General features: G+C 64.0%; 48 protein-coding genes (1 of these 48 only partly in view). 12 read left to right on the forward strand and 36 right to left on the reverse strand.

Annotation, left to right across the window (positions count from 1 at the left end; all coding sequences use genetic code 11):
• The first annotated feature begins 933 nt into the window (after window positions 1–933).
• The gene (locus HMPREF3166_RS08205; protein WP_070488655.1) at window positions 934–2265 is read left to right on the forward strand and encodes an O-acetylhomoserine/O-acetylserine sulfhydrylase; all 1332 of its coding nucleotides are present in this window, start codon (window positions 934–936) and stop codon (window positions 2263–2265) included.
• 34 nt (window positions 2266–2299) lie between these two features.
• Window positions 2300–3478 (forward strand): homoserine O-acetyltransferase MetX, encoded by a 1179-nt coding sequence (locus HMPREF3166_RS08210; RefSeq protein ID WP_070488657.1) that lies wholly within the window; start codon window positions 2300–2302, stop codon window positions 3476–3478.
• Here the strand turns inward: HMPREF3166_RS08210 and HMPREF3166_RS08215 are convergent.
• The 4 genes from HMPREF3166_RS08215 to HMPREF3166_RS08230 form a co-directional block, all read right to left on the reverse strand.
• A complete protein-coding gene (locus HMPREF3166_RS08215; protein WP_070488659.1) occupies window positions 3475–3834 on the reverse strand; it encodes a DUF3017 domain-containing protein in 360 nt (119 codons plus the stop codon). The two genes, HMPREF3166_RS08210 and HMPREF3166_RS08215, sit on opposite strands and share 4 nt — an antisense overlap.
• The gene (locus tag HMPREF3166_RS08220) at window positions 3827–4684 is read right to left on the reverse strand and encodes a bifunctional methylenetetrahydrofolate dehydrogenase/methenyltetrahydrofolate cyclohydrolase (RefSeq protein ID WP_083293854.1); all 858 of its coding nucleotides are present in this window, start codon (window positions 4682–4684) and stop codon (window positions 3827–3829) included. The genes HMPREF3166_RS08215 and HMPREF3166_RS08220 overlap by 8 nt, the downstream gene beginning before the upstream one ends.
• A 73-nt stretch (window positions 4685–4757) precedes the next feature.
• Window positions 4758–5387 (reverse strand): hypothetical protein, encoded by a 630-nt coding sequence (locus tag HMPREF3166_RS08225; protein WP_070488663.1) that lies wholly within the window; start codon window positions 5385–5387, stop codon window positions 4758–4760.
• 90 nt (window positions 5388–5477) lie between these two features.
• Window positions 5478–5993 (reverse strand): tRNA (cytidine(34)-2'-O)-methyltransferase, encoded by a 516-nt coding sequence (locus tag HMPREF3166_RS08230; RefSeq protein WP_035003096.1) that lies wholly within the window; start codon window positions 5991–5993, stop codon window positions 5478–5480.
• Between the two features lie 30 nt (window positions 5994–6023).
• Here HMPREF3166_RS08230 and HMPREF3166_RS08235 point away from each other — a divergent pair, with 30 nt between their 5' ends.
• Window positions 6024–7304: a saccharopine dehydrogenase family protein gene (locus HMPREF3166_RS08235; RefSeq protein ID WP_070488665.1), complete on the forward strand. Its 1281-nt coding sequence runs from the start codon at window positions 6024–6026 to the stop codon at window positions 7302–7304.
• Between the two features lie 10 nt (window positions 7305–7314).
• Here HMPREF3166_RS08235 and HMPREF3166_RS08240 read toward each other — a convergent pair whose 3' ends face one another.
• Window positions 7315–8592: an alpha-hydroxy acid oxidase gene (locus HMPREF3166_RS08240; RefSeq protein ID WP_035003094.1), complete on the reverse strand. Its 1278-nt coding sequence runs from the start codon at window positions 8590–8592 to the stop codon at window positions 7315–7317.
• 172 nt (window positions 8593–8764) lie between these two features.
• Entirely contained in the window at window positions 8765–10558 is a 1794-nt protein-coding gene (locus HMPREF3166_RS08245; protein WP_070488667.1) for an alpha/beta hydrolase family protein, read from the reverse strand.
• A 101-nt stretch (window positions 10559–10659) separates the two neighbouring features.
• On the opposite strand from HMPREF3166_RS08245, the gene HMPREF3166_RS08250 reads away from it, so the two are divergent.
• The gene (locus tag HMPREF3166_RS08250; RefSeq protein ID WP_070488669.1) at window positions 10660–11868 is read left to right on the forward strand and encodes a DUF4272 domain-containing protein; all 1209 of its coding nucleotides are present in this window, start codon (window positions 10660–10662) and stop codon (window positions 11866–11868) included.
• A gap of 51 nt (window positions 11869–11919) precedes the next feature.
• Here the strand turns inward: HMPREF3166_RS08250 and HMPREF3166_RS08255 are convergent, their stop codons facing one another.
• Window positions 11920–13344, reverse strand: coding sequence for a CE1 family esterase (locus HMPREF3166_RS08255; RefSeq protein WP_237744666.1), 1425 nt, complete (start codon window positions 13342–13344; stop codon window positions 11920–11922).
• A gap of 80 nt (window positions 13345–13424) precedes the next feature.
• Window positions 13425–16886 (reverse strand): error-prone DNA polymerase, encoded by a 3462-nt coding sequence (locus HMPREF3166_RS08260; protein WP_070488671.1) that lies wholly within the window; start codon window positions 16884–16886, stop codon window positions 13425–13427.
• 161 nt (window positions 16887–17047) lie between these two features.
• Between HMPREF3166_RS08260 and HMPREF3166_RS08265 the strand changes: the two genes are divergently transcribed.
• The 3 genes from HMPREF3166_RS08265 to HMPREF3166_RS08275 are packed head-to-tail and all read left to right on the forward strand — an operon-like array spanning window position 17048 to window position 19733.
• Window positions 17048–17908 carry a MetQ/NlpA family ABC transporter substrate-binding protein gene (locus HMPREF3166_RS08265; protein WP_049049777.1) on the forward strand — a complete coding sequence of 287 codons (861 nt, stop codon included), beginning with the start codon at window positions 17048–17050 and terminating at the stop codon, window positions 17906–17908.
• Between the two features lie 44 nt (window positions 17909–17952).
• Window positions 17953–19056: a methionine ABC transporter ATP-binding protein gene (locus HMPREF3166_RS08270; RefSeq protein WP_210383936.1), complete on the forward strand. Its 1104-nt coding sequence runs from the start codon at window positions 17953–17955 to the stop codon at window positions 19054–19056.
• Window positions 19053–19733: a methionine ABC transporter permease gene (locus HMPREF3166_RS08275; RefSeq protein ID WP_034984925.1), complete on the forward strand. Its 681-nt coding sequence runs from the start codon at window positions 19053–19055 to the stop codon at window positions 19731–19733. The genes HMPREF3166_RS08270 and HMPREF3166_RS08275 overlap by 4 nt, the downstream gene beginning before the upstream one ends.
• Before the next feature lie 79 nt (window positions 19734–19812).
• Here the strand turns inward: HMPREF3166_RS08275 and HMPREF3166_RS08280 are convergent, their stop codons facing one another.
• From HMPREF3166_RS08280 to HMPREF3166_RS08290, 3 genes are read right to left on the reverse strand one after another with little or no spacing between them, the layout of a single operon-like run.
• The gene (locus HMPREF3166_RS08280; protein ID WP_070488673.1) at window positions 19813–20853 is read right to left on the reverse strand and encodes a sucrase ferredoxin; all 1041 of its coding nucleotides are present in this window, start codon (window positions 20851–20853) and stop codon (window positions 19813–19815) included.
• Between the two features lie 36 nt (window positions 20854–20889).
• A complete protein-coding gene (locus tag HMPREF3166_RS08285) occupies window positions 20890–22695 on the reverse strand; it encodes a Y-family DNA polymerase (protein ID WP_070488675.1) in 1806 nt (601 codons plus the stop codon).
• A complete protein-coding gene (locus HMPREF3166_RS08290; protein WP_070488677.1) occupies window positions 22679–23506 on the reverse strand; it encodes a hypothetical protein in 828 nt (275 codons plus the stop codon). Before HMPREF3166_RS08290 ends, HMPREF3166_RS08285 begins: the two co-directional genes overlap by 17 nt.
• A 208-nt stretch (window positions 23507–23714) precedes the next feature.
• Here HMPREF3166_RS08290 and HMPREF3166_RS08295 point away from each other — a divergent pair, with 208 nt between their 5' ends.
• The gene (locus HMPREF3166_RS08295; RefSeq protein ID WP_070488678.1) at window positions 23715–24134 is read left to right on the forward strand and encodes a hypothetical protein; all 420 of its coding nucleotides are present in this window, start codon (window positions 23715–23717) and stop codon (window positions 24132–24134) included.
• A gap of 87 nt (window positions 24135–24221) precedes the next feature.
• Here HMPREF3166_RS08295 and HMPREF3166_RS08300 read toward each other — a convergent pair whose 3' ends face one another.
• The 6 genes from HMPREF3166_RS08300 to HMPREF3166_RS08325 form a co-directional block, all read right to left on the reverse strand.
• Window positions 24222–24920, reverse strand: coding sequence for a hypothetical protein (locus HMPREF3166_RS08300; protein ID WP_070488680.1), 699 nt, complete (start codon window positions 24918–24920; stop codon window positions 24222–24224).
• 135 nt (window positions 24921–25055) lie between these two features.
• The gene (gene guaA, locus HMPREF3166_RS08305) at window positions 25056–26645 is read right to left on the reverse strand and encodes a glutamine-hydrolyzing GMP synthase (RefSeq protein WP_083293855.1); all 1590 of its coding nucleotides are present in this window, start codon (window positions 26643–26645) and stop codon (window positions 25056–25058) included.
• 49 nt (window positions 26646–26694) lie between these two features.
• Window positions 26695–27126 (reverse strand): membrane protein, encoded by a 432-nt coding sequence (locus HMPREF3166_RS08310; protein WP_034984932.1) that lies wholly within the window; start codon window positions 27124–27126, stop codon window positions 26695–26697.
• 35 nt (window positions 27127–27161) lie between these two features.
• Window positions 27162–28325 (reverse strand): GuaB3 family IMP dehydrogenase-related protein, encoded by a 1164-nt coding sequence (locus tag HMPREF3166_RS08315; protein WP_035003074.1) that lies wholly within the window; start codon window positions 28323–28325, stop codon window positions 27162–27164.
• A gap of 27 nt (window positions 28326–28352) precedes the next feature.
• Window positions 28353–29888, reverse strand: coding sequence for an IMP dehydrogenase (gene guaB, locus HMPREF3166_RS08320; RefSeq protein ID WP_049049852.1), 1536 nt, complete (start codon window positions 29886–29888; stop codon window positions 28353–28355).
• Window positions 29889–30057: 169 nt separating this feature from the next.
• Window positions 30058–31218 carry an ATP-binding protein gene (locus HMPREF3166_RS08325; protein WP_246816979.1) on the reverse strand — a complete coding sequence of 387 codons (1161 nt, stop codon included), beginning with the start codon at window positions 31216–31218 and terminating at the stop codon, window positions 30058–30060.
• A 270-nt stretch (window positions 31219–31488) separates the two neighbouring features.
• Between HMPREF3166_RS08325 and HMPREF3166_RS08330 the strand changes: the two genes are divergently transcribed.
• Window positions 31489–31887: a DUF5319 domain-containing protein gene (locus HMPREF3166_RS08330; protein ID WP_034985018.1), complete on the forward strand. Its 399-nt coding sequence runs from the start codon at window positions 31489–31491 to the stop codon at window positions 31885–31887.
• Here the strand turns inward: HMPREF3166_RS08330 and HMPREF3166_RS08335 are convergent, their stop codons facing one another.
• Together HMPREF3166_RS08335 and HMPREF3166_RS08340 are read right to left on the reverse strand one after the other, a co-directional pair.
• Window positions 31888–32823, reverse strand: a complete 936-nt coding sequence (locus tag HMPREF3166_RS08335; protein ID WP_070488686.1) for a hypothetical protein — start codon at window positions 32821–32823, stop codon at window positions 31888–31890.
• A 45-nt stretch (window positions 32824–32868) separates the two neighbouring features.
• Window positions 32869–33438: a sigma-70 family RNA polymerase sigma factor gene (locus tag HMPREF3166_RS08340; RefSeq protein ID WP_070488688.1), complete on the reverse strand. Its 570-nt coding sequence runs from the start codon at window positions 33436–33438 to the stop codon at window positions 32869–32871.
• Between the two features lie 490 nt (window positions 33439–33928).
• Between HMPREF3166_RS08340 and HMPREF3166_RS08345 the strand changes: the two genes are divergently transcribed.
• Window positions 33929–34234, forward strand: a complete 306-nt coding sequence (locus HMPREF3166_RS08345; RefSeq protein WP_005291806.1) for a WhiB family transcriptional regulator — start codon at window positions 33929–33931, stop codon at window positions 34232–34234.
• Window positions 34235–34391: 157 nt separating this feature from the next.
• On the opposite strand, the gene groL is transcribed toward HMPREF3166_RS08345, so the two are convergent.
• The 6 genes from groL to glmS all read right to left on the reverse strand — a co-directional run bounded on the left by groL (window position 34392) and on the right by glmS (window position 43512).
• Window positions 34392–36011 (reverse strand): chaperonin GroEL, encoded by a 1620-nt coding sequence (gene groL, locus HMPREF3166_RS08350; protein WP_070488690.1) that lies wholly within the window; start codon window positions 36009–36011, stop codon window positions 34392–34394.
• Window positions 36012–36023: 12 nt separating this feature from the next.
• Complete coding sequence (gene groES, locus HMPREF3166_RS08355; RefSeq protein WP_011274097.1) at window positions 36024–36323, reverse strand: co-chaperone GroES; 300 nt, start codon at window positions 36321–36323, stop codon at window positions 36024–36026.
• 177 nt (window positions 36324–36500) lie between these two features.
• Window positions 36501–36929 (reverse strand): hypothetical protein, encoded by a 429-nt coding sequence (locus tag HMPREF3166_RS08360; protein WP_035003066.1) that lies wholly within the window; start codon window positions 36927–36929, stop codon window positions 36501–36503.
• Window positions 36930–37003: 74 nt separating this feature from the next.
• A complete protein-coding gene (gene tsaD / locus HMPREF3166_RS08365) occupies window positions 37004–39577 on the reverse strand; it encodes a tRNA (adenosine(37)-N6)-threonylcarbamoyltransferase complex transferase subunit TsaD (protein ID WP_070488691.1) in 2574 nt (857 codons plus the stop codon).
• Between the two features lie 257 nt (window positions 39578–39834).
• Window positions 39835–41571 (reverse strand): alanine racemase, encoded by a 1737-nt coding sequence (gene alr / locus HMPREF3166_RS08370; protein WP_246816980.1) that lies wholly within the window; start codon window positions 41569–41571, stop codon window positions 39835–39837.
• Window positions 41572–41649: 78 nt separating this feature from the next.
• Window positions 41650–43512 carry a glutamine--fructose-6-phosphate transaminase (isomerizing) gene (glmS, locus tag HMPREF3166_RS08375; protein WP_070488695.1) on the reverse strand — a complete coding sequence of 621 codons (1863 nt, stop codon included), beginning with the start codon at window positions 43510–43512 and terminating at the stop codon, window positions 41650–41652.
• Between the two features lie 61 nt (window positions 43513–43573).
• On the opposite strand from glmS, the gene HMPREF3166_RS08380 reads away from it, so the two are divergent.
• A complete protein-coding gene (locus tag HMPREF3166_RS08380) occupies window positions 43574–44449 on the forward strand; it encodes a dienelactone hydrolase family protein (protein ID WP_035003060.1) in 876 nt (291 codons plus the stop codon).
• A 54-nt stretch (window positions 44450–44503) separates the two neighbouring features.
• Here HMPREF3166_RS08380 and HMPREF3166_RS08385 read toward each other — a convergent pair whose 3' ends face one another.
• The 11 genes from HMPREF3166_RS08385 to HMPREF3166_RS08435 all read right to left on the reverse strand — a co-directional run bounded on the left by HMPREF3166_RS08385 (window position 44504) and on the right by HMPREF3166_RS08435 (window position 56296).
• Window positions 44504–44743 carry a hypothetical protein gene (locus HMPREF3166_RS08385; protein ID WP_237746216.1) on the reverse strand — a complete coding sequence of 80 codons (240 nt, stop codon included), beginning with the start codon at window positions 44741–44743 and terminating at the stop codon, window positions 44504–44506.
• A complete protein-coding gene (locus HMPREF3166_RS08390; protein WP_070488697.1) occupies window positions 44740–46353 on the reverse strand; it encodes a hypothetical protein in 1614 nt (537 codons plus the stop codon). The genes HMPREF3166_RS08385 and HMPREF3166_RS08390 overlap by 4 nt, the downstream gene beginning before the upstream one ends.
• Window positions 46350–46658, reverse strand: coding sequence for a hypothetical protein (locus HMPREF3166_RS08395; RefSeq protein WP_070488700.1), 309 nt, complete (start codon window positions 46656–46658; stop codon window positions 46350–46352). Before HMPREF3166_RS08395 ends, HMPREF3166_RS08390 begins: the two co-directional genes overlap by 4 nt.
• A gap of 174 nt (window positions 46659–46832) precedes the next feature.
• A complete protein-coding gene (gene glmM / locus HMPREF3166_RS08400; protein ID WP_035003055.1) occupies window positions 46833–48176 on the reverse strand; it encodes a phosphoglucosamine mutase in 1344 nt (447 codons plus the stop codon).
• 160 nt (window positions 48177–48336) lie between these two features.
• On the reverse strand, window positions 48337–48897 hold the full coding sequence (rpsI, locus tag HMPREF3166_RS08405; protein ID WP_005291842.1) for a 30S ribosomal protein S9: 561 nt from the start codon (window positions 48895–48897) through the stop codon (window positions 48337–48339).
• Window positions 48897–49340 carry a 50S ribosomal protein L13 gene (rplM, locus tag HMPREF3166_RS08410; RefSeq protein WP_034984948.1) on the reverse strand — a complete coding sequence of 148 codons (444 nt, stop codon included), beginning with the start codon at window positions 49338–49340 and terminating at the stop codon, window positions 48897–48899. The genes rpsI and rplM overlap by 1 nt, the downstream gene beginning before the upstream one ends.
• A 297-nt stretch (window positions 49341–49637) precedes the next feature.
• Window positions 49638–50573, reverse strand: coding sequence for a PRC and DUF2382 domain-containing protein (locus HMPREF3166_RS08415; RefSeq protein WP_035003054.1), 936 nt, complete (start codon window positions 50571–50573; stop codon window positions 49638–49640).
• A gap of 384 nt (window positions 50574–50957) precedes the next feature.
• On the reverse strand, window positions 50958–51239 hold the full coding sequence (locus HMPREF3166_RS08420) for a WXG100 family type VII secretion target (RefSeq protein WP_034984950.1): 282 nt from the start codon (window positions 51237–51239) through the stop codon (window positions 50958–50960).
• A gap of 60 nt (window positions 51240–51299) precedes the next feature.
• The gene (locus HMPREF3166_RS08425) at window positions 51300–51587 is read right to left on the reverse strand and encodes a WXG100 family type VII secretion target (RefSeq protein ID WP_070488703.1); all 288 of its coding nucleotides are present in this window, start codon (window positions 51585–51587) and stop codon (window positions 51300–51302) included.
• A 150-nt stretch (window positions 51588–51737) separates the two neighbouring features.
• Complete coding sequence (locus HMPREF3166_RS08430; protein ID WP_070488783.1) at window positions 51738–53066, reverse strand: type VII secretion-associated protein; 1329 nt, start codon at window positions 53064–53066, stop codon at window positions 51738–51740.
• Between the two features lie 53 nt (window positions 53067–53119).
• Entirely contained in the window at window positions 53120–56296 is a 3177-nt protein-coding gene (locus HMPREF3166_RS08435; protein WP_070488706.1) for an FtsK/SpoIIIE domain-containing protein, read from the reverse strand.
• A 232-nt stretch (window positions 56297–56528) separates the two neighbouring features.
• On the opposite strand from HMPREF3166_RS08435, the gene HMPREF3166_RS08440 reads away from it, so the two are divergent.
• Window positions 56529–56955, forward strand: partial view of an EsaB/YukD family protein gene (locus HMPREF3166_RS08440; RefSeq protein ID WP_070488709.1) — the start only. The gene runs 725 nt beyond the window's last position; 427 of the gene's 1152 nt are visible here — the first part of the coding sequence; the start codon lies at window positions 56529–56531; its stop codon lies beyond the right edge, outside the window.

Here is a 56955-nt window from a genome sequence, read left to right on the forward strand (position 1 = left end):
AAACCAGTCCAACTTTCGGGGGCTAGTTCACTGCTGCTGGCGCTGGGGTTTTCTTATGCCTGAGTCCGCCCCACACCCGACTCCGCCTCCACCTCACCCATCCCCGCCATTCCCACCAGCCCCATCCCCGCCATTCTCACCGACCCATCCCCCCACCCCACTAGTCCCATCATCCTCGCTAGTCTCATAATCCCCACCATCCTCACGCTCGCCTCCCCTCAGCTTCACCCAGCTGGACCCCAGTAACCCCAAATGTCGTTAGATCGGGAATACGCCGCCTCTGAAAAATGTATCACTCCGGCGCCAACCTCCTGACCAGCGGTTTTGCATATTTGCAAACGGTTGTCGATAACGTATTGCCGTTCTAGCGACATTTCGCCCGCCAACGAGGCCTTAGGTGTCGGAAAAGTTGCAAAATCATGAGTGGCAGGGGTGCGAAACCATGGGCGGCGGGGCGCCACCAGCACCCCAAAGCGCCTTAAATGTCGGAAAAGTTGCAAAACGTCTCGTGACCAAAAACGAGGCTCGGTCACGCAGCCCCGTGACCAGCGCATTTACACTACCGAGTATCGCTACCAATAACGTTCTGCAACTTTTCCGACATTTCACCCCAGTAGAGACACTCCCTATAGGGGCACCACCCCCAGTAAAGCGCCACACCCCAGCAAAGCCGTGAAGCTCGGCGGCAACATAGCAAGCGGAGCTCAGCGGCAACATAGCAGGCGGAAGCAGAATAGTTCTAGACCAAGCGGTACAGCGTTTTCGCAAGCAGCAAATACCCTCCCAACTGGGGCTTTATGGCGTCAATAAGAAAAAAGTAGACAGAGCGGTTTACTTTTAGCGCACGTGGGTCTATCGTCGTAACACAGCAAAGCTAAACAGCAAACCAAAGCGCCAACAAACAACAAACCCCAACAGCAGAGGACCACACCAATGCCGAAGTACAACAACGAGAACGCAGAGCAGTGGGGCTTCGCCACCCGCCAGATCCACGCGGGCCAGCCCGTCGGCGACACCGGCGCGCGCAACCTGCCGATCCACTTCACCACCAGCTACGTCTTCAACGACGCAGAGCATGCCAAGCAGCGCTTCCACCTGGAAGACCTGGGCCCCATCTACTCCCGCCTGACCAACCCCACCGTCGAGGCGCTGGAGAACCGCCTGAACTCCCTGGAAGGCGGCGTGCACGCGGTCGCTTTCGCCTCCGGCATGGCTGCCGAGACCGCCGCGATCCTCAACCTGGCCGGCGCCGGCGACCACATCGTCTCCTCCCCGCGCCTCTACGGCGGCACCGAGACCCTGCTGCAGCACACCCTGCCGAAGCTGGGCATCGAGACCACCTTCGTGGAAAACCCCGACGACCCGGAGTCCTGGAAGGCCGCCGTCCGCCCGAACACCAAGGCCTTCTTCGCAGAGACCTTCGCAAACCCGCAGGCAGACGTGCTGAACATCCCGGCCGTCGCGGAGGTCGCCCACGCAAACCAGGTCCCGCTGATCGTGGACAACACCCTGGCCACCGCCGCGCTGGTCCGCCCGCTGGAGTTGGGCGCGGACGTCGTGGTTGCATCCCTGACGAAGTTCTACACGGGCAACGGCTCGGGCCTGGGCGGCATCATCGTCGACGGCGGCTCCTTCGACTGGTCCGTCGAGTGCGACGGCCAGCCGGTCTTCCCCGGCTTCGTGAACCCCGACCCGGCCTACCACGGTCTGAAGTACGTGGACCTGGCCCCGGCGGCCTTCGGCATGAAGCTCCGCGCGGGCATCATCCGCGACACGGGCGCCACCCTCTCCCCGTTCAACGCATGGGTTGTGGCCCAGGGCCTAGATACCCTGACCCTGCGCATCGCCAAGCACAACGAGAACGCGAAGGCCGTGGCGGAGTTCCTGGCCGAGCAGCCGCAGGTGGCCACCGTGAACTATGCGGGCCTGCCAACTTCCCCGTGGTTCAAGGTCAAGGAGGAGCTGGGCCTGGAGTACACCGGCTCTGTCTTGAGCTTCGACCTGAAGGTCGACGACCCCACCTCGGAGGAGGCGAAGGCAAAGGCCTGGGCCTTCATCGATGCCCTGCAACTGCACTCTGACCTAGCAAATGTTGGCGACGTGCGTTCCCTGGTGGTGCACCCAGCCACCACCACCCACTCGCAGTCCGATGCGCACGGCCTGGCCCGCGCGGGCGTGTCCCACGCTACGGTTCGCCTGTCCGTGGGCATTGAGGACATCACCGACATCATCGACGACCTGAAGCGCGGCTTCGCGGCCATTTAAGGCCGGTTGGTTTCTAGGCTTTAGGCTGATTCCCATGAACCCCGAGTTCCTCCCCGCCTCTGGCGCATCGCGCACGGTCTCTATCGGCGACGTGGTCACGGAGGCGGGTGTAACTATTTTTGACGCCGAACTCCGCTACTTCGCGTTCTACGACTCTCCGGATGGCGCCGCGGACTATGCCGAGTTCTCCGCTGGCCCCGAGCCGGGACTGTCCCCGGAGGAGCGGCCGATTGTGCTGATCGAGCATGCCCTTACTGGCGATGGCAATGCCGCCGACTGGTGGGCGGACATGGTGGGTCCGAACAAGCCGATCGACACCACCCGCTACCTGGTGCTTTGTGCCAATGTGCTGGGCGGCTGCCAGGGGTCCACCGGCCCGAGTTCGCCGCACCCCGACGGCCAGGCGTGGGGTTCGCGATTCCCCGCTTTGTCGATCCGTGACATGGTTACGGCGGAACGGCTGTTGTTGGAGCGTGTGGGCGTCACAAAGATCCATGCCCTTGTGGGTGCCTCGATGGGCGGGGCGCGGGTGCTGGAGTGGTCGCTCATGTACCCGGAGATGGTCAACGCGGCGTTACCGATCGCGGTGAGCGCGCGTGCGTCTGCGTGGCAGATTGGCCTGCAGTCCAGCCAGATTCGCTTCATTGAGGCGGATCCGGCCTGGCAGGGCGGCGATTACTACGACTCGGGCGAGGTTCCTTCGCATGGGCTGGGGCAGGCGCGCCGCATCGCGCACCTGACGTATCGAGGTGAGCTGGAAGTCGATGAGCGTTTCGGGGTGGATCCGCAGAACGGTGAAAACCCCTACGGGCCGTACCGCGACCCTCACCAGCGTTTCGCGGTGGAGAGTTACCTGGATCGCCAGGCCGAGAAGCTGGTCGCGCGCTTCGATGCGGGCAGCTATGTAGTGCTGACCGACGCACTAAATAGGCACGACGTCGGCCGTGGCCGGGGTGGCATGAACGCCGCCTTGGGCTCGTGTGAGGTACCGACGATGGTGGTGGGTGTGGATACCGACATTCTGTACCCGCTGCACCAGCAGGAGCACCTGTCGCGCAACCTGGGGGATTTCATCGGCATGTCGAAGATCACCTCGCCGACAGGCCACGATGGGTTCCTGATCGAATCGCGTCAGATGGGGCAGGTGTTGGCGAAGTTCCTGGCGAAGGCGGAGATTATCGCCGAAGGGACCGAGGGCGCTGCGCGGGCTTAGCTGGTCAGTGGGTCGACGCTCACGGCGATCCACAGAATGATTATGCCGATGGCGGCGGTGAAGGCGGTATCGAATTTGCGCGAACGCACCGCCAGCACGCCCAGCACGCGGGAATCCAGGAGTAGGCGTAGCACGGCCAGGTAGATCATCGCGCTGCCCAGCATGACGCTAGCTCGACGCCACCTGTCCACCAACAACAGCGCCAGCACAGCCAGCAGCATTAGCCCGAACAGCCCCAGCAGTGCGTGTTGGACGGAGCGGGAGAACCGGGAGGGCGGGTTGTTTCGGTCGTGGGGGTTGTCGAGGAGTCGCTGGCGGGCGTCGCCGATGCGGGCGGGGCGGGAGCGATTAGCCACGCAGCAGCTTCTCCGCGCGCTCGACGACGTTGCGCACCAGGAAGGCGCGGGTCAGCGGGCCCACTCCCCCGGGGTTCGGGGACACGGCGCCGGCGACATCCCACACGTCCGGGTGCACGTCGCCCTTCAGCTTGCCGTCCTCGCCGCGGGAGACTCCCACGTCCAGGATCGCCGCGCCCGGCTTGACCATGTCCGCGGTGATCATGTGCGGCACGCCCGCGGCGGCGACGATCACGTCCGCGGCCTTCGTCTCCGCTGCCAGATCCTTGGTGCCGGTGTGGCACAGGGTGACGGTTGCATTCTCGCTGCGACGGGTGAGCATCAGGCCAATCGGGCGACCGACTGTCACGCCGCGGCCGATAACGACGACCTTCGCGCCGTTTAGCTCTACGCCGAAGCGACGGAGCAGGTGGATCGCACCGTTGGGGGTGCAAGGCAGCGGGGCGGGCTCGTTGAGCACCAGCTTGCCCAGGTTTACCGGGTGCAGGCCATCGGCATCCTTGTCCGGGTCGATGCGCTCCAACACGGCGTTTTCATCCAGGTGCTTCGGCAGCGGCAGCTGCACAATGTAGCCGGTGCAGGCATCGTCGGCGTTCAGCTCGTCGATGACTGCGTTGAGCTCTTCCTGGGAAACGTCCGCCGGGAGGTCCTTGCGGATGGAGTTCACGCCGATCTGCTCGCAGTCCTTGTGCTTCATGCGCACATAGGAGTGGCTGGCCGGGTCGTCGCCCACCAGCACGGTGGCCAGGCCGGGAGTCACGCCCTTTTCCTTCAGCGCGGCGACGCGCTGTTCCAGGTCGGCGAAGATCTCGTCGCGGTAGAGTTTTCCATCCAATTTAGTAGCTGCCATGAGCCCCATTATTCCACGCGGGCTCGCTGGGATCGAGGTGGCGTCATGGCTAAAAGAGCAACTAGTACAAGAACTAGTAGGGCCTGCCGGGCCAGTGCGGCGCATATGCGACAGTCTGACGAACAGGGTTCATGGCGGCCACAACCACGCCGATGACGACGATGGCGATTCCGGCCAGCGCGGCCAGGGTGGGGATAGTGAGAGTGTGCTGCAGGGTCGTTTCAGTATCCAGCCAGTTATCGAGGATTTCGAGGTAGCGCTGCCCTTCTTCTGTAGTCACTACATCCCGGCCGTCAGGTCCCCCGGTGGGCCAAGCTTTATCCCCGTACTCCTTGATTTCTTCGCGAAAATCCCAGCCCGGAACCACAGCGAACGCAGCCGCGCTGCCCCACCACACGAGCATGCCGCCCCAGAAAATAGCGAGGGAATCCTTGCACCACTTCGGGATTGCGAGTGCCACGAAGTTGAGGAGGCACTGGATGCCGAAGAAGAGCGGGCCGATCGCGGCGGCGACGAGGAGTATTCCCACCCAGTCCTTGCCATAGAACACGAAGCGCAGGACGCAGTACACGATCGGCATGAGGAAGGCAGCGAGCCAGCCGATGAGCAGGGGCATGAAGCGAGAGTCCTGGCCGGTTTGAGGCGGCGGGGCATACCCGTAGGCGGGCATGGGGGCAGGTGAGCCGTAGTGAGGGTACGTCATGCCACCGATCCTGTCAGAAGACGGGCGCTTTGGCTGGGCAAAAAGATGAACATGGTTATGGGAGGGGCTGGGGCGTAGGAATGTTCCCCGCTAAACCCCACCGGCGAAGCCCAACTGACGCCACGCCTCGTAGGCCGCCACCGCCGCCGCGTTCGATAGGTTCATGGACCGCCGCCCCGGCAGCATCGGGATGCGCACCTTCGCCGTCACCCGCGGGTCGGCCAGCACCTCGTCGGCCAGGCCAGTCGGCTCCGGGCCGAAGAGCAGCACGTCACCCGGCCGGTAGTCCACCTCCGTAAACCACGTACCCGTCTGCGCGGTGAAGGCGAATACCCGGCCCGAGCCGCGTGCCGGATCAGTCACGTGAGCCAGCGCCTCATCGATCCCCTCGTGGACGTGCACGTCTGCCAGTTCGTGGTAATCCAGCCCCGCCCGGCGCACGTGCTTGTCGTCGAACTTGAAGGCGAGCGGCCCAGCCAGGTGCAGCGAAGCCCCCGTGCCCGCGCACATGCGGATGGCGTTGCCCGTGTTCGGGGGGATCTCCGGGCGGTCGAACACTACGTGCAGTGGTGGGTTCACACCCGCAAACTGGTTTTCAGACGTCATTCCCTCAATCTAACCGGTACAAATGTAGCCATGAGCAACTCCCCCTCCCGCAGCTTCGACATCACCCTGATGGGTGCCACCGGTTTCGTCGGCGCGCTGACCGCCGGCTACCTGGCGGCCAACGCCCCCGCCGACGTGCGCATCGCCCTGGCTGGCCGGAACCAGACCAAGCTAGAAGCCCTGCGCGAGCAGCTGGCTGCAAAGCACCCGCGGGCCAAGGAATTCCCGCTGGTCATCGCCGATTCCAGCGATAATCGCTCCCTGGAGAAGCTAGTCCGCAACACCCGCGTGGTCATCTCCACCGTCGGCCCCTACTACCGCCACGGCTTCCCGTTGGTCCGCGAATGCGCAACCCACGGAACGCACTACGTCGACCTCGCCGGAGAGGTGCTCTTCATGCGCGAATCTGCCGATTCCTACCACGATCGCGCTACTGCCAGCGGGGCGCGCATCGTCCACGCCTGCGGCTTCGATTCCGTTCCAAGTGACCTGGGAATGCTGCTGCTGGGGCAGAGGGCGTCCGAAAACAAAGACACTCTCAAGTCCGCCACCATGATCGTGAAGATGAAGGGTGGGCTCTCTGGCGGCACGGTCGACTCGATGCGCGAACAGTTCGCCGCTGCCAAAGGCAGCCCGGAGAAAAAGCGGATGCTGGCCGACCCGTACACCCTCTCCCCCGACCGCGCCAACGAGCCGGACCTGGGCAAGCAGCCGGACTTCGGGGTGGTGCGGGAAAGCGACATCGGGGGTGCTAGTGCTAGCGACGGAGAGGACGTCTGGGCCGGGCCGTTCATCATGGCGGGATCCAACACGCGCGTGGTTCGCCGCTCGAACGCGCTGCTCGGCTACGAATACGGCGATAAGCTGCGCTACAGCGAATACCAGTACACCGGCAAGAGGCTGAAGGGTCGCGTGCGCGCCTTCACCATGGGCGCGGTACTGGGCACTGCGGTGGCGGCGCTGAACCAGGACAAGCTGCGCACGTTCCTCTCCCGTTGGGTGCCGGAGCCCGGCGAGGGGCCGTCCGAGGCCGAACGCGATGCCGGTTTCTTCCACACCACGCATTTCGGCGTAGGCACAGGCGGCAGCACCTACCAGCAGACCATCAGCCTGGACGCCGACCCGGGGTATAAGGGCACGTCCATGATGCTTAGCGAGGCTGCGCTCACCCTTGTTCTTTGTGACGCCGAACTGCCGACAGGCTCCTCCTACCAAGGAAAAACCGGCGGCGGAGTACTCACTCCTGCCACCGGCTTGGGTATGCCCTACGTGCGCCGCCTCAGCGACGCGGGCATGAAGTTCAGCGACTAGCTGAACATGCCTAGCTGAACAGGTTCTGCTCGTCCTCGGGCACACCGTTCACCTGGTTTAGGTTCAGGGTGTTGAGCTGGGTGACGTGCTCCGGGGTCAGCTCGTCCAGGGAGGAAACCTGCAGCAGACGCATGGTGCGGCGCACCTCGCTGGCCAGGATCTCGATGGCGCGGTTCACGCCGGCCTCGCCGCCAGCCATCAGGCCGTAGAGGTACGCGCGGCCGATCAAGGTGAACTTCGCGCCCTTGGCGATCGCAGCGACGATGTCCGCGCCATTCATAATGCCTGTATCCATAGCCACGTCCACGTCGTTACCGACCTCGCGAGCGACCTCCGGCAGCAGCTGGAAAGGCACAGGCGCGCGATCCAACTGACGGCCGCCGTGGTTAGACAGAATGATGCCATCGACGCCCAGGTCGGCCAGCTTCTTAGAATCCGGCAGATTCTGCACGCCCTTGACAACCAGCTTTCCGGGCCACATCTCGCGAATAGTCTTCAGATCCTCAAACTTGATGGAGGGGTCCATAGCGGAGTCCAACAGTTCGCCAACCGTTCCGCCGGTGCTGGTCAGGGAGGCGAACTCCAGCGGCGGGGTGGTCAGGAAGTCCCACCACCACCAGGGGCGCGGGATGGCGTTGAGCACGGTACCCAGGGAAATCTCCGGTGGGATGGAAAAGCCGTTGCGGGCATCGCGCAGGCGGTTACCGGCGACGGGGGTATCCACGGTGAACAGCAGGGTATCGAAGCCGGCCTTGGCCGCGCGTTCCACCAGGCCGTAGGAGATCTCGCGCTCCTTCATCACGTACAGCTGGAACCAGTTGCGACCGTTCGGGTTGGCCTTCTGCACGTCCTCAATGCTGGTGGTGCCCAGGGTGGACAGGCAGAACGGGATGCCCGCGGATCCCGCGGCGCTCGCGCCCGCGAGTTCGCCTTCGGTCTGCATCAGGCGGGTAAAGCCAGTCGGAGCGATGCCGAACGGAAGGGAGGACTTGCCGCCGAAAATCTCCGCGGTGGTGTCCACATTGGATACGTCGTTCAGGATGGACGGGTGGAATTCCACGTCGCGGAAGGCCTGGCGGGCGCGGTTCATCGAGATTTCTTCGTCTGCGGCGCCATCGGTGTAGTCGAATGCAGCGGCCGGGGTGCGGCGCTTAGCGATGGCGCGCAGATCCCAGATGGTCTGTGCATCGTTGAGGCGGCGAGCCTTGAAATCCAGGGTGGGGTTCTTAAACTTCAGCAGGTCGAAAATCTCAACGGGGTTCGGGATCTGGCGTTTCTGGTGTGCCATGGGATAATCGCTCTCCTCACAGAGTGTCTTCGCAGCTCTTTCGCGCGAAATAGCGTGGTTTTTGTAGGTCGCCGTTTGGAGGCCAACAATTCCACGATAGAACGCTTCCCCGAGCTTCGCTGTCTGGGTGTGCTGCAGCACTTCCCCTTGGTGCAGCGACTTCAATTCCCCCCTAGCTCAGCTCCGCGAAGAATTCCAGGATCCGCTCGCCGATCAGCTGCCGGGACTTCGGCTTCACAAACTGGTGGCCCTCCCCCGGCACCTCCAGGAACTGCGGGGTGCGGCCCAGCTCCACCAGTGCGTCGTATAGCTGTTGGGATTCCTGCAGCGGCACGTTCGAGTCGTTGGCGCCGTGAATAAACAGCACCGGGGTGGTGATCTGTTCCGCCTTGTGCAGAGGAGAAATTTCCCACAGGAGTTCGGCATCGTGCATCGGGTACCCGTACTTCGGGGAGGCCGCACTCGCCAGCCACGGCTCGGTCGATTCGTAGTAGGTCTCAAAGCTCGTCATGCCGCAGGCATCCACCACACCTAGGAACATGTCCGGGTAGCGTGCGGCCGCCAGCACGGCCAGGAACCCGCCGTAACTGCGGCCTCCCAGGAATACCCGTCCGGCGGTGCACAAGTCGGCGTCACAAAGAAAAGAAACAGTATCCGCAACGTCGTCGATCGCGGCGAAGCGACCGTAACGGTCATCGGCGTGGATGAAGGCGCGGCCGTTGCCCTTGCTGCCGCGAATATTGGGGGTAAACACGGTGTAACCAGCGGCGACGATGTCTGCGAGCACGTCGTGGTGGACAGGCCGGGACTGCCCCTCGGGGCCACCGTGCAGGTGGACGTACACCGGACGGCCTGGCGCGGGATCCTCCGGCAGATACAGCCAGCCGGAAAGCTCCAGGCCGTCGCGGGCGGTGTAGTAGACCAGCTCCGGGACGTCACCCTGCCGGGCGCGCTCGTCCAGGCGGTCGGTGCGGTCCGGGTCCAGTGGTTCTACACGTCCGGCCTCCAGCCGCAGCACCTCCACCGTCGGCGGCAGGTTCGGCCCCTCGACGGTAAGCGCCAGCAGCTGGCCGTCGTCCGTGATGGATAGGCCGGCGGCCACCATGCCCGGCAGTTCGACAGTGCGGCGGACCTGCACGCGCTGTTCATCGCCAAGGCTCAGCAGCTCCAGATTGGAAATGCCCGCCTGGTTCCACAGCACCGCGGCGGTCGACAGGTCCTCGCTGATTGCGAACTCATCAACGTCCGCCTCGGGGTTACTGATCAGCTCCTCACGCTCCACACACACCGGGCGCTCGCCTTCGATGTCCACCACCAGCCGCATGAGTCGGCGACGATCCGCACCGTGGTCGGTGACCACGAGGATCACTAGTCGGCTTTCCGTGATCGGCAGGATCCGCCCGTCCTCCGTGGTGGCTCCCGGCTCCGGCGGCAGCAGCGGCATCCAGCGGCCTTGAGGATTGACCAGCAACAGTTCGCGGTTGCCACGCGGGCCAACGCGCATGAGGCTATACCCGGCCTCCGAGGCGACGAGCAGCGCGTCGAGGCGCCTGTCCATCACCTGGTAGCGCGACGTATTCGGGTCGACCAGACGCGCCTCCGTCATGCCGTCGGCCGCCACGGCATCCATCGCCAGCTTGTCGCGGTCCCATTCGACCAGGTGCGTGCGGGCGTCGAAGGTGTTTCTTAGCGGTGACGCCCCTTCGACCTCAGGATCCGTAGATACCGTGAAGGTCTCTAGCTTTTCGGAGCCCTTAGGGGACACTTCGCAGGCGATCCACTGTGCGTCCGGGGAGTGCAGCACGCGCGTGACGGGACCTTCGATGGGCAGCTGCACGGGGCGTTCCTTACCCACGCCATCCTCGGTGAGTGCTGCCTGGACGGCGTAGGGATACCCGCCATCGCGGACGATGTAGGCGATGGCAGTGCCGTTGGGGGCTAGCGAGGGGGCGGTCGTATGGCGCATGAATCCAGTATTCTAGCGAAGCCCGAACGGCTGACCTAACAGTTTCTCCTTTAGATACAGACTGGTGCGGGTAGAGCGGAGAAACTCTATGCTGTGAAGACATGAGCATTTACGTGAACGCCTACTCCACCGTCCGTGCGGACGTGCCCTTCCGCGGACCGGGCGAGCCCGCCATCGCTTCCCGCGAGTTGTGCTTCGACTCGCCGGACCGGCCGTTCCTCAAGACCACGGCCAATGGCGCTAGCGAGGATGAGGAGCAGCAGACCCGTGAACTGCTGGAGCACCTGGCAGGCTTCGAGGGTTACGTCGCCACGCAGGGTGAGGAGCGCTTCGGCAGCTTTAATTCCTACATCCACTCGGTGATGCAGCACATCCACAGCGTGCGGCGCCACTATGTGTTCGAGCGCGACGACGACTTTGACTTCTCCCACCTGGGCGAATTCGCCGACTGGGCGCGTGAGGCCAACGCGGTTTTCTTCCTGACCGACGGCACTGTGCGCAATGCAGGCGGCGCGGATCTACTGGACCCCGCACAGATCGGCAGTTCCCAGGCCAGTGGAGCGCAGGCGAACTCTGTACCGCAGCACCCGGGCTCCGTAGAGCGGATGCGCCGCGTGCGCGGGGACCTATGGCGGAAGGGTTTCCGGGTGGCGACGACGCTGCCGCCAGTGCGCAGCGAAGCTGAGGTGCTGCTGCGCCCCGCCGAGGAGGTCTTCAACCGGGCCGTGACTTTGTCCGTGGTGGCGACCGTTGCCGTAGCAGTGTTGAACGGCGAGCCCGTGGACTTCGACGCGTTGCGCTCTGGATCGCGGCGGGCTTTCGACCACCTCACCCCGATTGAGCGGTCCTTCCTCGATACCGCGGAGGCTGCGCAGGCTGTACAGGGGACGCAGGAAGCACAGGGAACACAGGCCTATAACCAGGAGCTGCAGGACGATGCGTACCAGCTGGCCTGGGCCTACACCGCTGCTGAGTTCCTCGCCTGGGCTGTCGGCCTGATCGACATTGACGTCTTCGGGTTCGCCCCCGTAGATCTTCCCGCCCTGCGGACTGCACTGCGCGCCGTGGATCGCGAAGGGCGCGATGCCTCCGCACTGCCGCTGCGCAGCCTTCCGGAAATCTGCGATGCTTCGGAGCACATCTACTCTTTGCGCTGGGTTTCCGTGGAGCTGCAGTCCGATAGTCCCTCCCAGACCGGCCCTGGCACCCTCCAGCCCCAGGATCACTCCACCCTTGTCGAACGCCACCGCGCTGTCGCCTGGCTGACCGATCCGGTTATCGCGTACGACGACGTAGATCTCTCCACTTAAAGGTCGCACTAAGCTGCCCCCATTGCGTGTACGCGACCGCAGCGGTTGGCGTCACCGGTGATGTGCTTCAAAGAACGCGGCGACTTCGCCCGACGCGGTCACCGCATTGGAGCGGCGCTCGCGCGAACGATCCACCGCTCCCGCACCGGCCTCGCCCGTGTGCTCGCCCATCCACGTGTGGCCGGCGTCGCCGATGGCCAAATGCATGACCTCCATGTGTTGGCCGCAGTTAGGCCACTGGACGCGCTGCACGGCATCCGTCACGCGGGTGGCAATCGGCGCGCCCACGCAATGTGCGCGGCTCGCATATAGCTGCGAGAACTCGAAGGCCCCCAGGTACTCGTCCTCGTATCGTCCGCCGCCTCCGTAGTGGATCGTCTGATCCTTTCGGCCGTGAATGTCCAGGTACGGGGTGGTTTCACCGCGCTTGAAGCGGACGTTCTCTGGCTTCTTCGGGTCCGCGCCCTTCTCCGCACAGGCGCGCCATGTGCCCGAGTAGTAGGCCGCGGATACGGCCGCGAAGGCCGCGAATTCGTCCGGCATCTCGCAGGCCAGCTTGCCTACGAAGCCCCCGCCGTTGGACATGCCCGTCGCGTAGATCCGGTTCGCATCCACCTGGTAGGTGGAGGACACTGCGTCCAGCATGTCGCGGACGAAGCGCACGTCCTCGCCAGCCTTCACCTGCGCATACGGGGCGCCCTCCCATGCGTTGCCGATGCCCTGTGGGTACACCACGATCGCATTTTTGCCCGCCAGGCCGGTGTAGTGCGCCATCTGGGTGGCCTGCTCGCGGTAGCCGTGGAACGCGAAGATCAACGGGAGGGGTTTCTGGTCCTTCGCGCCCTCCTGTTGCTTCTTGTCGTAGCGCTGCGCGCCACGCGGGACGTTAATGATGTACCGGCGGTCGCGCTTGCCGGATTTGAGCTCGAGCGTTTTGTCCTGTCCCGCCTTCGGCACTTCGCGGATCGGGTGGAAGTGCTGCGGGATGCGCGCCACCGCGGGGGAAACCTGCACGTTGGGGCCTGCAGGCGGAATGGCCACCGCTTCCGTCGGGGCGAAATCCGCCGGTTCCTTCACTGTGTTGTGCGCCTGCGGATCGTCGTGGGGGGCGTGGGCGATTTTCTGAATGGCCACGCCCATTCCGGCTGCGCAGAGCAGCAGAAACACCGCGAGTACGGTTGCTGCGATGCGCCTGCGGCGGAATTGCTGTTCCGTGGGGCGGCTGCCAGTGGGGCGCTCCGGGGCACGGCGGTTGTTGCGGCGATCCGCGCGGTGCCGGCCACCCTTCGCGCGGTTTTCGGGATTTTGTTGATGACGCCGCCGGCTCCCCCGCCAGGATTCCTCCCCGAAGCGCGCAGCTTCCTGATCGCTGACCTGTGGAGGCGCCGCTAGGTGGAGGCGCTCCTTCCGAGCCAGGTTTCCCCGCGCGCGACGTTGCGCGCGGGGGTCATCCGGGTCGAAAGGCTCACGAGTCACGGGGACGATTGTTCTTGGCTGCTACGCCTGTGTCAATTACCGGCCCAGTGTTCAGCATCATCCCAGCGAGAAGCGCCGACTTAGCGGAAATCTCGCGAGCCCGCGTGTGCTCCCGCGATCTCGCCGGCCGGCCGCAGCTGAGTCTCCACCTGTTCCAGCAGATCCGCCGTCACGGTGGCCGCCCCCTCCGCGTTGTGGACAATCCCTCGCACGACCAGGATCTTTGCATTTAGCGCAACCGCTCGTTGCCGCGCCCACAGCCCCTGCGAGACCACAATATTCGCCAGCCCGGTCTCGTCCTCCAGACCGAAAAATACCACCCCACCTGCGGTTGCGGGGCGCTGCCGGTGAGTCACCACGCCCGCGACGCGCACCCGCGTGCCATCGGGGACGCGCAGCAGGCTATCGGCCGTCACCACCGCCGCACCACCGCGCGGGGCGACATCACCGGGGTGTGTACCGCGCGGTGCAGGGCGTAGATGCCACTCGTTCAGGTACTCGCGCAGCAGACGCACCGGATGCTCGGCCGTCGTCACGCTCGTTGTCGCTAGTTCGGACGCCACCATCTCAAACGCACTCATCCCAGGCAACGCCGGCGCATGCACGCCGGACGTCCCCGGCAGCATTCCCGGCCGCTCGGTCGCCGCCACCCCGGCGGCCCACACGGCTTGGCGGCGGGTTAGCCCGAGACTCCCCAAAGCCCCCGCCCGCGCCAGCTTCTCCACATGAGCCACGGTCAGCCCAGCTTCGCGGGATAGGTCTTCCACGCTGGTGAAGCGGCCGATCCGCTCGCGCGCCTCCACGATGCGCTCTGCCACCTCTGCGGAGATCCCCTTCACCCCGCCCGCCCCGCTGAGCCCCAGCCGGATCTGCCCCACCGGCTCGCCGGTCCCCCGGCCTAGCCCGTGAACTCCCGTGGGCCGGTTGGTACGTGGGGGCGTCATTAAGGAAACAACCGCATCCACCTGCACGTCCGAAGCGTTCACGTCCACGGGAAGAACCTCCACGCCGTGTCGGCGCGCGTCGGCCAGCAGGGACTGCGGCGAGTAGAACCCCATCGGCTGGGCGCGCAGCAGGGCCACGCAGAACTCCGCCGGATAGTGGTACTTGAACCACGCGGAGTAGTAGACCAGGGAGGCGAAAGATTGCGAGTGTGATTCCGGGAAGCCGTAGCTGGCGAAGGCTACGATCTTGTCCCACAACCGGTCAGCCACTACCCCGCGGATCCCGTTCTTCGCCTCTAATCCCTGGTAGAAGCGCTTTTTCAGCCGCTCCATCTTCTGCGGCGAGCGCTTGGATCCCATCGCCCGGCGCAGGGTATCGGCCTCGGCGCCGCTAAAGCCCGCGGCATCCACGGCCATCTGCATCAGCTGCTCCTGGAATAGCGGGATGCCCAGGGTCTTCGTCAGCGCGGGCTCCAGGCACGGGTGGTCGAAAGTCACGGGCTCCAGGCCATTGCGGCGGCGAATATAGGGGTGCACGGAGCCGCCCTGGATGGGGCCGGGGCGGATCAGCGCGACCTCCACCACGAGGTCGTAGAAGGTGCGCGGCTTCAGGCGCGGCAGGGTGGACATCTGCGCGCGGGATTCCACCTGGAACACTCCCACCGCGTCCGCGCGGGAGAGCATCGCGTAGACCTCCGGCTCCGTGGGGTCCAGCCGCCACAGCTCCACCTCCCGGCCCCGGTGGGCGCGCACCTGGTCCACCGCGTGGTGCAGCGCCTCCAGCATGCCCAGTCCCAGCAGGTCGAACTTCACCAGCCCCACGGCCGCGCAGTCGTCCTTGTCCCACTGCACCACCGAGCGGCCTTCCATCCGCGCCCATTCCGTCGGCACAACTTGCGCGATCGGACGGTCGCAGATCACCATGCCGCCGGAGTGAATACCCAGGTGGCGGGGGTGGTCCAGCATCTGCTCGGCTAAGTGCTGCACTGCGTCGGGGGTCTGTTCCGGGTGGCGGGTCCAGGCATCGATCTGGCCCGGCGCGTAGCCGAGGGCACGTCCGGCATCGCGGGTGGCGCCTCGGCGGCGGTAGGTGATCACGTTCGCCACCTGCGCGGCGTTCTCGCGGCCATAGCGGGAGTACACGTACTGGATCGCCTCCTCGCGCCGCCCGGATTCGATGTCGAGGTCGATGTCGGGTGGCCCGTCGCGTTCCGGGGAGAGGAAACGCTCGAAGAGCAGGCCGGAGGCCACCGCGTCCACCGTCGTGATCCCCAACGCAAAGCACACCGCGGAGTTCGCGGCGGATCCTCGCCCCTGGCAGAAGATATTGTTCTCGTGGCAGAAGGAGACGATGTCATGGACGATCAGGAAGTAGCCTGGAAACCCCAGCTGCTCGATGGTTTCCAGCTCGCGGTCGATGGTGGCCCAGGCCTGGTTGGCGGCGGCGGAGGAACCCCGCTGGCCGTAGCGCTGCGCCCCGCCGCGTTCGGTGATGGCGCGCAGCCAGGTCATTTCCGTGTACCCCTCCGGTACGGGGAAGTGGGGCAGGTTCGGCGCTACAAGGTCCAGCGTGAAGGCACATTCTTCGGCAACCTGCACGGTGGTCTCCACGGCGCGCGCCAGCCACTCGCAATCGCCCGCAAGCTGCAGCATCTCCTCTCCCGAGCGCAGCCACGAGCCGCCGACCGGGTGGGTGGTCGGCTCCGCGGCGGCCATATCTTTCCGCTCGTGCAGTGCGGCCTTCGCCCCAGCCAGCCGGGAGTGTTTCGGGGTGGCGCACGTCGGGGCACTGCTGACGATCTCGCGTAGGCCGTGGCGCACCGCCAGGGCGTGGAGGCGTTCGTTGCGGTCGGCGTCGGCGGGGTTCATCGTGTGTTGCAGCTCCACTACGACGTTGTCCGCGCCGAAGATGTCCACTAGTCGCGCGTCCGCCCAGCGCCAATCCAGCAGCACTAGCCAGTGGCCGCCCGCCGCCTCCGACAGCCGGGGCAGGCTGGGGTACCGGACGGAATCTTTGTCCGGGTCGGCCATGCGGGCGTCAGCAATAACCCGGCTGAGCCGCGTGTAGCCTTCGCGCCCCTTGCACAGCACCGTGAGTGGCACGTCGAGGCTCAGCTCCGCGCCGAATACCGTAGCGAGGTCCGCTTCACTCTCCGCCACCGCCGTAGCGAAGCGCGCCGCCCCGTAGAAGCCGTCGCGGTCCACGCACGCAAGCGCGCTTAGCCCCAGTTCACAAGCCGTTGCAACCATCTGCTCGGGCTGGCTCGCGCCACGTAGGAAGTTGTAGGCGCTGCAGGCGTGGAGCTCTGCGAAGGGGGTGGTTATTCCTTTTTGTGACGCCCCCTCGGCCCCAGTGCCATCCGCCTCCGCAAAGTCGAGAGACGTGGTGCGCTGCTGACCTTCCCCTACTCCGACCGCGCGGAGGTTCCGCAGCCCCGGCCCTCTGCCGGATAGAACGCTTTCGAGCTGCGCCCAGCTAAGCGGCCGCCCCTGGGAAAAGCTCCTGGATTGCGGCTTGCGTAGCGTGCGGCGAGATGCCGGGTTTGGCTCGCCGGCGGGGTCGCGGGGTTCAACAGACACAGAGCGATTATAGAACACCTATTCTATTATTCGCCAGAGTGGGCAAACTCCCCTCAAGGGCGGCCAAAACTGAGACTAGACTAAGTTGTTCATTCTGGTTTAGAGTGCTACTTTAATCGCACAGTTCAGCCCGGACATTCGACAGAGCACCGGGCCCCATGACTATCCAGGAGGATCCCATGTCCCTTCGCCGTAAAGTAGCAGCCGGTGTAGCTGCAGCAGTTATGGCCTTCAGCTTGACCGCCTGCGGCGGTGACGACGACACGATCAAGGTCGGCACCACCGACCAGGGCCAGAAGCAGTGGCAGGTGTTTGAGGAAAAGGCCAAGGAAGAAGGCCTGAACGTTGAGCTGGTTCCGTTCGGCGACTACAGCCTGCCGAACCGCGCGCTGGCCGACGGCGAGATCGACGTCAACAACTTCCAGCACCTGATGTTCCTGGCTGACTACAACGTAAACAACGACTCCAACCTGGTGCCGATCGGCGCCACCGAGATCATCCCGCTGGGCGTGTACTACCAGGACCACAGCGAGGTCAAGGACATCGAGGAAGCCGGCGAGGTTGCCATCCCGAACGACCCGACCAACCAGGGCCGCGCCCTGCACGTGCTGGCATCCGCTGGCCTGGTGAAGCTGAAGGATGACAAGATCCTCTCCCCGACCCCGGCCGACATCGACGAGGGTAAGTCCAAGGTCAAGGTCACCCCGGTGGACGCCGCCCAGACTGTGACCGCCTACAAGGACGGCACCCCGGCCGTCATCAACAACTCCTTCCTGGAGCGCGGCAACATCGACCCGAAGTCCGCCATCGTCGAGGATGACCCGAAGGCAGAGTCCGCCAAGCCGTTCATCAACGCCTTCGTCACCACCGAGGAGAACAAGGACGACGAGGATCTGAAGAAGCTCGTTGAGGTCTGGCACTCCAAGGACGTTCAGGATGCACTGAACGAGCAGTCCAAGGGCACCTCCGTCCAGGTCCAGATGGGCCCGGAGGAGCTGGCTAAGGTTCTGAAGGACACTGAGGGCCAGATCAAGAAGTAGGCCCAATCGGCACTACTAACCCCAACTCTTAAAAGAGGTTCCCTATGGCTACAGACGCACAACCTGGCGTCGACCAGCCCAGCACCGGCAACACCGGCGCTGCCGGCAGTACCGGCAGTACCGGCACGGAGATCGTCTTCCGTGACGTGACGAAGGTCTTCAAGCAGGGCAAGAAGGAAATTCACGCCCTGCAGGACATCAACACGCAGATCGCGGCGGGCTCCATCGTCGGCATCATCGGCTACTCCGGCGCCGGCAAGTCCACCCTTGTCCGGCAGATCAACGGCCTGGACCGCCCCACCAGCGGGCAGATCCTGCTGGACGGCCAGGACATCGTTCCCTTGCCGGAATCGCAGATGCGCAAGCTGCGCAGCGATATCGGCATGATCTTCCAGCAGTTCAACCTGTTTTCCTCCCGCAACGTGGCAGGTAACGTCGCCTACCCACTGCGCCTGCAGGGCATGCCCAAGCAGCAGCGGGAAGAGCGCGTCAAGGAACTGCTGGAGTTCGTCGGCCTGTCCGATAAGGGCAAGGCCTATCCGGAGCAGCTGTCCGGTGGCCAGAAGCAGCGCGTCGGCATCGCCCGCGCGCTGGCCACCAACCCCAGCCTGCTGCTGGCCGACGAGGCCACGAGCGCGCTGGACCCCTCCACCACCCGCGACGTGCTGGAGCTGCTGCGTAAGGTGAACCGCGAGCTCGGCATCACCATCGTGGTGATCACCCACGAGATGGAGGTTGTGCGTTCCATCGCCGACTCCGTGATCGTGATGGAAAACGGCCGCATCGTGGAGCAGGGCAGCGTCTACGAGGTATTTTCCAACCCGCAGACGAAGACTGCCGCCAACTTCGTGGCCACCTCGCTGCGCAACACCCCCGACATGGTCGAGGCGGAGGCGCTGCAGTCCGAAAACGGTCGTCTCTTCACTGTGACCATGGCCGAGGGGATCGGGTTTTTCGATGCCATCTCGAAGCTGTCCGCTGCAGGGGTGACGGTAAACATCGTCCACGGTGGCGTCACCACCCTCCAGAACCACAGTTTCGGCCGCCTTACCCTGCGCCTGACGGCCCACAATGCCGACGGCGAGAAGGCAATCGAGGAATTCCACAGCCACATGCAGGATTCCACCGAGATTGAGGAGATCCGATGAACACGATGACCCTCGCGCAAATGGATTGGGACCGCTACGGCAACACGTTCCAGAAGGCGATTTTCGAGACGCTGTACATGGTCTCGATCACGCTGCTGATCTCCTCGGTACTGGGCCTGATCATCGGCCTGCTGCTGTACACCACCCGCAAGGGCGGCATTCTGCAGAACCGGGTGGTCTACTGGATCACGAACTTCCTGGTGAACTTCATCCGCCCGATCCCGTTCATCATCTTGCTGACGGCGATCGGCCCGCTGACGGACCTGGTGGTGCAGAGCCGTATCGGTACGGAAGCGGCCATCGTCGGCATGGTCGTCGCCGCCACCTTCGGCGCTGCGCGTATTTTCGAGCAGAACCTGGTGGCGATCGACCCGGGCGTGATCGAGGCCGCCAAGGCGATGGGTGCCTCGCCGCTGAAGATCATCTTCACGGTGATCATCCCCGAGGCGCTGGGCCCGCTGATCCTGGGCTTCACCTTCATGTTCATCGCCATCGTGGATATGTCCGCCATGGCTGGTTACATCGGTGCAGGTGGTCTGGGTGACTTCGCGATTGTCTACGGTTACCGCTCGTTTAATGACGCCGTTACGTGGACGACCGTCGCAGTGATCATCGTGATCGTGCAGATCGCGCAGCTGGGCGGAAACTGGCTGTCGAAGAAGATCATGCGCCGCTAGTCAGCACGCGCTGCTAGAGAGCACGAAACCCCGGGTGCTAGTTCACAGAATGAACTGCCCCCGGGGTTTTGTTGTGCGTTTAGAATTCCGCGACCCACGTCACGGTCTGTTTGGGCCCCTTGCCACAGGAGGGAACGGAGGTTCCGCCTGGGTGCGAGCTCAGGCGGACCGTGATTTCTTGTTCTGCGCCGGCTGCTGAGTTCGCATCTGTGCCTGCTTCTGGGTTCGCTTCCGTGCCCGCTTCTGGGCGAATGGTTACGACGCGCACCTCGGTGGCGGAGTCTGCGTCTCCGGCCGCTTCCGGCTTGGTCACGCGCATGCTGGCGAGCTTGACGTGGCGGCCTTCGCTGGCCAGCTTCTCCGCCACGGCCAGTTCCGCGGCCTGGCCGACCGGGTCCCAGACTCCGCGGCCGCGGCAGCCCTCCAGCCACAGCTCGCCTTGCTTGGCGCGCTCCAGCATGCTGCTGGCGCCGGCGGTGCCGAGCTGTCCATAGGAGTAGTTGTGGGGCAGCAGGATCATGGAGGGGGCGAAGCGGTGACCCTTGGTGTGGGAGGATTCCCAGACCATCTGGCCGTACTTGGCAGTGAGCTCGTCGGCTACCGGGCGGCCGAAGACCGCGCAGCACTTGTCGCGCTTGCCGTGGGTGCACACCAGAAGCAGTGGGCCGTCGATGCGCTGGCCACCGGCGGCGCCGGGGGCGCTGAGGTCGAGATCCAGCAGCGCCTCGGGGCCGGAAACCTGCAGGCTTTCGAGGATGGGCGTGGGGTCGTCGCCGTAGCCTTCGGCCCAGCTGATGTATAGCTGCCGGGTGGAGCTGGCTGCGCGCTGCTGACCTTCGCGGCCGGGGCGGCGGATGAACTGCAGTTGAGCGCCGTTGTCCTTGAGGAACTTCTCGACCTTCTCGGTGAGCTCCTCCCCTAGCGCGGTGCCGTCGAGGATGTCGTGGCCCCAGTTGGTGACGAACTCGAGGGCGAGGATGATCTTGCCCGGCTTGGCGGTGCCGGGGAGAGCCTCATCGGTCCGCTGGGAGCACATGTCCGCGTAGATTCCGCCGGAGGTCTGAGTGGCGGGCTTCCCAGTTTCGGGCTGTCCGGCCTGCGCGTTTCTAGTTGTAGGCATGCCTACAACAGTACCAAGTTGGAAGCTACAGGCGGGCTAGTAAGTCGCTTCGATCCGCCACTGCTTCCCTTTACATACCAGCAGAAATGCATAGTCTTTCGGAGCATCCTTGCGGTGTCCGCTGTGGGACTCACTATGGGTTTCTTCGCGGGTTTCCTCGCGGGCTGCGACCTGCAGCCGGGCGTAGCGCTTCCCCTCGGCCCACCAGTGCTCGTCGACCGGCCAGGGGCCGGCCCATCCGGTGATGCGGAGCCGCCGGGCGCCCCATTGCAGGGTTTCCGGCGGGGAGCTCATCAGCCCGCGGCCGGTGACGTACACGGCATCACCCTGGCGGTCCAGCAGCGCCAGCCGCGCTGCTGGATGCGCGGCGCTGGGATTGCGTTCGCTGGGGCCACGGCCGCCGGAGTTGCGACCGCTGGCACCGGGGGCGCCATTATCACTGTTTGGCGAACCGATCAGCCCTGGCAGAGGGGGCAACAGCTGCCCTTCCCATTGGCGGGTCGGCAGGGCGGTCACCTCCTCCGGGTCGTCCTCGCCGTAGGGCACGGTGGCGATACGCCGGGCTACGGCACGGCCTCCGCGGTGGATGGGACGGAGCACGCGGTTCATGCCGATCAGTGCTTGCGCCCGCCCGGCGGCGGCGCGGGCGGCGCGGATGCCTTCATCTGGCCCGCCCCACAGTGGCGCAGCCAGGCTACCCGCCGGGACGGTCTCCACAGGTACGAGTTCGATGCACGTCACCCCGACGGTGTTGTCCGCCCAGTCGGCCTCGTCGACCTCTCCGGTAGCTCCGCCAGCCGTCCCCACCCCGGCGCGCAGCCGGGTGAGCCAGCCGTCGAGCTGCCAGCGCACCCGCTGGGCGGTGTCCTGTTCCGAGAGCGGTTCGCGGCAGCGCCACAGCCTCTCGATGACGGTCGGCCCGGTGTATCCCACCGGGGGTTCCAGGTAGGCCCGCACGGCCAGACGCAGGCAGGCCTCGCCGACGGCGAAGAGCTTGTTGTGCAGCGCAGTGGCCACGTGCCGGGCAATGAATGCGGCGGTTTCTGTACGCGCGATGGGCTCGTCAGCCTCGTAGCGCAGCTCGAGGTCTTCCCGGTGCCGCCGGGGTGCAACATCCCGGTCGACGTGCCCGCTGGCGATGCGGTGCCACTCCACGGCCTCCTGTCCGAAGCGCGCGGCCACGTCCGCGCGTGGCAATCCGGCAAAGTCGCGCATCGTACGCAGCCCCAGCTGCTGCAAGGTGGCGCTGAGGTGTGCGGGGGCGCGCAGCTCCGGTTCGATGCTCAGCACGCTGATCGGCAGCTCCGCGATGAACTCCGCACTGCCGCCCACGGGGATACTCTTGCCCAGCCGGGCCGCCCATACCGCCGAGACCAAGTCATCGGCCACGCCGGCCAGACAGTCGGCGTGTATCCGCGCGGCGGCATCCAGCAGCTTCTCCACCGCACTGGCCTCGTCGCCGTAGTACCTGGCTAGTGCATCTACGGGGAAGGCAAGTAGTCCGGGCCGTAGGGTCTCCACGACCGCGCTGACGTCCTGCAGCGCGGCCAGCACGTCCTCGTGCACGGAGGCCTGCCGGGTGGGATCGTCCGCCGCGACGTTCAGCTGCGGGTACGCCGCCAGCGTGTGCCGCTGCTTCATTCCGATCCGGATTCCCTGGGCGCGCGCGGCCGCATTGCAGGCCAGCACCCGATAATCGGCGATCACTGCGGCGGGCGCCAGCACGTCCCACCCGCGCGACTGCGCCTGGACGTACACCGGCCAATCCGGGAACCACAGCACTGCCACCCGCCTGTTGTGGGTTGCAGGCGCCACCCGCACCGCGCTATCCGGAGTACGCATGTGCCGTATCCTCTGTGCCCACTGTGCCCGCTGTGCCCGCTGTGCTCTCTATGCCCTCTGCACCAATCGTCGCCCGCACCGCACTCGGCGGCTGAGCCTTACCCCACACGCGCCCCGCGACCTCCACGGCACGGATGCGCCCACTCCCGCGACGCAGCCCCAGCACACCGCATACCTGCAGTTCCACGTGCATCCTGGCCTGCGGCCACGCCTTCCCACACACCAGCAAGGCACATTCGCTCTTCCGCAGCCGCGCCTCCACGGGTCGCGCGAAGGTCGGCGCTACGGTCGAGCTCACGGCCCCGCCACCGCCCTGCTTGCCGAGCTGCCCACCCGCCGCAAACAGCACCACATCCATCCCTTCCACCAGCGTGCCCAGCACTGCCGCCGTGTGCGGGGTGGAATCCGGCACCAGCACCAGTCGCTCCACGTCGCCGCCAGCGGCCGCCACCGCCGCGATCGCCAGCCGCGGATAATCGACCACCGCCACGCACATCCCCTGCGCCGTCAGGTGCGCCAGCACATCCACCAGCACCGCCGGGCAATCCGAAATCTGCGTCGCCTGTCCACGCGCCACCCCGCCACCCGGCAGGTGCTCGGCCAGCCACGCCGGAACCGGTGCGACACGCACGCTGTCTCTTCTTTGTGATTCTTTTCTTTGTGACGCCCCCTTCCCCACCGGCGCCGATCCCAGCACCGCCGCACTCGAGGCGCTGGCCATCGGAGCTCCCCCGGATTCGATCTGCTGCATCTTACGCCGCAGGCTGGCAATCGTCGCCTGCGCCGCAGATTCCCCTGCAGACTGCGCCATGGTTGCCACCTCCCTTCCCTCTTGTCCGACACCGCATGTTCTATCAGCGCCCTCGTACAGGGCTACCCCGCACGCAACACATATTAGAACACCTGTTCTAACTCGCTGGGGTCGAATATATCCCTCCCCGCGCAGCAGCGTCAAACGCGGCAACAAAGACGCAGGTTGAAGGGGGCGGAAAAGGTGGCGTCACCTAAAATAGGCAACCATGAGCCCAACAAACCGCAACGAGCCCGTCATCGCCCCACCCACGCCCGTGCGTGCCGCCGCCTCGGTACTCTTCGGCCTGGCAGTGGGCATTATGGTTGCGCCGCTCGCGCCCGGCTTTCAAGCTATCGTGCTGATCCTCAACGTCGGCGCGGCACTACTCCTGACGTTTAGCCACCCCTACCGCCGACAGGTACGCGCAGAGGTGGAAAAGCGTGGCGAGCGTTACCGCACCAGCGCAGCGCAGGTCGCACCCCTGTTCCCACTATGGATCGCACTGATGGCGCTCCCGCTACTGAATACGCGCTCGTGGGTTCTCATGGCCATCATGTGGGTCATCGCCAGCGCGTACACCTGGTTCATCTACCCACACATCGACGGCACCGCGCACATCAAGCCGATCGACAAGAACAAGAAGTAGCGCTCAAAGAGCACCGCGTGCAAGCAAAACGGCCCGCACTCCCCCAAACGCCGGGGAATGCGGGCCGAAAAGCTATTTCAGCTTTTATTAGGAGCCGGAGAGGCTACCGGACAGGCTGCCGGAAGCGCCGGAGCCAGCCGGAGCTGCCCCCTTCTTCACTACGATCGGGGTGCCATTGTCGAAGACCTTGTTGTTGTTCACAGCAGCGCCGACCTTAGCGCCGGCACCGTTCTTGTAGGTACCTTCCTTCTCTGGAGCCTTCCAAGTGAAGTCCAGCAGCAGTGGGGTGGCGGTATCGACGGTAGGCTTCTGCTTAATCAGCAGACCCTCCTCCCAAGAAACGCGAACCTCGGTCCGATCCTTGTTCTCAGTAACCGCGTACTCGCCCTGACCCAGCTCGTGGACACCGTTACCCAGCAGACCACCCTTCATGCGCTCAACCTTCACCAGCTTGAAGCCCTTCGGCATCCACTCAAGGACCTCATCGATGCGGGTCTTGCCCTTCACACCCTGAATCACAACACGGGTCTTCACGGTAGCGCCCGGAGCAACGGTGGTTGCGCCATGAACCTGCTTGTAGACGTCAACATTCCAGGCAGGGCCACCGACGTTACCCAGCTTGACCTTGTCCCCCTCCGGGGTATCCAGGCCCTTCTTGCCACCCAGGGAGCCGGTCAGCCCTCCCAGGGAGCCAGCCGGAGCAGCGGATGCAACACTCACGCCACCGAAAGCCAGTGCAGATGCTGCGGCAATAGCGGTTGCGCTACGAACAAACTTAGAAGCCATAGAGGAATACCTTTCGATCAACTTTGCATGGGTCTGCAAACGACTTCGCGCTAAAGCATAACCTAGTTAGGGAAGCGAAATCAGTATTTCGGAAGTTTCCTCTAAAAAATTTCTAAGTCGGACGAAAAGCCGCCCTTACTCCCACTCGATGGTTCCCGGCGGCTTGCTGGTGACGTCCAGCACCACGCGGTTTACTTCCTCCACCTCATTGGTGATGCGCGTGGAGATCTTCTCCAACACGTCGAAAGGAATGCGGGTCCAGTCGGCCGTCATCGCGTCCTCACTGGATACCGGGCGCAGCACGATCGGGTGGCCATAGGTGCGGCCATCGCCCTGCACACCCACGGATCGCACGTCTGCCAGCAGAACCACTGGGCACTGCCAGATCACGTCGTCCAGGCCAGCGGCGGTGAGCTCAGCGCGGGCGATCGCGTCAGCGGCACGCAGAGTCTCCAGGCGATCCTCCGTCACCTCGCCGATGATGCGGATGCCCAGGCCCGGCCCCGGGAACGGCTGGCGTGCCACGATTTCCTCCGGCAGTCCCAGCTCGCGACCCACGGCGCGCACCTCGTCCTTGAACAGCAGGCGCAGCGGCTCCACCAGCTCAAACTCCACGTCGTCCGGCAGGCCGCCGACGTTGTGGTGGCTCTTGATATTCGCGGTGCCGGTGCCGCCGCCGGATTCAACGACATCCGGGTACAGGGTGCCCTGCACCAGGAAGTCCACGCTGGACCCCTCCGGAGCATCGGCCAGCACGCCCGCCACGGCACGCTCGAAGGAGCGGATAAACTCCGCACCGATGGCCTTACGCTTAGCCTCCGGCTCGGTCACGCCGGCCAGCTTCTGCAGGAACGCCTCGCGCTCGTCCACCGTCACCAGCTTCGCGCCAGTGGCGGCCACAAAGTCCTTCTCCACCTGCTCGCGCTCACCGGCGCGCAGCAGACCGTGGTCGACGAACACACAGGTCAGACGGTCACCAATCGCACGCTGCACCAGCGCGGCCGCCACGGCGGAATCCACGCCACCGGACAGGCCGCAGATAGCGCGTCCTTCGTCGCCGATCTGCTCGCGCACCTGCTCGATCAGCTGCTCGGCAATGTTGCCAGCAGTCCAGGTCGGCTCCAGTCCAGCAGTTTCCAGCAGGAAGCGGCGCAGCACCTCCTGGCCCTTCGGGGAGTGCAGCACCTCGGGGTGGTACTGCACGCCCGCCATGCGCTTCTCCAGGCACTCGAAAGCAGCCACCGGCGCACCCTCGGTGCGGGCGGTCACGGTGAAGCCCTCCGGCGCCTCAGAGACGGAGTCACCGTGGCTCATCCACACCTGCTGGCTCTCCCCCATGCCCCCGTGCAGCACGCCAGCCTCCGGCTGGATCTGCAGCTCGGTGCGGCCGTACTCGCGCAGGCCGGTCTTCGCCACGGTGCCACCCATGGCCTGGGTCATTGCTTGGAAGCCGTAGCAGATGCCAAATACCGGCACCCCCAGCTCCAGCAGTCCCGGCTGGAGCGAGGGGGCGTCATCTGCATAAACAGAAGAAGGTCCACCGGACAAGATCAGGGCCGCAGGGTTCTTCGCGGCAACCTCGTCGGCGGGCATGGTGTGCGGGATGACCTCGGAGTACAGGTTCACCTCGCGCACCCGGCGGGCAATGAGCTGTGCGTATTGCGCACCGAAATCCACGACAAGTACGGGCCGTGGAGCGGCGGTAGCTGGGTCTTGTTGAGTCACGCCCCTAACTCTAACGCACCTGCGCGCCACGGGGCACACCGGTCGCTAGCTAGCCGCGACCGTCCGTGAAGCGCTGCTTGTACCAGTCCATCGACTGCGGGGAGAAAATCAGAGCCAGCGATACCACCGCCACCACGCCGAGGATCATAGCCAGCCAGAACACGCCCGCCTGGATCACCGTAATCGTGATCAGCACCAGAGTGATGTGCGTCAGCACCAAGCCCGACACACCCCACGTGCGCCCCTGGATAATCATCGTCCCGAACAGCGCAAACGCGAAGAAGTACAGCCCCACCATCACGCCGGTCGCGCCGACGTTCATCTTCACAGTTTCGTCGCCGTGCTGCGGCTGGTAGCCGAGGTAGAGCACGATCGTGGCGATGATTCCCACCACGCCGATTACTATTGACGCCCACGAAAGCACCGCTAGCTGCATCGGCAACCGGTCAGTTGTGCGCTGCCACCACTGGGAAATCTTCATTCAGATCAGTTGTGTCTTTCTGTATTAACGGACGACTAACGAACGACTAGGTCGACCTTCTGGAAGCTCTTGATGTCCGTGTATCCACACTTAGCCATCGAGCGGCGCAGGGCGCCAATGATGTTCTCTCCACCAACCGGGTTGGCAGTTGGGCCGAACAGCAGCTCCTTCAACGGCAGCGGCTCGTCGCCCAGGCCTACCTCTTCCACCAGGCCGCGCGGCAGCTTCGGGTGGCCCGCCGTGGACGGCCAGTACCAGTTCGGAGCACCTGCGGAAGCAGCGGTGGCCAAGGGAAGCCCCAGAGATACGGCATCCGCGCCACAGGCGATGGCCTTAGCTACGTCACCGGAATTACGCAGCGAGGAGTCGGCGATGATGTGGACGTAGCGGCCGCCCGTTTCGTCCAGGTAGTCGCGGCGCGCAGCGGCCGCATCGGCGATGGCGGTGGCCATTGGCACGTCGATGCCCAGTGAATCGTTGTTGGTGGTGTGGCCAGAGCCGATGATCACACCCGCCGCGCCGGTGCGCATCAGGTGCATGGCGGTGGTGTAGTCCACCACGCCACCGGCGATCACCGGAATGTCCAAGCTGCCGATGAACTCCTTCAGGTTCAGCGGCTCGCCGTCGCGGTGCACGTGTTCCGCGGAGACCAGGGTGCCCTGAACCACCAGCAGGTCCATGCCGGACTTGATCAGCGCCGGCGCGAGCTCGCGGGCGTTCTGCGGGGACACACGAACGGCGAAGCGCACACCGGATTCCCGCACCTGGTTCAGCCGCTCCTGCAGCAGGTCCACGTTCAGGTCCAGGGAGTGGAGGCGCTGCAGCTCCGCGTTGGCGCCGAAGATCTCTGAGTCCGAGGCGGCGTCATCCTCCTCGAATAGCGCGGATTCAGCCTTGCGAGCAGCTTCAACAACCCCGCGCAGGGCTGCGTCCAAGTCATCGACGCGACCCCAGAGGCCTTCGGCATTGATCACCGGAAGGCCGCCCAGCTGCCCAAACTCGATGGCGAACTCGGGCGTGACGATCGAGTCGGTCGGGTGCGTCATCACCGGGATGTCGAAGGAATAAGCGTCGATCTTCCACGACGTATCCACATCGTGCGAGCTGCGGGTGCGTCGGGACGGCACGATGTCGATTTGGTTCAGGCCGTACACCCGACGGGCAGCGCGCCCACGTCCGATGTCAACGTATTCCTGCATGGCTGGATTGCTCCTTAAAGGCGTGCTTTAGCGGTTCGGGTTGTAGTTCGGCGCTTCCATGATGCCCTGCACATCGTGAGGGTGCGATTCGCGCAGGCCCGCGCCAGTGATGCGCACGAAGCGTGCGTTGTGCAGCTCGGGGATCGTCGCTGCGCCGGTGTAGCCCATGGCAGCGCGCAGGCCACCGACCTGCTGGTGCAGGATCGAGCCGATGGAGCCGCGGAACGGCACACGACCCTCGATGCCTTCCGGCACCAGCTTCTCCTCGGACTGCACGTCGGCCTGGAAGTAGCGGTCCTTGGAGTAGGAGCGCTTCTCGCCGGTCAGGCCACGGCCCTGCATGGCGCCCATGGAGCCCATGCCGCGGTAGCGCTTGTACTGCTTGCCGCTGATGGTCACGATCTCACCGGGGGTCTCGGCCGATCCGGCGAGCATGGAGCCCAGCATTACTGTGGACGCCCCAGCCGCCAGTGCCTTGGCGATGTCGCCGGAGAACTGCATACCTCCGTCGGCGATGATCGGCACGCCCGCCTTCTTGGCCGGGACGGCTGCCTCCATGATGGCGGTGATCTGCGGGGCACCAACGCCCGCGACGACGCGGGTGGTGCAGATGGAGCCCGGGCCGATGCCGACCTTGATGGCATCCGCACCGGCCTCGATCATGGCCTGCGCTGCCTCGCGGGTAGCGAGGTTGCCGCCCACGACGTCCACACGGTCGCCGAACTCCTTCTTCACGCGGGAGACCATGTCCAGCACGCCGCGGTTGTGAGCGTGGGCGGTGTCGACGATCAGCACGTCCACGCCGGCATCCACCAGGTTGCCCGCGCGGGTCCAGGCGTCCTCGCCAGTGCCAATACCGGCAGCGGCCAGCAGGCGACCGGAGGAGTCCTTGGCAGCCAGCGGGTACTGCTCACGCTTGGCGAAGTCCTTGACGGTGATCAGGCCGGTCAGCTTGCCAGCACCGTCGACGATCGGCAGCTTCTCTACCTTGTTCTCGGAAAGCAGGCTCAGGGCAGCTTCGGCGGACACGCCTTCCTGGGCGACAACCAGCGGCATGGGGGTCATGGCCTCGGAGACCTTGCGGCTGAAGTCGCTTTCGAAGCGCATGTCGCGGTTGGTGAGGATGCCGACCAACACGCCCTCGTCATCCACGACCGGCAGTCCGGAGATGCGGTAGCGGGCGCACAGATCATCTACTTCCTGGATGGTCATGTCCGGGGAGGCGGTAACCGGGTCGGTGATCATGCCAGCTTCGGAGCGCTTGACGATCTCCACCTGCTGTGCCTGGTCCTCGATGGACAGGTTGCGGTGCAGCACGCCGATGCCGCCGTGACGGGCCATGGCGACGGCCATGCGGGCCTCGGTGACGGTATCCATGGCGGCGGAGGCCACCGGGATGTTCAGGTCAATGTTGCGAGTGAACTTCGTGGAGGTGTCCACGCCGGAGGGGATCACCTCGGAAGCGGCGGGCAGCAGCAGGACGTCATCGAAAGTAAGTCCAACCAGTGCAACCTTGTTGGGGTCGTCGCCGCCGGTGGAAACTGGGTAAATCTTCGCGTTCATCTCTGGGTTCGTCACAGGTTGCCCGACCTTCCTCTAGAAAATTCTGCGGCGCTTCCTTACCAGGGCTTGGGTGCCTGGGAGTTCTCGCCGTCTTTTCGCCGATGTACTACAGAATAACCCTTTGCAGCGCGTTTTTGTGTGCCGGGGTTAGGTAGCGGCGGGGCGCGTACTACGGCGCCAGGTGGGTCAGCGAGGTGACGAATGCGCCACTGGGAAGCCGAACGCTCAAGTTCCCTCCCGTAACGATCAGCAACAGCGGAGGAGTGTCCCAGGCAAATCTATCGGCGAAGGCTTGGAGGTTTTGTGCAGCTCTATCCAGCACTTGGGAACTCTGCCCCAACTTAACCTCCACAAGCACCGTTCTGCCTGCTAATTCAAAGACCGCGTCTACCTCTAGCCCGGATGCATCACGGGCGTGGAAGATCTGCCGCCCTGTGAGCACACGCAGATCGTGTACCACCTGGGATTCAAACATCTGGCCCGCGTATTCAAGGTTCTGCAGTAGCTTTTCCGGAGATGCCTCCAGCACAGCTGCAGCCAGCGCAGGATCCGCGAGGTGCCGTTTCGGCACCTTGCGGAGGCTGGCACGCGAGCGCAGATGAGAAGACCAGGCACGCTGCTCCTCGGCAATGAAAATCCGCTGTAGCGTGGTGAGGTACTCCCTGGTAGTTGCTCGATCAATATCAATATCAGTAGCGATCGCGCTAATGGACTGCTCTGTCGCCACCCCTCGCGCCAGGGAGCGCAGGAGCGCCTGAACCTTCACGGGGTCCCGACGTTTGCCGTCGGTGACATTAATGTCTACGTGCGCCACGGTCTCTGCGTAGCTACGCAGGTTTTCCTGAGCCGCAGCTGTAGGAAAATGTCGGTTTCCAGGCCAACCTCCGTGGGCCATACGGTCGATGACTCCTCGGATATCCAACACAGTTTCACTGTTGTGCGTCAGTTCGCCTTCTTCCACCAGCTTCGAAAGGGACACAGCACCGTTGGAATGGCCAGACTCGTAGAAGCTGAAGGTGTGCATTCGCAACCGGGCTATTCTTCCTGCCCCGGAGTGGCGGGACTTCTCCTCCCCCGGCGCAGTTGAGCCCGTAAGGATGAATTGCCCCGGTGCCTGGCGCCGGTCAATCTCATGCCGCACTAGGTTCCATAGTCGGGGCTCCTCCTGCCATTCGTCGAAAACGCGGGGAGTGGCGCCGCTGAGCGCCAGGTCTGGCATGGTGTTGAGCTGCGTCTCTAGATTAAGGTCCGTATCCACCTGCACGAGGCTGCCCGCCACCTGGCGTGCCGTCGCGGACTTTCCGCAACCTTTCGGCCCTTCGATGAGCACTCCACCGGCACGCTCTAAGGCACTCTGCAGCCGTTGATCTTCAACTCTAGGAAGATATTCCACAGCCATCCTCACCAGCCGCTTTCACTTGATCCATCAGTTTACCACCGTTTCATTCCCCACTTTATCAGCAATTCATTCACCAGTTTGAGCGACTTTCATTCCCCAGTTTAGGCGCGTTTCATTCACCAGTTTGCGGTGAGGTGATGCTCTTGCCTTGCATAACCGGCCACAGGGTACGGTGTTGGTGTGAGCTTTAACCACGATCAGATGCCGCCGGACCCTTTCGCCGATGATCCGAACGACCCTGCGTCGTTCCTGGATCCCGACGAGTTTGATGAGGCCGTTCCGCCGTTGTCTCCCGATGAGGTTCAGGCTCTGCGGGAGGATCTGCAGAATGTCCGTGATTTCCGCAAGCTGTTGGAGCCGCGCGGGGTACGCGGGATCACCATGCTGTGTGAGGATTGCGAGGACAGTCACTTCTACGACTGGGACATCATCGAGTCGAATATTCGCACGATGTTGAACAACGAGCTTGTGCCGGTGCACGAGCCGTCAGCGCAGCCAAACCCGAATGATTATGTGACCTGGGATTATTGCCTGGGATACGCGGACGCGATCGACTTCGCGTTCCACGGTCTGCGCCCGCCGTTCCTCTGGGGGAAGTAGTTAGCTACCTTCCGCGCGCGGGGCGTTGTAGTCGGTGAGCACCGGCAGCGACTCCGGGTTACGTGGCCCGCCCGTGGTCGGGGTAGGTCGATCCTGACGGGGCGACGCAGGCTCGCTTGGCTTCTGGGTCTTCGAAGTCGTCGTTTTCGACGTCGTATCAGTGGGGTTCGTCGGTGCCGGGGCACCCATCGGCATCGCCGGCCCCAGCTGCCCAGGGGCTTCCGCCCCTCCAGGGGTTTCCGTTCCACCGAGCAGGATGGTGGTCGTTGGGATCGCCTCCCCAGCCGGCGCCTCAGGAGCCTTGGAGCTCTTCGTGGCAGCCTTGCTCGGCTTGCTCTTTTCCTCCTGGCGCTGCTCGCCCTTGGGCTTACGGTCGCCCTGTTCGCCGCGGCTCTGCTCGTCTGCGACGCTCTCTTCACTGAGGACGCCACCTTGCCCGCCAGCGGAACTCTCGGCAAGGCTGTTGGAGCCCTCTACCTCGACGGCTTCCTTCTCAGCCACGGTATCGCGCTTCACGTGCGCACCCTGCGAGCTGGAGTAGGCCGCGTATCCCAGACCTCCCACAGCGATAGCGGCGGCCACTCCGCCGGCGATCAGCATGCTGGTCAGAGAAATACCTCCGGCAGCGGCCGCCTTGGCGCTGGTACGCAGCAGACGCGAACTGTTGTTGGCACCCTCAGCTGCCTCAGCCGCTTCAGCTTCAGATTCTTCGCCACCGTCTTCCGTAAACAGGAAGCTTACGTCCGGCGCGGGCGGAATATCCCGGTAGAGCTCCTCACGGCGCGCAACCAGGTCCGCAAAAACAGGGTCGTTGGAGTCAAAATTTTCCGTTTCCGGAATCGCCTCGCCGCGGCCGATCGCATCAAGGATGCGATCTACATCCAGGATGGAGGCGAAGTTCTCCTCGCCCTCCCGGAAGCCGTCATTCTGCGCCATGGCTCTTGAGCTCTTTTCTTTCCTGAACTACCCGAAGGTAGCTGCCTACTGTTGAATAATTCCGTGCTTCTTTAGCTTCATAACCGCCCGGTGCTGGGCAACTCGAACGGCCGTTGGTTTCGAGCCCACGATCTCCGCGGTCTCCTCTGCGGAGTAGCCGTGAATAACTCGAAGAAGAAGGATTTCTCGCGATTTCTCACTAAGAATATCGAGCTTCCTAGCCAAATCGTTACATGAATCTTGGCTTAAGTACACCTCTTCAGGTGAATCCTGGAAACTCTCTTCCTCCGGCAATTCCTCCGTTGGATCGGATACGTCCCGCTGTTGGAAACGGTAGGCGTCAGTAATCTTGTTTCGCGCCACCTGGTAGACGAAGGCCATAAACGGTGCCCCACGATCCTCATACCCGGGTAGAGCCTTGGCAACCGCAATGCAGACATCCTGTGCAACGTCATCGGGCGTGGGGTAACCGTTCATGCTCAGCTTGCCGCGACAAAAGAGAACCACCTTTGGGTGGATTAGCTGAATAAGACGATTAACTGCGCGACGGTCTTGATCAATGGCCGCCGGGAGGAGATCTCGAATCTCCTCGTCGGTTTCCTGGTCTGCAGCCATCGCCTCTACTCCGTCAAATGCTCGAACGTCTTTATCAACGTCTTTATCAATGTGGATTGAAACTATCACACCGCGCCGACAGCCCCAGATCGACTAAAAAGGGGACTGTTCGATTTCTCCTCACACGGATGCAATGGAACAAACCTGAAACATGTTCCCATTTTTGCTCTGGTTTTTCAGCTAACCTCAACCTTCCTGGCAGCCTTATTTGGCAATCCCCCAGCAAGATCGCGGGAAGATGACATTAAGCAGCGAATTTTTTAACCCCCTTTGGGGGAATCTGGGCGTGGCGTAGAAACAAGTTAATCCATTGTTCAACTAGCCGCATTCCCGCAGGTAGGCGGCTACCGCTATGCGAAATAGGTATGTCGGAACAGGTTTTGGATACCCAAAAGGCACTCGTTCTTTACTTAGAGTTCATTTAAGGATTGGAACCTCTCAGACGTCACTACAAGTGAGCATCTGACTTTTCACGAGGAGTAACCACCTAATGCCACAGCCCAGCCAGCTTCCGGGACCTGCTTCTTCGACTTGGGAATGGCAACTCCATGGCGCATGCCGCGGGGCTGATTCTTCTGTCTTCTTCCACCCGGATGGCGAGCGTGGCCGTGCCCGCGCTATGCGCGAGCACCGTGCCAAGGCCATCTGCCGCGAGTGCCCGGTGATTGAGCAGTGCCGCAACCACGCACTCAGCGTGGGCGAGCCCTACGGCATCTGGGGCGGCCTCAGCGAGTCCGAGCGCGACGCTATCCTGCGCCCCACTTCTCGCAACCGCAACCGCCGCGTAGCCTCCTAGCGGGCCGCATTACCTCCTAGCCGCTGGCTGGGCACATAAAGCCCCACCAAGGCAGGCCCGCTCATCCCACACGATGCAGCGACCACAAAAGAAAGGGAGAGGGATAATCCCTCTCCCTTTTATTACTGCCTAGCAGCGGGCTACGGCGGCTATCCCACTAGTGGGCGTGGCCAGCGTGTGCTCCTGCCTGGGGCGCCGGAGCGGCCGGCTTGTCCACCACGGCAGTCTCGGTCGTCAGCACCATGCGGGCGACGGAGGTGGCGTTAACCACAGCGGAGTGGGTTACCTTCACCGGGTCGATGATGCCCTGCTCCAGCAGGTTGCCGTACTCCAGGGTGGCGGCGTTGAAGCCCGAGCCGTTGGGCTGCTCGGCGATCTTGGAGACCACAACGGCGCCGTCCAGGCCGGCGTTGTCGGCGATCCAGTATGCCGGGCGACGCAGAGCGCGAGCCAGGGAACGCAGGCCGATGGCCTCGTCACCTTCTGCCTGGCGGGACAGCTCCTCGATCTCAGCGGCGATCTGCACCAGCACGGAGCCGCCACCGGCGATTACACCTTCCTGGCTGGCGGCACGTGCAGCGTTGATCGCATCCTCGATGCGCAACTTGCGCTCGTTGACCTCGGTCTCGGTAGCACCACCGGCGCGGATGACGGCCACGCCACCGGACAGCTTCGCCAGACGCTCCTCGAACTTCTCCTTGTCCCAGGAGGAATCGGTGCGCTCGATGTCGTTGCGGATCTGGTTGCGGCGCTCCTCGACGGCCTCAGCGGAACCAGCACCGTCGACCAGCACGGTCTCTTCCTTGGTGATGTTCACGCGACGGGCAGAACCCAGCTGCTCCAGAGTGGTCTCGGAGAGCTTGTGGCCCAGCTCGCTGTCGATGACGGTACCGCCGGTGACGATAGCCAGGTCGTCCATGAACGCAGAGCGACGGTCGCCGAAGTACGGAGACTTCACGGCCGCGACCTTCAGCGACTTGCGGATGGCGTTCAGCACCAGCATCTGCAGCGGCTCGCCCTCGATGTCCTCGGCGACGATCAGCAGCGGCTTACCGGAGTTGGCAACCTTCTCCAGCACCGGCAGGAAGTCCGGCAGGGAGGAGATCTTCTCGCGCACCAGCAGGATCAGCGGGTTTTCCAGCTCTGCGTGGCCGGTCTCCTGGTCCGTAACGAAGTACGGAGACAGGTAGCCCTTGTCGAAGGAAACACCCTCGGTGACGATCGATTCGTCCTCGATGGACTGGGACTCTTCGACGGTCACCACGCCGTCCTTGCCCACCTTGTCGAAAGCATCGGCAACCATGGCGCCGATCTTTTCGTCGCGGGAAGAAACGGTGGCGACGTTGGCGATGGCGGCGTTGTCCGCAACTGGCTGCGCCAGCTCGCGCAGCAGTTCCACAACGCGCTCGGTGCCCTGGGCGATTCCGCGGTTCACGGCGATCGGGTTGGCGCCGGCTGCCACGGTGCGCAGACCCTCGTTGATCAAAGCCTGTGCCAGCAGCGTAGCGGTGGTGGTGCCGTCGCCGGCGATGTCGTTGGTCTTGATGGCAACGGACTTAACCAGCTGGGCACCCAGGTTCTCGAAGGGATCCTCCAGGTCGATGTCGCGCGCAATGGTCACGCCATCGTTGGTTACGGTCGGGCCACCGAAGGCCTTGTCCAGCACGACGTTGCGGCCGCGCGGGCCTAGGGTCACCTTCACCGCGTCCGCCAGGGCGTCTACGCCCTTCTGCAGGCCCTCGCGGGCCTCTTGATCAAATGCGATGAGTTTTGACATGCAGCTACCCGCTTACTTTTCGATGACAGCGAGGATGTCGCGCTGGGTCAGCAGCAGGTACTCTTCGCCGTTGTACTTCAGCTCGGTGCCGCCGTACTTGGAGAAGACGACGGTGTCCCCCTCCTTCACATCCATCGGGATGCGGTCGTCGTCATCTGCCCAGCGGCCGGGGCCGACAGCGATGACGGTGGCCTCCTGCGGCTTCTCCTTAGCGGAGTCCGGGATGACTAGACCGGATGCGGTAGTGGTCTCCGCCTCGACGATCTGGACGAGGACGCGGTCCTCAAGGGGCTTGATGTTGACGTTAGCCACGATTGAATACCTCCGTGTATTCGAGCTGTAGGTTTCACTCTTGTGAACTGTTGTGCCGGTTGGTTTTCCAGATACAGCCGTCGTCGCGGGTGAACAACTGTGAGTCAAACAACCTATCTGGCACTCTACCCTCGCAAGTGCTAACGCTCAACCAACCCCGGTGCTAGATCCCCGGAGCTAGACCCCCTTGGTCAGGTTAACCACCGCGTTGTACCACAGCTCGTAATCCTTGGCGTTGTCTTCCTTGTAGTTCTCAACTGCGCGGATGCCATTGTGGATCGACTCGATGTCCTCGTCAGTCAGCCCTGCTCCCTCGTCGCCGACGAACAGCACGGGGCCGAGGATCGCGCGAGCCGGGTCAGAGATGAAGCTGGAGTCGCCGGTCTCCTGCTCCTTGCGCCCCATGGAAGCCAGCGGGTTCGGCTCCGGGTTCTCCGCCTTACGTGCGTCGGAGGAGTAAATCGCGGCGACGGTCAGGCCACTCTCCACGAAAACCACGTGCAGGCGATCCTGCTCGCTACCGCCCAGAACGTCGGCGGCCTCCGACAGATCAATGTCCATTTCCTTCGTCTGCAGATCCGGCGTTACCAGCATGCTGCGTGGCATATTAAGCTCCTAGCTTGTTGTGTGATGAAAGAGTTGTGAGTTTTTAGACAGTCACAGAACATCTTGCCAGCAAACTAGCAATTGCGCAGGACAGGCTCTTCCACGTCCAGCGAGGGATCGGTAGGCGTCGCCAACCCGCTCGGCTCCTCCCCCGCCGCAACGAGGCGCGCTGCGAGTGCCGCCATCATTACGCCGTTGTCGGTGCAGAGCTTTGCCTGTGGGATTTTTAGTTCGACGCCCACTTCTCCGCACCTTTCGGCCGCCACTTCCCGCAGGCGCCTATTCGCGGAAACACCTCCGCCAAGCAGCATCACGCGGGCGCCCTTATCTTCGCAGGCGCGCAGCGCCTTAGTGACGAGCACGTCCACCACTGCCTCTTGGAAGGAAGCACACACGTCTTCAATGGGCAGGCTCGCACCCTCTTTTTCCGCATTCTCCACGTAGCGGGCGACGGCGGTCTTCAACCCGGAGAAGGAGAAGTCGTAGCGCGAATCCTGCTGGCGCATCATGCCACGCGGGAAGGCGATGGCCTTGGGGTCACCTTGCGCAGCCAGTCGGTCGATCACCGGACCGCCTGGGTAGCCCAGACCCAGCAAGCGCGCGACCTTGTCATAGGCTTCGCCCGCGGCATCGTCCAGGGTGCTGCCGAGTTCTTCCATCGGGGCACCCACGCCTGTGACGTGCAAAATCTGCGTGTGCCCGCCGCTGACCAGCAGCGCGATGGCATTGCTGAGGTCACCGTCGGCGCCAGCCTCCTCGGTGGCGCCTCCCGCCGCCCCCTTGCCAGTCCCCTCGTCGAGGGTCCCAACGGCCACGTGCCCACCCAGGTGGTTCACGCCATAGAAGGGCACCTCCCACGCCAGGGCGTAAGCCTTCGCGGCAGCAGCGCCGACCAGTAGGGCTCCGGCCAGGCCGGGTCCAACGGTGGCGGCCACAACGTCTGGAATGCGGAAATCGGAGACATTCTCGCGCGCTTCTGCCAGGGCGGCGCGCATCGTCGGCTGCATGGCCTCCAGGTGGGCGCGGGAGGCGATCTCCGGGACCACGCCTCCGAAGCGGGCGTGCTGCTCCATGGAGGAGGCCACCTTGTTCGCCACGATCTCCAACTGCGCAGCGCCGTCGGCAGCTTCTGCTTCGCCACCGGCTGCAGCACCGTCACCGCCAGCTTTACCTTCGCCAGCAGTTGCCGTGCTGGCGACGATGCCCACGCCGGTCTCGTCACAGGAGCTTTCGATGCCCATGATGTAGGTAGGCCGGTTTGAAGTCTCGGTATCTGGGGCCGGGGTGGCGTCAGAAACAAAACCGGGGCGCACCATGGTGAAGGCATCGGCACCCGAGGGTTGGTAGTAGGCGCGGCGGGTGCCTTCGATGGCGAAGCCGTAGCGCTCGTACAGCCCCACGGCGGGGCGGTTGTCGGTGCGAACCTCGAGGAAGATGGGGGCGCGCAGGCGGTCGGCGACGGCGACCAGCGGGTCCATGAGAAGCTTGGATAGGCTCTTCCCCTGCCATTCGGGAATGATGCCGATGGTGTGGATCTCCGCCTCCGGGTCGTTCGCCGGGCCGCCGACGGCCAGGATGGCGTAGCCGATCAGCTGGGGCTCGCTGGGGCCATCGAAGGAGTCTGCAGCTGCCCCGGGAGCGACCTCCAAAGCAAGGCAGTGGGTGTGCGGCGCGGCGATCTCACTGGCAAAGGCTTCCGCGGACCAAGGGGAATCCTCGGGGAAGAGGATCTGCTCGATCTCCGCGCAGGCGGGCGCGTCGGCGGTGGTGAGCAGGCGCACGCGAGCGGACTGGGAGCCTGCATGCGGACCTTCCTCCACAACATCGCTATCGGCGCCTGCCGCAGAGACCTGGGCGCCCAGCTCCTGCACGCGAGAAAAGTCCAGCGCCTTCGAAATTGCCTTCGCCTTCGGCTCCTTCGCATCGGGCCGACGCAAGTAGAGCGCGCGGAGTGCGGGCGCATCGGCCAACAACCCCGGAACCGAACCGAGAAACTCCAGCGCTGCAAGAACTAATCCCCGAGGCGTGGGATGGGCATCCACGCTTTCGATCTGGCAGCCCTCTTGGGAGCCAAAAAGCTCTTCCGCCTGTTCTGCGACCGCGGAAGCGCTAAGCACCCGCAACGGCCAGCGGTCGATTTCCTGCTGGATATCCCGCACCACATCTGGCGCGTGAACGGAAGCCGGAACTTGCACCTCAGAGCACAGCCGCCCTGCCAACCCGGGAAAGAAACTCATACGCGAGTGGTAGAACTCGCGGCGGCGGGCATCGGAGACAATCAAATAATCGCCGAAAGCTTTAGACCCGACCTGGGAGGTGGCATGCTCCCACGCCGTGGCGGCCGCGCTGGGAATGCCGTGGACTGGGATCGAGAGGGCGTCACCAAAAGCAGCAGCGGTAGCCATACCAACCCGCAGCCCAGTAAACGGCCCCGGGCCAGTGCCGGCGACGACCGCGTGCAGGTCTCGAGGGGAAAGCTCCGCCTCGGCGAGGCACGCCTGGATGTTCGGGGTGAGCAGCTCCATGTGGCCGCGAACGTTATCCACCAGGCGCTCGGCGAGCACGCTAACCTGACCATTCGCGGAAATCTGGACGATTCCGCAGGTGACATAATTGGTAGAGGTATCGACGGCCAAGGCGTAAATCATAGGATTTATTCTATGGCGGATGGGAGCGGTGGTGAAAACAAGAAGTCCCCGAGAGGCTCTCGCAGTAAACCTCTCAGGGACGGTGTACGACTGGCGGGTTGATCAGGCCCGTAAATGCCAGCGTCTTGTGAAACACCCCTCACGGTGATTCGTCAACTATCATTGCACGGCCAAGCTCCTCAAAGCAACCCCGCCCGAGAGATTCCCCAGTTTTTCCTAAGAATTTGCCAGGGAGCGTCCAGCCGCTCCCAGTTGAGCTAGACCCAGCGCCAAGTGACGGTGCGTGCGTCCGCAGCCGAAGCTTCAGGATTTGCCGGGTCAGCGGTGCTTTCCACGCCACCGACAGTGCCGCCCACGCTACTCCGGTCGATCTGCACGTCAAGCACCTTGTCGCTTAGGGGCTCCACCACTCCGCGACCCCATTCGGCCACTACGACCACGTCGTCAATGTCCGCGTCAATGTCCAAGCTCTCCAGGGCGTCAAGCACCTCGTTGCGGTCAATGTGGCGCCCCGGCTCGATGCCCTCCTCCACGTCCGCGCCCAGCAGGCGGTAGGCGTCCATGTGCAACAGCCCCACCCCGCGCTGCCCGGCGCGGTGAGTCCGCACGATGGTGAACGTCGGCGACTGCACGCGCCCCTTCACTCCCAGACCAGCGGCCAGCCCCTGGGTCAGGGTCGTCTTGCCCGCACCCAGCGGACCGGAAAGCACCACAACGGTCCCGGCATCCAGCTGCTTGCCCAGCTGCTCGCCGAGAGCCCGCATGTCATCGGCAGTCGCAGCAGCGCAGGAACCGTCGGCGGAGAAATCCGGGCGGCCACCCTTAAATACCTTCTTGACCCTCGGCCCCCGCGGCATCGTCAGCACTTCGTAGCTAATCGTGCCCGCCAGCTCCGCGAACTCGTCTGCACTGTTGCCACCCTCGCCGAAGATCACCGCCCAATCGCCCGGCTTCACGTCCGTTTCACCATCGGCAGCACTGGCAGCAGCATTGTCGACTGGCCCTAGCTCTACGACAATCTGGTCCATGCACACCCGTCCGATCTGCGGGTATGCCTTCCCGTTGATCGTTACCTGCATCTGCCCGGACACGCTTCGCGGCAGCCCGTCAGCGTAGCCGAGCGCCACTACGGCGGTGCGGGTATCGCGCTGCGCCCGCCAGGTGTGGCTGTAGCTCACGCCCTCGCCTTCGGGCACGACGCGAGTCGTGGTCACACGGGCGCGCAGTGTCATCGCCGCCTTTAGTTCAACGCCCACGCCGATTGGGTCGATGCCGTATAGTCCGACGCCCGGTCGCACCAGCTCATAGGCGAGATCAGGACGGTGCAACGTAGCCGGTGTGTTTGCAATGTGATTGCGGGACACCCGCAGCCCACAGGAACGGCAGAACTCGATAGCTTCTGCGAAGCGGGCGGCCTGCAGGTCGTTCGCTGCCGACTTGGGGTCGTCGGCGCTGGCCATGTGGGTCATCACGCCGGTGACTTCCACCAGTTCCGTCTTGGATGCCAGCAGCTCAACAGTTTCCCGCCACTCGGCGGGGCTCACCCCGGAGCGGGAAAGACCGGTATCCACCATGAGAGTCACTCGCACAGGGCCACTGACCTGCGCCTCCTGTTGCGCCTTTTCGGCCTGATCCACCAAGGAACGCGCGTGCGCCAGCGAGGGCACGCCAACGTTAATATCCGCGGCGAATACCTCCGCCAGGCCCTCATCGGGTGTCCACATCCAGGCAGTGATCGGCGCGGAAGCGTAGCGCTCCCCCAGTCCCCCAAGAATCTCGCGCAAATGCAGAGCCTCCCCCAGTGTGGCCACACCCAGCTCTTCCACTCCCGCGTCCAGCATTGCGGGCGCCACCACGTCGACCCCGTGGTTGTACGCATCGGCCTTCACAACGGCCAGCACCCCGGCGGGAGCCGCCGCCTCCCGGAACACACGCACATTGTGCGCGATGGCATCCAGGTCAACGACTAGTTCCGCAAGGTGACGATCCGACATGTTCATAACCTTAGCCACCCCTCCTGGGATTCCAGGAAAAGGGCACGGCAGGGGGCGTCACTAAGAAAGAGCCCCGAACTATTCGACGGTGACGGACTTGGCCAGGTTGCGTGGCTTGTCGATGTCCTGGTTGCCGCACTGGCGCGCGATGTCGGCGGCCAGGAACTGCAGCGGCACCGTGGACAGCAGCGGCTGCATCAGCGACGTGGTACCCGGAATCTCCAGCAGCCAGTTGGCGTACGGGCGCACGGCCTCATCGCCCTCTTCCGCAATAACGATGGTCTTCGCACCGCGGGCGCGGATCTCCTGGATATTGGACACGATCTTGGAGTGCAGCACCGGGCGGCCGTTCGGGCTAGGTACGACAACGACGACGGGCAGGTCGTCCTCGATCAGGGCGATCGGGCCGTGCTTCAGCTCGCCGGCGGCGAAGCCCTCCGCGTGAATGTAGGCCAACTCCTTCAGCTTCAGCGCGCCCTCGAGAGCGACTGGGAAGCCCACGTGGCGGCCTAGGAACAGCATGGTCTTCACCGGGCCAAGCTCCTCGGCCAGCTGCAGGATCTGGTCACGCAGGCCGAGTGTCTTCTCGATCTTCTCCGGCAGCGCCTCCAGGGCGTAATAGATCTCCGCGATCTCATCGGCGTACTTGGTGCCACGAGCCTGAGCCAGGGCCAGGCCCACCAGGTAGTTGGCGGCGACCTGCGCCAGGAAAGCCTTCGTGGAAGCCACGCCGATCTCGGGGCCGGCGTGGGTGTACAGCACGGCATCGGACTCGCGCGGGATCTGCGAACCGTTGGTGTTGCAGACGGCCAGCACGCGGGCGCCCTGCATCTTCGCGTGGCGCACGGCCTCCAGCGTGTCGGCGGTCTCGCCGGACTGGGAAACGGCCACGACGAGGGTGCGCTGGTCCAGCACCGGGTCGCGGTAGCGGAACTCGCTGGCGACCTCGATCTCTACGGGCAGGCGGACCCAGTGCTCGATGGCGTACTTGGCCAGCAGGCCGGAGTGGTAAGCCGAGCCACAGGCAACGACGAAGACCTTTTCCACTCCGCGCAGGTCCTCGTCGGACAGGCGCTGCTCGTCCAGCACGATATGGCGGCCGTCGAAGTGGCCGGCTAGGGTGTCGCGGACCGCGGCGGGCTGCTCGTGGATTTCCTTCATCATGAAGGAATCAAAGCCGTCCTTCTGCGCGGCGTCCAGGTCCCAGTCGATGGTGAAGGGCTTGCCCTCCACCGGGTTGCCGTCGAAGTCGTAGATGTCGTAGGAATCGGCGGTGATGACCACCGCGTTGTCCTGGCCCAGCTCCACAGCATTCTTGGTGCGGTCGATGAAGGCCGCCACGTCGGAGCCGAGGAACATTTCGCCCTCGCCCACGCCGACGATCAGCGGGGTGGAGCGGCGACCCGCGACGATGGTGCCCGGGTGGTCGTCGTGGACGAACAGAACGGTGAACGCGCCGTCCAGGCGGGAAAGAACCTTCAGTGCGGAGGCCTGGAAGTCGCCCGCGGTCTCGCCTTCGTTGTAGGCGAGCGCCAGCAGGTGTGCTGCAACCTCGGAGTCGGTCTCGGATTCCAGCTCGATGCCGGCGGCCTCGATCTCCGCGCGCAGGGTGGAGAAGTTCTCGATGATGCCGTTGTGGACGATGGCGGCCTTGCCGTCGAAGGAACGGTGCGGGTGTGCGTTTACGTCGTTCGGGCGACCGTGGGTTGCCCAGCGGGTGTGGCCGATACAGGTAGAGCCGTGGAAGGAATCGCGACCGACCTCATCGATGCGGTCGATGAGGTTTTGCAGTTTGCCTTCCTTCTTTTCGAGGTGCAGGGAACCCTGCTCGACAACTGCGATGCCAGCGGAATCGTATCCGCGGTATTCCATTCGCTCCAGCGCATCCAACCCGATTTGGAGGGCCTCGGAGTCACCTACGTAGCCAACAATTGCACACATGCCTCTGACGATACACAATGGCTTGTCCGTTTCGGTAAGCTGTGGGGCTGTGGCAGATAAGATGAAGAACCTGATTACTCGTTTGGGCAAGCGTGGCCCGCACCGCGTGATGGTCGGTGACCTGAACTTCGCTGGTATTCCGGGGCGCGTTTACACCCCGGCGGAAGGCAACGGCATCCCCGGCATCGCTTTCGGGCACGACTGGCGTGTCGGCGTGGATGCGTACCACGCGACGCTGCGCCACCTGGCCAGCTGGGGGTTCGCAGTGGCGGCGCCGGATACGGAGAAGGGCCTCTCCCCGAACCACCGGGGTTTTGCCGCTGACTTGGAGACCGCGCTGCAGATCCTGGCTGGTGTGCGCCTGGGCAACGGCAACGTCACAGTGCAGCCGAACGAGCTTTACCTGGCTGGCCACGGCATGGGGGCTTCGGCTGCCGTGCTGGCTGCGACGGGCCGCCGCCACCGTAGCGAGCTGAAGGGCTACGATACTGAGCCCACCATCAATGGTGTGATGGCCGTGTACCCAGCGGATACTTCCCCGGATGCGACGGAGGCCGCGAAGTATGTGAAGGCTCCGGGTCTGGTGCTGGAGGCTGGCCGTTTGGGCGAGACCCCGATGGGTAACGCCAAGCGCATGGCCGCCCACTGGGGCGGGGACGTTGTCTACCGTGAGCTGCTGGGTGCTTCCTCCAGTGGCTTCCACGAGAAGTATGGCCGCAACTTTGCTCTGGGCGCCGGCCTGCCTCAGTTCAGCCAGCAAGAGCTGGCTCGCGGCCTGATGACTGGCTTCGTTCTGGCCGAGGATGAGAAGAAGTACGCCTCCTTCCGCGATAGCCACGCCGAGCTGAAGAAGACCCGCACCGCCACCCAGCACGAGCTGTACAAGAACCTGCCGGAGAACGTGGATCTGGACGAGCGCCTGGCGGAGATCTTCTAGGGCTCAGATTCTAAGAGTTCGACCTCTTTAATCTAGCTCTTCAAGCTAGGCCTGTTAGTCGAAGATCCGTCCGCGCACTCCGCGGGCGCCAGTGCTCGCGGTCGCGTTCACATTTGCGCTCGCATTTCCGACTGTCTTATTTGCCTTGTCCCCCTGAGCCTTCTTGGCCTCCTCGAGTTGGCGTGTGCATTCCTTGAGGGTTTCCTCGAACTCACGCACCGATTCCTCTACTTCTGCCATGTAGTCGTCGACGATGCGCTGGTAACGCTCTGTTAGTTCTTCCCTACTGGTCACCACTCACCGCTCCTTTCGATATTGACGCCCACTGCCGCAGCCCCCGCAGCAGCCAATTCCACAGAGGCGCCTGTCATTTCAATGGATGCAGCTCCCGCTGCCGATACCCACACGTCCGGAGTCCACTGCTTAGAGGGCGCCGGCTGCGGCTTTGGATGATTCTCCACATTTGGCTCCGGTGCAGGTTCCTGGCTGGGTGCTGCGGGCGTGATCGGTTCGCCCTTCGTATCGCTTGACGGCGGTGTTGGTGCCTTGTGCTCAGGTTTCGGTTCTTCGCATTGCTGCGGTGGTTCCGGCTTCGGCTCCGGTTTCGGCTCGGGCTTCTGCTCCTCACAGGGCTCAGATGGTTCCGGTTCCGGCTCTAGCTTCGGCTCTGGCTGTGGGTTTCCAACCGGCTTCTGCTCCACCTCCTGCTCTGACTTTTCACAGTGCTCCGCCGGCTCGGGCTTAGGTTCCGGTTTCGGCTCCGGCTCGCACTCTTCCTTGTGCTCAACCTGTTCGGTTGGTGGAGCTGGCTCCGGCTCAGGTTCCGGTTCCGGACACGGCTCCGGCTTCGGCTCCGGGCACGGCTCAGGTTCTGGCGTTGGTTCCGGCGCCGGCTCCGGGGCAGAAGCTGGACAGTGATCCGCCGGTGGAGCCAGCGCCTCCGTCGCACAGTGCACGATCTGCTCCCACAGCCTCACCGCCCCCTCGACGTTGATCTGCAGAGAGCCAGCCAGCGGAGGAGCCAGAGGCGCCGGTGGAGCAGGCGGCGGAGGCGGCGGCACCAAGGACTGCGCGGGCATAGGCGGCGGTGCAGGCGCGGGCTCTGGGGCTGGCACAGGTGCAGGCGCGGGCGCCGGCTGCGGCGCCTGAGCCATAGCCGTCTGTGTGACCACCTGAGCCGCCGCCTGTGGAGTGGGGTGCTGTGCAGCCCCCGTCTCACACGGTTGCTCGACCGCCGGAGGGGGCGTCACTACCTTCTTCGGCGCTGGGCAATCACCTTCCGGGGCCTTTACAGGCTCCGGGCACTTGGTCTCGGCAGGCTTGGGATCCTGACAGACCGGCTTGTCCGAATTGCCGGGCTCGGCGGCGGGCTTCGCATCGCGGATCAGCTGATCCATGGTTGTATCCAGGCAATTGTTGCGGCTGCGCAGAATGTCCTCCGAGAGCTTCCCCGCCAGCTTCGCCAGCAGATCTAGCAACGGCTTACCACCATTGATCAGGCCAATCGCAGCCATGCCGAAAAGCTCCAACTTCTCGGCAATATCCTCGATCAGACTCACCGAGTTCTCCGAGGTCGTGCCCATAATCTCAGCGGTATCCCGCACCGCCACACAACGATCCTGCACGCAGTGTTCGTGGTTCAGCTGCTCCTTCCCCGCCTTCTCCGTCGCCGTCCCCGGCTGTGCATCGCCCGTGCCCCTCAGGCTGTCTTTCACGCACGCCTCTGCGGCCAGCTCCGGCGCCTGTTGTTTCTGGTTGCTCGCCGGCCCAAGCGACGTAAGGATCGTCTCTGGGTTCATGCCGTTGGTAAATGACGCCGCAGCCTTCGCCCCCTCCACGTCAGCGCCAAAGCCGGCCATCACAGCGAGCGCAGCGTTCAGCCGGAGGTCCAGAGAGCCCGTCATGCCCAGCCACCCCCTGCGTTCAGGCTGGCGGAGTTTTCCTGCTCGGCCTGCCCCACGCGATCCACCAGCCCCGTCAGGTCTTCACCTGCCTGGGCGAGCCGGCGGGCGTAATTCACCCGCACGTTATGCCCCTGATCAACCAGATCCAGAAACTGCTGCGCCTTAGCCTGCAGCCCCGTGCCGAACGCGGCCACCGGCACGCTCGGCCGGTTGCCATCCAAATGATTCGCCCAGCTCAGCTGCGCATCGCGCAACTCCGCCACCCGATCGGCGGCGGGCACTGGATCTATGTGTAACTCTCCCACGGTCTCATCCCCCTTCGAACTCCCCTGCAGCGCTCAGCACTAATGTCCCGCACAAGCGCCTCACACAAGCGCTTCGCGCTGCACAACAAAACATCCGCACAGTTAGACTGCGCGGATGTTAAAAAGGTTCGCCGGAATTTCCGGGGGTCTTGGGGCTGTCGTGAGAGTGTGCGCCTAAACCTCCGCCACCACGGCTGCGAGCTTCCCCGCGATGCGACGGGCCGTGCCCGGATCGGCGGCCTCCACCATCACGCGGAACAGCTCCTCGGTGCCGGAAGGGCGCAGTAGCACGCGGCCAGCGTCGCCCAGATCCTCCTCCGCCTTGGCGATGGCCTCGACCACGCGCTCGTCGTCGGCGATCACGGATTTATCCGCCACCGGCACATTGATCAGCGTCTGCGGCAGAACCGTCATAACGCTGGCCAGTTCGGACAGCGGCTTGCCGGTCTGCGCCATGCGCGCCATCAACGTCAGTCCCGTCAGGGTGCCGTCGCCGGTGGTAGCGTGCTCGGAGATGATGACGTGGCCGGACTGCTCGCCGCCCAGCGAAAGATCAGAGGCCAGCAGCTCAGCCAGCACGTAACGATCGCCCACCTGCGTCTCCAGCACCTTGATGCCGTTGGCCCGCATGGCCAGCTTCATGCCGAGGTTGGACATGACGGTGGCCACCAGGGTGTTCTGCTTCAGCTCCCCGTTTTCCTTCATCGCCACGGCCAGGATCGCCATGATCTGATCGCCGTCTACGACATTGCCCTCGGAATCCACGGCCAGGCAACGGTCCGCATCACCGTCGTGAGCCAGGCCCAGATCCGCCTGGTGCTCCAGCACGGCCTTCTGTAGAACTTCGATGTGAGTGGAGCCCACCCCATCGTTGATATTGAAACTATTCGGGCGGCTGTGGATCGCCACAACGTCCGCGCCGGCCTGGCGGTAGGCCTCCGGGGCGGCAGTGGAGGCCGCGCCGTTGGCACAGTCCACCACCACGCGGATGCCATCCAGCGGGTGGTTAATCGCCGTGCCGACATGAGCCAGGTAGCGCTCCAGGGCGTCGTTGGACTCATCCAGGATGCGGCCGATCGCCGCGCCGGTTGGGCCCGTCTCGGGCAGCTCCAGCATGGTGGCTTCGATCTCGTCCTCCACGTCGTCCTGCAGCTTGCGGCCACCGGCAGCGAAGAACTTAATGCCATTGTCCGGCATGGGGTTGTGGGAGGCGGAGATCATCACGCCCATGTCGGCGCCGAAGTCGTCGGTGAGGAAGGCTACGGCAGGCGTCGGGATCACACCAACATCCAACACGTCCACACCCTGCGAGGCCATGCCCGCCGACAGAGCGGCCGTCAACATCTCCCCCGATACGCGCGGATCGCGGCCCACCACAGCGGTCGGGCGGCGGCCACCCACTTCCTCCTTGGATACCAACACGCGCGCGGCGGCGGCACCCAGCTTCATCGCCAGCGGCGCGGTCAGCTTCCTGTTCGCCAGGCCGCGCACACCATCAGTTCCGAACAATTTACCCATAGGGCGAGATCTTACCCGGCCACCCCGCAGGTCGGGCGGGTGCCACTCCCGCGGGCAGGCAATTGATCTGAAAGCCAGACAAAAGGGAAACCCCCACGTCCCAACCGAAAAGTGATCGGCTGGGGCGTGGGGGCGTCGCCACCAAAAAAGATGGAGCGATTTAACGCTTGGAGTACTGCGGTGCGCGACGTGCCTTGTGCAGGCCGGCCTTCTTACGCTCCACGGCGCGAGCGTCGCGGGTCAGGAAGCCAGCGCGCTTCAGGTCGGTGCGCTCTGCCGGGTTGTACTTGTTCAGTGCGCGGGCGATAGCCAGGCGGAAAGCACCAGCCTGGCCGGAGGGGCCGCCACCGTTCAGGTTGGCCTGGATGTCGAACTGGTTCTCGCGGTCCAGCAGGACCAGCGGAGCCTTGATCAGCTGCTGGTGCAGCTTGTTCGGGAAGTAGTCCTCCAGGGAACGGCCGTTGCACAGGAACTCGCCGGAGCCCGGAACCATGCGGACGCGGACGACGGCCTCCTTGCGGCGGCCAACGGTCTGGATGGTGCCCTCGAAGACGACCGGCTCAGCCTCAACCTGCTCAGCCTCGTCCTCGGAAGCGATGGAGTCACCGATGGTGGCAACGAACTCTTCGTTCACTGCGTCGGTAGCGGTGTACTCGCCCTCGAAGTTCTCCTCGACAGCAGCGTTCTGCTCGTCGGTTACGTTCTCGTTGTACTCAGTCATTACTGTGCCACCTGCTTGATCTCGTAGGTCTCAGGCTTCTGGGCCTCGAAAGTGTGCTCCGGGCCAGCGAAGACGCGAAGCTTCTTGATGGACGCGCGGGACAGCTTGTTGTGCGGCATCATGCCCTTGACTGCCTCCTCGATGACGCGCTCCGGGTGCAGCTCCAAGGAACGACCCAGGGACATGGTCTTCAGACCACCCGGGTAGCCGGAGTGACGGTAGCGCATCTCACGCTCGCGCTTGTTGGAGGAAATGTGGACCTTGTCCGCATTGATGATGATGACGTTGTCGCCGCAGTCAACGTTTGGTGCGAAGTAGGGCTTCTTCTTGCCGCGCAGCAGGTCAGCTGCGGTAACAGCAAGACGACCCAGCACCACGTCGGTGGCGTCGATGACGTACCACTTACGGGTGATGTCACCGCTCTTCGGGTGGAAAGTAGTCACAGGGGACTCCTTAAAGTCTTGATCTTGGAACTGCCAGCCAGATGAACACTTAAACGTGAAGTACGTGAGTGCTTCTGCGGCGGCCGGTTGGGACCCGCAGAAATGCATGCGCCCGGGCAGGCCGGGCACTGTGCACACAACCCTTGGGAGTTTAGTGCAGGTTGGCGCGCAGACCAAAACGCCTACCTGGGCGCGCGAGCTGGTCGCCGCCAACGTTGCACAGTAAAGAACCCCGGCTTTAGCTCTCCCCTGCCATTGGGGAGGGCGAGCCGGGGCTCTGTCGCTGAGTCCTTGTTGTTACTTACGGACGTCGCCGTCAAGGTTGGAGTCGATCTGCTCCTTGCGGACCTCTTCGGTGTGACGCTCGGTCTCGGTGATCTGCTCCTTGTTCAGGGATACCTTCTCCACCGGGACGGTCTCCTTGTTCACAGAGACACGTTCTTCGTTCAGGGTGACAGAGGCTTCCTGACCAGCTTCGTCGATGTTGCCCTTGAGGTTAGCTGCTTCTTCCTCGGAGATCGGAGTGCGCTCGACGCGAACCTCTTCGCGGGTGACCGGAACCTCTACGGTCTCGGTGTCGGTGACTACGTACTTGCGCAGGCGAGCCTCGCCGGTCTGCACCTTGTCCTTCTGAACATTCAGGCGCTCCTCGGAGCGGATGATCTCGCCCTCATTGTTCACGGCAGCCTCGCGGTTGGCGGCGTCAGTGTTAGCAGCTTCGCGCTCGGTGGCACCCGCCTGGTCCGCGTTCGCACCTGCAACGCCTGCACCAGCAACACCTGCGCCTGCAGCACCCACGCCAGCGCCAGCAGTGGTGTTACCACCGGCAGCCTCGTGGCGATCCAGGGTGGAGCGCTCCTCGCCTGCATCCTTCGCGCCTGCATCCTGGTTGCCAGCGCCCTCGCCGTAACGGGTGGTGTCCTCAACATTGTCAAGGCCGTAGTGGCGGTAGATCTCGTTCTGCTGCTCCGGGGTCAGAGCCTGGTCAGCGTCGAAGTCCGGCGCGTCCTTGACGCGGTCCTTGGCGAAAGCCAGGTTCAGGTTCTCGCCGTCGAACTTGTGGCCGCGCATCGGAACCAGGCTGGAGTTCATGCCGAACAGGCCGTGGTTAACCTCAACGAAGGTGGGCTGGCCGGACTTGTCGTCAACGAAGATTTCCTTGACGCTGCCCAGCTTGTCGCCAGCGTTGTCGTATGCGGTTGCCTTGAAAAGATCCTTGATGTCGTTGCTCATTTTGTTAATAAATCCTTTCACCTTGTTGGTACGCAATACGGGGGTTTGTCTTGCTTGGTGAGTACCAACAGTGGGGAATTACGTAGTGGTGTAACAACAGCAGTGGTGTAGCTGATTGTTGTCGTCTTTCCCGTACACAAAAGACGCTACGCATGGTTTTATTAACACTTCAACCAAAATGCTTTCCAATAGGCATGAAGCTAGATTTATCCACCCATTCTCCCAGGTCATTGCAAACATCACGATTGTGTCAAGTTTTCTAGCACTGCAACCCGCCCGCTTATTCCACAACGCGAGGCGTCAATTAAAGAAAAATCTCAGGCTCCCCTTTTCCATTTCAAAGGGGGCCTGAGAATATGACGGGAGAAGATTGTTTAGCTGGCTTTATGCCCAGCTATTTGCTGCATTGGTGTTGATTTCACTCATGCGATCATTTGCCTGGCGGACGGTGCGGGCGATCTGCCCCAGCACCTCGTTGATCTCCTGTGCGGAGTCATCCCACTTCTTCTGAGCAGCTTGGTAGCTGTCGGAGGCCGCGCCCTCCCACTCGCTAACCATCGGCTGCAGATCGCGCTTGAGGTCTCCCAGCAGACCGTTGATAGTGCCGTTGCCACGGTTGATGTCATCCGCAGCATTGGCGATTTGTGCAAAGTTGTACTGAATCATTCCTGTCCCCTTCTGTAATGAATTCTGTAATGAATCTCTTGTGGGTCCAACGGACCCGGGTTAGGCGTTGAAAGCTGCCGCGTTGTCCACGTCAGTGGTATCGAAGTCGCCTGCGTTGGCGCGGATGTTGTCCGCGATGCTCTGCAGTGCCTCGTTGAGCTTCCGCGCGTTCTCGTCCCAGCGCTCCATCAGCGAGTGGAAGGAGACCTGAGCCTGCCCCTTCCAGCTGCCGGAAACGTCGTCCACAACGCCTCGCAGTCGGCTGAGCTCGCCCTGGACCTCGTCCTTCACACGGTCGACGTTGTTCGCCGCCTGGTTCATCGTGCTGACATCTGTTTTAAAGCTCATGCCTTAAAATCCCCCTGTTGAAAATTCTGCAATCTTTCGATCATGTCGCCGGGTATCCCCTTGAAAACCCTGTTGAAGGCGCCATCGTAAGGGTTATACTCGCCGTCCTGCGAAAAGGTTCACGGTAGTCCCCACATTTCATGCTTTCCCCTATTTTTCCGGACGCGCCGTCTCCACAAATTCCTGGCACACCTTTTCCCTCTGCTCATTCCACTGCCGGTACTGGCAGCCCACTGAGATCTGATGCCCGTCCACCAGCCGCACGTGCCACAGGGTCGTCGAACTCGGATAGTTCTCCTCGTAACTCACCGGCTGGGTCGACACCACTGTCACCCCATCGTCGCTGCTGCTCACGTCGTTCAGCGCGCCGAGCATCGCCGCATCCATCTCCTCTTGTGTTTTCAGCGGCGTCTCCTTGGCCGCCACCAGCACGCGCATCCCCTCGTCGTCGCCGACGTATTCCTCCCGCGCACGAGTCGCACTACCTAAGCGCCACCCGTCCACGTTCACGCTGATCGGTATGTCCGCGCGCCGTGAACTCTGGTCGGCCGTGGTCACACCCCTCCTGCGCGGCTCGGGGAAGGGTTCGTCTGCAACGGGTTCCTCCGACTCGACACTCGAGTCACCCTGCACGCTCGCAGTGCTCTCGGTACTTCCAGTAATTCCAGTGCTTCCTGTACTTCCCGCACCATCGGCGCTAACCGTGTTCTCTGCTGCCTGCGAGTCGAACACCGTGAACGTCGCCACCAGCCCGCCGACGATAAACAGCGCCAAGGCGGCCAACGCCGCGGGCAGCCTGCGGTTGTCTTTTCTTTCTTCCTTTCTTATTGACGCCCCCTCCTCCACCTCCTGCCACTCATCCGTTTCCTCTACGGGCTCTGCTGCCCCGCTGTCTACCTCTCCGAGGCGAACGGGTTCGGCAAGGTTAAGGTGTTGCAGCTCCTGCTGCGCCAGCGCGAGCTCGCTGGCCACCCGCAGCACCATGTCGTTATCCACCAGCCGCGCACGCACGCCCATGATCCGCAGATAGTGCACAACCTGCACTGCAAAGGAACCGGTGACGAGAACGTCTACCTCCCGCAGTCCGATGCCCCAGGGGAACAGCTCGCGAGGCTCCGGCGGGTTCACCGCCGCAGCCTCCGGGTGTTCCTGCCTTTGTTCCAGCACCTCGCTGACCATCTCAAAGAGTTCAGAGAGCCTGCCAAGGCTCAGCCCGGAACGCTGGAACTCCACGTCGTCCATTGCGTCCGCTCTACTCACGGCACCCGCGGCGCTCGCAGTGCCCGTGGCCCCCGCTGCGCTATCGGCTCCCTCGTACTGCAAGTATCCCGGCCGTTGCATCTCGGCATCGCCGGTCACCACGAACCCCGTGGCCAGATCCGTCACCGTCATGCCACTGACCAGCACACCCGATTCCTGCAGCGCCAGCGCCTCGGCCAGCAGTCCCCGGGCTTCCCCAATCCTCTGATCTACCCTCATTTTCCCCACCCCGCTCATTACTCTCAATCGTTCCTAGTTACTCTCAACCGTTCTCAGTTCTGTTCCGCCGCTTCAGCCACGTGCACCGTCCAGGTTTCTTTGTGCACATAGGCGGCGCGCCCCTGTGGGCGTCGTACTAAACGAACCCCCGCGATCGGTCCATCCTCGCGCGGCGCAGAAAACAGCAACCACGCGCTCTGGTCGCGCATGGCCTGCGTCAACGGCTGATAGGCCGCGCGGGCGAACTGCCCCGAGCGGCGGCCAAGCACCAGGTGCAGACCAATGTCGGCGGCGTACGGCAACAGGGGAAGCAGCTGGTCGAGACCGGGATCGGCGTCCGCATCGTCGACCACCACGAATAGCTCCGGCCCGGACCACCAGGAGCGTTCCCGTAGCTGCTGCGGGGTCACGTCGCTGCCTGGAATGCGCTCCCGTAGCGTGGCAACCCAGTCGGCCAAGTCCGCGCGGAAGTCCTCCGGCACGCGGTAGCCCGCAACCCCCAGCAACCCGCGGCGCGTGTCCGTGACCAGGAACTCCGGCGGCTCGCCGGTGTGGCTGCGGGTGTCAGCGACGGATTGCATCACGGCGCGCAGAGCGGTCGTCACACCGCTGCCCGCCTGGCCAATGGCCACCAGGTGGGGGAAAGTACCCCGATCCCAGCGGACCGGATCCAGGCGCGGGCCGCCGATAGCGAATGCCTGCGGGTCGCCCAGCTCCTTCCAACCGATGCGCTCCGGCAGCACCCGCATGGCCACCTCCGTCTCGCCGCGACGGGCGCTTTCCATCCGCACGTGCTCGACGTCCTGCGCGGTGGAATCGGCAAACTGCACGTGCTTGCCACGGGGCGATACACCCCGGCCGGGCACGTCGGGCAGGGATTTCTGCGCATCGCGGAAATGTGCGTCTAGCGGAGTCATTCGCAGTTCGATCTGGCCGGTCAGCACGTCCCGCAGCGAGGGGCGGAAGTTCCACCGCAGTGCTGTGACCACCACGTGCAGGCCGCGCTCCAGCCCGGTGGTGGCCAGGCGGATGAGGCGCTGCTCCTCCTCGCCCGTCCCACCGCTGGCCGTCCCCACCTGGTCTAGCCCATCAATGATCAGCAGGCGCTGGCCCTCCGTCTGCTCCATCTCATCGAACAGGCGCGCCAACCCATCGGGCCCCACCACTGCCGCCACCTGCGGCAAACGCGCGAGATCCCGCAGGCCGCCGCCCGGGTCGAAGATGTACACGGGCCAGCCCGGCGAGCTGAGAACCCACCCCAACACCAGGCTGCGTACGGCCGTGGTCTTGCCCGTGCGCGGCTGACCGACGATCGCCCAATGCTTGCGGCGCAGGTCCACGTCCATCGGTACCTGCAGCCCCTCGAAGGGCAGGTCCTCCAGGCCGATGCGGGCCACGCCCGGCGCGCGGGGCTCCATGACCTCACTGGCGGGCAGGTCTTCCGGCAGCGGCGGCAGCCACACCGGGTTCTTATTCGGCCCCTCCAGCCGGTCGATCACCATCTGCATGGTGGTGGTCTCCGCCTCCACGGTGGAACCCAGCACCCGCACCAGCCGCTGGTCGCGGGGCAATTCCGGGCCGGAAACATAAGCCGAGTGGAAGCGCACCTTGTCCCCGGCGGAAAGGATCGCCGCGCCTGGGGTGGCGGGCAGCTCGTAGGCCTCGGTGGTGCCGATCAGCGCGCGGGATTCGGAAGCAGAGAACGTGCGCAGGGCAATGCGGTAGCTCAGGTGGGATTCCAGGCCGCGTAGGCGTCCCTCCTCCAGGCGCTGGGTGGCCAGCAGCAGGTGCATTCGCAGGCTGCGGCCCAGCCGACCGATCGCGGCGAACACCTCAGCGAACTCGGGCCGGGCGTGCAGCAACTCGGAGAACTCGTCCACCACGATAAACAGCGCCGGCATCTGGCCCGGGTAGGCGCGGTTGTATTCCGCCGCCGTAGTCAGGCCTGCGGCGCGGAGCTTTTCTTGACGCCGATGCATCTCCCCCAGCAAACTATCCTGCATTCGGTCGACCAGCCCCGCCTCCTCAGCCAGGTTGGTGATCAGCGCGGACGTGTGGGGCAGCCGATCCATTCCCAGGAAGCTGGCTCCACCCTTGAAGTCCACGAGCACGAAATTCAGCTCCTCCGGGCTGTGCTGGTGGGCGAAGCTAATCACTACGCTTTTCAACAGTTCCGACTTGCCGCTACCTGTCGCACCCACGCACAGGCCATGCGGGCCAATGCCTCCCAGGGCGGATTCCTTGATGTCCAGGTACACCGGCGCGCCAGAAAAGCCGATGGGTGCGCGCAAGTCCCCGCCCGGCAGTTCCAACAGTGACGTGCTGGATTTCACGGTGGACCTGGCGCGGCAGATCTGCGCCAGTTCCACCTCGCTGAGCTGGTCGGCCACTCCGAAGGGCACCCAGCCGTCGACGGTCCAGGCGCTTAGCAGGCACCCGCCGGCGGCATCGTCCACCTGCAGCAACAGGCCGTGACCTTTGGCGTTTTCCACCCACTCCTCGCTCGGGTCGGTAACCACCGCGCCGGCAACCACGGGGCTCTCGCCCGTGCAGAAGTGCACCTTGCGCGGCCCGTCGTGCGGCAGCCACTCCTCGAAAGGCCCGGTGATTCCGATGATGTCCGGGTCTTGCATCGCCAGTTGCGCCTGCATGGCGCGTGCCAGGCCAGCAGCCCCGTCGCCGAGCAGCACGATGCAGTGAAAGCTCGCCAGCTCCACGGACACCGGCGCTTCGATGGTGGCGTAGCGCAACGCGACCTCCCGCAGGCTCATAGCGCTGACCGGCTCCAGGTCCTCCGGCGGGGCGTTCACCGGCACCTCCAGTGGATCGTCCGGGGTCTGCACCGCGGTGCCGATGCGCACCACGCCCGGCTCGGCGGTTACGTCGGTGCCTGTGCGCACGTGCGTCCACAGTGCTTGCGGGTGCGGGTGAGCTGCCAGCATGCCCTGTAGCTGCTCGTCGTGGCTGCGCTGCACGCTGTCCTTCAGCGCGTCGATATGCCGGTGGAACGAGCGCCGCGTCTCGTCCACATTCGCCCCCGGCTGGAACATCATCGCCATGCTGCCCAGCATCATCAGCGGAAAGATGAAGCTGATCGGGTTGCGTCCAGAACCGGAAAGCACCATGGCGGCGACCATGCCCACCACCGCAACCAGCATGACGGCAGGCAACAGCAGCCTGATGAACGGTTGTTTGTCTTTCGGCAGCGTCGGCGGCGCCTGTGTTTGCATGGTGAAAAATCCCCCGGTTACCTGCTAGTCCCCAATCAATCCCCATCCAACCCCCTGGATGTGGTTTTTGATTCTAAACCTTCCCCGGACAACCCGCAGGGCAAGCGAGCTCGCCTCGCCTGGGTTACTATCTGTGCCGTGTAATAAACACCGGCGGGGTCCAAAGGGGGGATCCTCGCTGCAGATTCAATCGGGCACGGCCTAAACGTGCACCACCAGGGGGATTTTTACTGTGCTAGCTCTCAGCATTTCCGTGCCTGCGAAGGGCACCACTATCAACGCTGCAATCGCCGACCATGTGCCTGTCGCGGAGCTCATACCGCACCTTGTGGATGCGGAGCCGGGGGAACACTGGATCCTCCACCGGGCGGTTGGGCAGGTTCAGCCCCAGCACACTCTGGCGGAGGCTGGGGTGCGCCCCGGAGAGTCGCTGACCTTGCAGATCGCCACCGTTCCCGCCCCGCCGGCCGAGGCTGTCGAGGAGCTCTCCGGCCCTATCCCCGCCAGCCCTGCTGCCTGGATCGCCGCGGCCATCGTTGCGCTGTTCAGCCTTCAAGCCACTCCCGCGTGGCACCCTTTGGATAATCAGCTGGTTGGAGCTGGGGGCGTCCTTAACCTCAACCATTCGGCAGATACCGCAACGATCGTGGCAACCGCAG

It is taken from the genome of Corynebacterium sp. HMSC08A12 (genome assembly GCF_001807485.1).
Classification (GTDB): Bacteria; Actinomycetota; Actinomycetes; order Mycobacteriales; family Mycobacteriaceae; genus Corynebacterium; species Corynebacterium evansiae.

Excerpts from the sequence above, each read along its gene's own strand:
- HMPREF3166_RS08230 (WP_035003096.1), bottom strand. The coding sequence starts at position 5,993 with ATGACGTCTGAAAACCAGTTTGCGGGTGTGAACCCACCACTGCACGTA.
- HMPREF3166_RS08380 (WP_035003060.1), top strand. The coding sequence starts at position 43,574 with ATGAAGAACCTGATTACTCGTTTGGGCAAGCGTGGCCCGCACCGCGTG.
- HMPREF3166_RS08310 (WP_034984932.1), bottom strand. The coding sequence starts at position 27,126 with ATGAAGATTTCCCAGTGGTGGCAGCGCACAACTGACCGGTTGCCGATG.
- HMPREF3166_RS08270 (WP_210383936.1), top strand. The coding sequence starts at position 17,953 with ATGGCTACAGACGCACAACCTGGCGTCGACCAGCCCAGCACCGGCAAC.
- HMPREF3166_RS08335 (WP_070488686.1), bottom strand. The coding sequence starts at position 32,823 with ATGGCGCAGAATGACGGCTTCCGGGAGGGCGAGGAGAACTTCGCCTCC.
- HMPREF3166_RS08245 (WP_070488667.1), bottom strand. The coding sequence starts at position 10,558 with ATGCGCCATACGACCGCCCCCTCGCTAGCCCCCAACGGCACTGCCATC.
- HMPREF3166_RS08240 (WP_035003094.1), bottom strand. The coding sequence starts at position 8,592 with ATGGCACACCAGAAACGCCAGATCCCGAACCCCGTTGAGATTTTCGAC.
- HMPREF3166_RS08235 (WP_070488665.1), top strand. The coding sequence starts at position 6,024 with ATGAGCAACTCCCCCTCCCGCAGCTTCGACATCACCCTGATGGGTGCC.
- HMPREF3166_RS08360 (WP_035003066.1), bottom strand. The coding sequence starts at position 36,929 with ATGCCACGCAGCATGCTGGTAACGCCGGATCTGCAGACGAAGGAAATG.
- HMPREF3166_RS08415 (WP_035003054.1), bottom strand. The coding sequence starts at position 50,573 with ATGAGCAACGACATCAAGGATCTTTTCAAGGCAACCGCATACGACAAC.
- HMPREF3166_RS08315 (WP_035003074.1), bottom strand. The coding sequence starts at position 28,325 with ATGCAGGAATACGTTGACATCGGACGTGGGCGCGCTGCCCGTCGGGTG.
- HMPREF3166_RS08390 (WP_070488697.1), bottom strand. The coding sequence starts at position 46,353 with ATGACGGGCTCTCTGGACCTCCGGCTGAACGCTGCGCTCGCTGTGATG.
- groL (WP_070488690.1), bottom strand. The coding sequence starts at position 36,011 with ATGTCAAAACTCATCGCATTTGATCAAGAGGCCCGCGAGGGCCTGCAG.
- tsaD (WP_070488691.1), bottom strand. The coding sequence starts at position 39,577 with ATGATTTACGCCTTGGCCGTCGATACCTCTACCAATTATGTCACCTGC.
- HMPREF3166_RS08280 (WP_070488673.1), bottom strand. The coding sequence starts at position 20,853 with ATGCCTACAACTAGAAACGCGCAGGCCGGACAGCCCGAAACTGGGAAG.
- HMPREF3166_RS08300 (WP_070488680.1), bottom strand. The coding sequence starts at position 24,920 with ATGGCTTCTAAGTTTGTTCGTAGCGCAACCGCTATTGCCGCAGCATCT.
- HMPREF3166_RS08285 (WP_070488675.1), bottom strand. The coding sequence starts at position 22,695 with ATGCGTACTCCGGATAGCGCGGTGCGGGTGGCGCCTGCAACCCACAAC.
- alr (WP_246816980.1), bottom strand. The coding sequence starts at position 41,571 with ATGTCGGATCGTCACCTTGCGGAACTAGTCGTTGACCTGGATGCCATC.
- glmM (WP_035003055.1), bottom strand. The coding sequence starts at position 48,176 with ATGGGTAAATTGTTCGGAACTGATGGTGTGCGCGGCCTGGCGAACAGG.
- HMPREF3166_RS08330 (WP_034985018.1), top strand. The coding sequence starts at position 31,489 with ATGCCGCCGGACCCTTTCGCCGATGATCCGAACGACCCTGCGTCGTTC.
- HMPREF3166_RS08435 (WP_070488706.1), bottom strand. The coding sequence starts at position 56,296 with ATGCAAACACAGGCGCCGCCGACGCTGCCGAAAGACAAACAACCGTTC.
- HMPREF3166_RS08210 (WP_070488657.1), top strand. The coding sequence starts at position 2,300 with ATGAACCCCGAGTTCCTCCCCGCCTCTGGCGCATCGCGCACGGTCTCT.
- HMPREF3166_RS08290 (WP_070488677.1), bottom strand. The coding sequence starts at position 23,506 with ATGGCGCAGTCTGCAGGGGAATCTGCGGCGCAGGCGACGATTGCCAGC.
- HMPREF3166_RS08220 (WP_083293854.1), bottom strand. The coding sequence starts at position 4,684 with ATGGCAGCTACTAAATTGGATGGAAAACTCTACCGCGACGAGATCTTC.
- guaB (WP_049049852.1), bottom strand. The coding sequence starts at position 29,888 with ATGAACGCGAAGATTTACCCAGTTTCCACCGGCGGCGACGACCCCAAC.
- HMPREF3166_RS08275 (WP_034984925.1), top strand. The coding sequence starts at position 19,053 with ATGAACACGATGACCCTCGCGCAAATGGATTGGGACCGCTACGGCAAC.
- HMPREF3166_RS08225 (WP_070488663.1), bottom strand. The coding sequence starts at position 5,387 with ATGACGTACCCTCACTACGGCTCACCTGCCCCCATGCCCGCCTACGGG.
- glmS (WP_070488695.1), bottom strand. The coding sequence starts at position 43,512 with ATGTGTGCAATTGTTGGCTACGTAGGTGACTCCGAGGCCCTCCAAATC.
- HMPREF3166_RS08420 (WP_034984950.1), bottom strand. The coding sequence starts at position 51,239 with ATGATTCAGTACAACTTTGCACAAATCGCCAATGCTGCGGATGACATC.
- HMPREF3166_RS08205 (WP_070488655.1), top strand. The coding sequence starts at position 934 with ATGCCGAAGTACAACAACGAGAACGCAGAGCAGTGGGGCTTCGCCACC.
- HMPREF3166_RS08265 (WP_049049777.1), top strand. The coding sequence starts at position 17,048 with ATGTCCCTTCGCCGTAAAGTAGCAGCCGGTGTAGCTGCAGCAGTTATG.
- HMPREF3166_RS08340 (WP_070488688.1), bottom strand. The coding sequence starts at position 33,438 with ATGGCTGCAGACCAGGAAACCGACGAGGAGATTCGAGATCTCCTCCCG.
- HMPREF3166_RS08430 (WP_070488783.1), bottom strand. The coding sequence starts at position 53,066 with ATGAGGGTAGATCAGAGGATTGGGGAAGCCCGGGGACTGCTGGCCGAG.
- rpsI (WP_005291842.1), bottom strand. The coding sequence starts at position 48,897 with ATGACTGAGTACAACGAGAACGTAACCGACGAGCAGAACGCTGCTGTC.
- HMPREF3166_RS08295 (WP_070488678.1), top strand. The coding sequence starts at position 23,715 with ATGAGCCCAACAAACCGCAACGAGCCCGTCATCGCCCCACCCACGCCC.
- HMPREF3166_RS08425 (WP_070488703.1), bottom strand. The coding sequence starts at position 51,587 with ATGAGCTTTAAAACAGATGTCAGCACGATGAACCAGGCGGCGAACAAC.
- HMPREF3166_RS08250 (WP_070488669.1), top strand. The coding sequence starts at position 10,660 with ATGAGCATTTACGTGAACGCCTACTCCACCGTCCGTGCGGACGTGCCC.
- HMPREF3166_RS08345 (WP_005291806.1), top strand. The coding sequence starts at position 33,929 with ATGCCACAGCCCAGCCAGCTTCCGGGACCTGCTTCTTCGACTTGGGAA.